The 55,301-nt window shown below is 68.3% G+C and carries 54 protein-coding genes (2 of these 54 running past the window's edge); 28 read left to right on the top strand and 26 right to left on the bottom strand.

Annotated features, from left to right (window positions below; translation table 11 throughout):
• The 6 genes in view from J2Y49_RS21065 to J2Y49_RS21040 are tightly spaced (at most 26 nt apart) and all read left to right on the top strand, a layout consistent with a single transcriptional unit that may run on beyond the window.
• Positions 1-69, top strand: partial view of a methylenetetrahydromethanopterin dehydrogenase gene (locus tag J2Y49_RS21065; protein ID WP_310116903.1) — the 3' end only. Its footprint begins 837 nt before the window's first position; 69 of the gene's 906 nt are visible here — the last part of the coding sequence; its start codon lies beyond the left edge, outside the window; its stop codon occupies positions 67-69.
• Complete coding sequence (mch, locus tag J2Y49_RS21060; protein WP_310116950.1) at positions 69-1,034, top strand: methenyltetrahydromethanopterin cyclohydrolase; 966 nt, start codon at positions 69-71, stop codon at positions 1,032-1,034. Before J2Y49_RS21065 ends, mch begins: the two co-directional genes overlap by 1 nt.
• 5 nt (positions 1,035-1,039) lie before the next feature.
• Positions 1,040-1,912 (top strand): triphosphoribosyl-dephospho-CoA synthase, encoded by an 873-nt coding sequence (locus tag J2Y49_RS21055; RefSeq protein WP_310116902.1) that lies wholly within the window; start codon positions 1,040-1,042, stop codon positions 1,910-1,912.
• Positions 1,890-2,975, top strand: a complete 1,086-nt coding sequence (locus tag J2Y49_RS21050; protein ID WP_310116901.1) for a hydantoinase/oxoprolinase family protein — start codon at positions 1,890-1,892, stop codon at positions 2,973-2,975. Before J2Y49_RS21055 ends, J2Y49_RS21050 begins: the two co-directional genes overlap by 23 nt.
• Positions 2,960-3,874, top strand: coding sequence for a quinoprotein relay system zinc metallohydrolase 2 (locus J2Y49_RS21045; protein ID WP_310116900.1), 915 nt, complete (start codon positions 2,960-2,962; stop codon positions 3,872-3,874). The genes J2Y49_RS21050 and J2Y49_RS21045 overlap by 16 nt, the downstream gene beginning before the upstream one ends.
• 26 nt (positions 3,875-3,900) lie before the next feature.
• The gene (locus tag J2Y49_RS21040) at positions 3,901-4,734 is read left to right on the top strand and encodes a quinoprotein dehydrogenase-associated SoxYZ-like carrier (RefSeq protein WP_310116899.1); all 834 of its coding nucleotides are present in this window, start codon (positions 3,901-3,903) and stop codon (positions 4,732-4,734) included.
• 39 nt (positions 4,735-4,773) lie between these two features.
• Here the strand turns inward: J2Y49_RS21040 and J2Y49_RS21035 are convergent, their stop codons facing one another.
• On the bottom strand, positions 4,774-5,121 hold the full coding sequence (locus J2Y49_RS21035) for a hypothetical protein (RefSeq protein WP_310116898.1): 348 nt from the start codon (positions 5,119-5,121) through the stop codon (positions 4,774-4,776).
• Between the two features lie 189 nt (positions 5,122-5,310).
• A complete protein-coding gene (locus tag J2Y49_RS21030) occupies positions 5,311-5,505 on the bottom strand; it encodes a hypothetical protein (protein ID WP_310116897.1) in 195 nt (64 codons plus the stop codon).
• A gap of 317 nt (positions 5,506-5,822) precedes the next feature.
• Between J2Y49_RS21030 and J2Y49_RS21025 the strand changes: the two genes are divergently transcribed.
• A complete protein-coding gene (locus J2Y49_RS21025; protein ID WP_310116896.1) occupies positions 5,823-6,608 on the top strand; it encodes an SDR family NAD(P)-dependent oxidoreductase in 786 nt (261 codons plus the stop codon).
• Positions 6,609-6,660: 52 nt separating this feature from the next.
• Complete coding sequence (locus J2Y49_RS21020; protein ID WP_310116895.1) at positions 6,661-6,942, top strand: GNAT family N-acetyltransferase; 282 nt, start codon at positions 6,661-6,663, stop codon at positions 6,940-6,942.
• 23 nt (positions 6,943-6,965) lie between these two features.
• On the opposite strand, the gene J2Y49_RS21015 is transcribed toward J2Y49_RS21020, so the two are convergent.
• The 3 genes from J2Y49_RS21015 to J2Y49_RS21005 all read right to left on the bottom strand — a co-directional run bounded on the left by J2Y49_RS21015 (position 6,966) and on the right by J2Y49_RS21005 (position 9,627).
• The gene (locus J2Y49_RS21015) at positions 6,966-7,646 is read right to left on the bottom strand and encodes a cupin domain-containing protein (RefSeq protein ID WP_310116894.1); all 681 of its coding nucleotides are present in this window, start codon (positions 7,644-7,646) and stop codon (positions 6,966-6,968) included.
• Between the two features lie 25 nt (positions 7,647-7,671).
• The gene (locus J2Y49_RS21010) at positions 7,672-8,268 is read right to left on the bottom strand and encodes a sigma-70 family RNA polymerase sigma factor (protein ID WP_310116893.1); all 597 of its coding nucleotides are present in this window, start codon (positions 8,266-8,268) and stop codon (positions 7,672-7,674) included.
• Positions 8,269-8,379: 111 nt separating this feature from the next.
• A complete protein-coding gene (locus J2Y49_RS21005; RefSeq protein ID WP_310116892.1) occupies positions 8,380-9,627 on the bottom strand; it encodes an MFS transporter in 1,248 nt (415 codons plus the stop codon).
• A gap of 293 nt (positions 9,628-9,920) precedes the next feature.
• Here J2Y49_RS21005 and J2Y49_RS21000 point away from each other — a divergent pair, with 293 nt between their 5' ends.
• The gene (locus J2Y49_RS21000; protein ID WP_310116891.1) at positions 9,921-10,736 is read left to right on the top strand and encodes an enoyl-CoA hydratase-related protein; all 816 of its coding nucleotides are present in this window, start codon (positions 9,921-9,923) and stop codon (positions 10,734-10,736) included.
• Between the two features lie 32 nt (positions 10,737-10,768).
• Positions 10,769-11,950: an acetyl-CoA C-acyltransferase family protein gene (locus J2Y49_RS20995; RefSeq protein WP_310116890.1), complete on the top strand. Its 1,182-nt coding sequence runs from the start codon at positions 10,769-10,771 to the stop codon at positions 11,948-11,950.
• 231 nt (positions 11,951-12,181) lie between these two features.
• Here the strand turns inward: J2Y49_RS20995 and J2Y49_RS20990 are convergent, their stop codons facing one another.
• Positions 12,182-12,643, bottom strand: coding sequence for a DUF4126 family protein (locus tag J2Y49_RS20990; protein ID WP_310116889.1), 462 nt, complete (start codon positions 12,641-12,643; stop codon positions 12,182-12,184).
• Positions 12,644-12,683: 40 nt separating this feature from the next.
• Positions 12,684-14,156, bottom strand: coding sequence for an aldehyde dehydrogenase family protein (locus J2Y49_RS20985; RefSeq protein WP_310116888.1), 1,473 nt, complete (start codon positions 14,154-14,156; stop codon positions 12,684-12,686).
• 117 nt (positions 14,157-14,273) lie between these two features.
• Between J2Y49_RS20985 and crtI the strand changes: the two genes are divergently transcribed.
• From crtI to J2Y49_RS20960, 5 genes are read left to right on the top strand one after another with little or no spacing between them, the layout of a single operon-like run.
• Entirely contained in the window at positions 14,274-15,773 is a 1,500-nt protein-coding gene (gene crtI / locus J2Y49_RS20980; protein WP_310116887.1) for a phytoene desaturase family protein, read from the top strand.
• Positions 15,770-17,323 (top strand): phytoene desaturase family protein, encoded by a 1,554-nt coding sequence (locus J2Y49_RS20975; RefSeq protein WP_310116886.1) that lies wholly within the window; start codon positions 15,770-15,772, stop codon positions 17,321-17,323. The genes crtI and J2Y49_RS20975 overlap by 4 nt, the downstream gene beginning before the upstream one ends.
• A gap of 17 nt (positions 17,324-17,340) precedes the next feature.
• Positions 17,341-18,150, top strand: a complete 810-nt coding sequence (locus J2Y49_RS20970; protein WP_310116885.1) for a lysophospholipid acyltransferase family protein — start codon at positions 17,341-17,343, stop codon at positions 18,148-18,150.
• Complete coding sequence (locus tag J2Y49_RS20965; RefSeq protein ID WP_310116884.1) at positions 18,147-19,292, top strand: glycosyltransferase; 1,146 nt, start codon at positions 18,147-18,149, stop codon at positions 19,290-19,292. The genes J2Y49_RS20970 and J2Y49_RS20965 overlap by 4 nt, the downstream gene beginning before the upstream one ends.
• Entirely contained in the window at positions 19,289-20,410 is a 1,122-nt protein-coding gene (locus J2Y49_RS20960) for a sulfotransferase (protein WP_310116883.1), read from the top strand. Before J2Y49_RS20965 ends, J2Y49_RS20960 begins: the two co-directional genes overlap by 4 nt.
• Before the next feature lie 4 nt (positions 20,411-20,414).
• On the opposite strand, the gene mazG is transcribed toward J2Y49_RS20960, so the two are convergent.
• Positions 20,415-21,224, bottom strand: a complete 810-nt coding sequence (mazG, locus tag J2Y49_RS20955; protein WP_310116882.1) for a nucleoside triphosphate pyrophosphohydrolase — start codon at positions 21,222-21,224, stop codon at positions 20,415-20,417.
• Between the two features lie 264 nt (positions 21,225-21,488).
• Between mazG and J2Y49_RS20950 the strand changes: the two genes are divergently transcribed.
• The 4 genes from J2Y49_RS20950 (at position 21,489) to J2Y49_RS20935 (ending at position 25,668) form a co-directional block, all read left to right on the top strand.
• Complete coding sequence (locus tag J2Y49_RS20950) at positions 21,489-22,064, top strand: sigma-70 family RNA polymerase sigma factor (RefSeq protein ID WP_310116881.1); 576 nt, start codon at positions 21,489-21,491, stop codon at positions 22,062-22,064.
• Complete coding sequence (locus J2Y49_RS20945) at positions 22,061-22,489, top strand: hypothetical protein (RefSeq protein ID WP_310116880.1); 429 nt, start codon at positions 22,061-22,063, stop codon at positions 22,487-22,489. The genes J2Y49_RS20950 and J2Y49_RS20945 overlap by 4 nt, the downstream gene beginning before the upstream one ends.
• Positions 22,486-22,926, top strand: coding sequence for a periplasmic heavy metal sensor (locus tag J2Y49_RS20940; protein WP_310116879.1), 441 nt, complete (start codon positions 22,486-22,488; stop codon positions 22,924-22,926). The genes J2Y49_RS20945 and J2Y49_RS20940 overlap by 4 nt, the downstream gene beginning before the upstream one ends.
• 402 nt (positions 22,927-23,328) lie before the next feature.
• A complete protein-coding gene (locus J2Y49_RS20935; RefSeq protein WP_310116878.1) occupies positions 23,329-25,668 on the top strand; it encodes a Tex family protein in 2,340 nt (779 codons plus the stop codon).
• Positions 25,669-25,938: 270 nt separating this feature from the next.
• Here J2Y49_RS20935 and J2Y49_RS20930 read toward each other — a convergent pair whose 3' ends face one another.
• From J2Y49_RS20930 to J2Y49_RS20910, 5 genes are all read right to left on the bottom strand, one after another.
• Complete coding sequence (locus J2Y49_RS20930) at positions 25,939-26,199, bottom strand: hypothetical protein (RefSeq protein WP_310116877.1); 261 nt, start codon at positions 26,197-26,199, stop codon at positions 25,939-25,941.
• A gap of 33 nt (positions 26,200-26,232) precedes the next feature.
• Positions 26,233-26,577, bottom strand: a complete 345-nt coding sequence (locus tag J2Y49_RS20925; protein ID WP_310116876.1) for a hypothetical protein — start codon at positions 26,575-26,577, stop codon at positions 26,233-26,235.
• Between the two features lie 9 nt (positions 26,578-26,586).
• A complete protein-coding gene (locus tag J2Y49_RS20920; RefSeq protein ID WP_310116875.1) occupies positions 26,587-27,450 on the bottom strand; it encodes a hypothetical protein in 864 nt (287 codons plus the stop codon).
• Positions 27,438-28,412, bottom strand: a complete 975-nt coding sequence (locus J2Y49_RS20915; protein WP_310116874.1) for a YqaJ viral recombinase family protein — start codon at positions 28,410-28,412, stop codon at positions 27,438-27,440. Before J2Y49_RS20915 ends, J2Y49_RS20920 begins: the two co-directional genes overlap by 13 nt.
• Positions 28,413-28,730: 318 nt before the next feature.
• A complete protein-coding gene (locus J2Y49_RS20910) occupies positions 28,731-29,366 on the bottom strand; it encodes an XRE family transcriptional regulator (RefSeq protein WP_310116873.1) in 636 nt (211 codons plus the stop codon).
• A gap of 181 nt (positions 29,367-29,547) precedes the next feature.
• Between J2Y49_RS20910 and J2Y49_RS20905 the strand changes: the two genes are divergently transcribed.
• The 3 genes from J2Y49_RS20905 (at position 29,548) to J2Y49_RS20895 (ending at position 32,691) form a co-directional block, all read left to right on the top strand.
• A complete protein-coding gene (locus J2Y49_RS20905) occupies positions 29,548-29,868 on the top strand; it encodes a heavy metal-binding domain-containing protein (protein WP_014188340.1) in 321 nt (106 codons plus the stop codon).
• A 98-nt stretch (positions 29,869-29,966) separates the two neighbouring features.
• Positions 29,967-31,181: a homoserine O-acetyltransferase gene (locus J2Y49_RS20900; RefSeq protein ID WP_310116872.1), complete on the top strand. Its 1,215-nt coding sequence runs from the start codon at positions 29,967-29,969 to the stop codon at positions 31,179-31,181.
• Between the two features lie 709 nt (positions 31,182-31,890).
• The gene (locus J2Y49_RS20895) at positions 31,891-32,691 is read left to right on the top strand and encodes an ankyrin repeat domain-containing protein (protein ID WP_310116871.1); all 801 of its coding nucleotides are present in this window, start codon (positions 31,891-31,893) and stop codon (positions 32,689-32,691) included.
• 172 nt (positions 32,692-32,863) lie between these two features.
• Here the strand turns inward: J2Y49_RS20895 and J2Y49_RS20890 are convergent, their stop codons facing one another.
• The 3 genes from J2Y49_RS20890 to J2Y49_RS20880 all read right to left on the bottom strand — a co-directional run bounded on the left by J2Y49_RS20890 (position 32,864) and on the right by J2Y49_RS20880 (position 36,288).
• Positions 32,864-33,391: a hypothetical protein gene (locus J2Y49_RS20890; protein ID WP_310116870.1), complete on the bottom strand. Its 528-nt coding sequence runs from the start codon at positions 33,389-33,391 to the stop codon at positions 32,864-32,866.
• A 95-nt stretch (positions 33,392-33,486) separates the two neighbouring features.
• A complete protein-coding gene (locus J2Y49_RS20885) occupies positions 33,487-35,040 on the bottom strand; it encodes a DHA2 family efflux MFS transporter permease subunit (RefSeq protein ID WP_310116869.1) in 1,554 nt (517 codons plus the stop codon).
• 138 nt (positions 35,041-35,178) lie between these two features.
• Complete coding sequence (locus J2Y49_RS20880; RefSeq protein ID WP_310116868.1) at positions 35,179-36,288, bottom strand: HlyD family secretion protein; 1,110 nt, start codon at positions 36,286-36,288, stop codon at positions 35,179-35,181.
• A 237-nt stretch (positions 36,289-36,525) separates the two neighbouring features.
• Between J2Y49_RS20880 and J2Y49_RS20875 the strand changes: the two genes are divergently transcribed.
• The 4 genes from J2Y49_RS20875 to J2Y49_RS20860 all read left to right on the top strand — a co-directional run bounded on the left by J2Y49_RS20875 (position 36,526) and on the right by J2Y49_RS20860 (position 40,822).
• Entirely contained in the window at positions 36,526-37,155 is a 630-nt protein-coding gene (locus tag J2Y49_RS20875) for a TetR/AcrR family transcriptional regulator (protein WP_310116867.1), read from the top strand.
• A gap of 149 nt (positions 37,156-37,304) precedes the next feature.
• Entirely contained in the window at positions 37,305-38,498 is a 1,194-nt protein-coding gene (locus J2Y49_RS20870; protein ID WP_310116866.1) for a GGDEF domain-containing protein, read from the top strand.
• A 205-nt stretch (positions 38,499-38,703) separates the two neighbouring features.
• Positions 38,704-39,870: a rod shape-determining protein RodA gene (gene rodA, locus J2Y49_RS20865; protein WP_310116865.1), complete on the top strand. Its 1,167-nt coding sequence runs from the start codon at positions 38,704-38,706 to the stop codon at positions 39,868-39,870.
• Between the two features lie 145 nt (positions 39,871-40,015).
• Entirely contained in the window at positions 40,016-40,822 is an 807-nt protein-coding gene (locus J2Y49_RS20860; RefSeq protein ID WP_310116864.1) for a family 16 glycosylhydrolase, read from the top strand.
• Positions 40,823-40,832: 10 nt separating this feature from the next.
• Here the strand turns inward: J2Y49_RS20860 and J2Y49_RS20855 are convergent, their stop codons facing one another.
• The 4 genes from J2Y49_RS20855 to J2Y49_RS20840 all read right to left on the bottom strand — a co-directional run bounded on the left by J2Y49_RS20855 (position 40,833) and on the right by J2Y49_RS20840 (position 44,550).
• Positions 40,833-41,561 carry an ABC transporter ATP-binding protein gene (locus J2Y49_RS20855; RefSeq protein WP_310116863.1) on the bottom strand — a complete coding sequence of 243 codons (729 nt, stop codon included), beginning with the start codon at positions 41,559-41,561 and terminating at the stop codon, positions 40,833-40,835.
• Position 41,562: 1 nt separating this feature from the next.
• Positions 41,563-42,582 carry a branched-chain amino acid ABC transporter permease gene (locus tag J2Y49_RS20850; protein WP_310116862.1) on the bottom strand — a complete coding sequence of 340 codons (1,020 nt, stop codon included), beginning with the start codon at positions 42,580-42,582 and terminating at the stop codon, positions 41,563-41,565.
• Complete coding sequence (locus J2Y49_RS20845) at positions 42,579-43,448, bottom strand: branched-chain amino acid ABC transporter permease (protein ID WP_310116861.1); 870 nt, start codon at positions 43,446-43,448, stop codon at positions 42,579-42,581. The genes J2Y49_RS20850 and J2Y49_RS20845 overlap by 4 nt, the downstream gene beginning before the upstream one ends.
• Before the next feature lie 112 nt (positions 43,449-43,560).
• Positions 43,561-44,550, bottom strand: coding sequence for a L,D-transpeptidase (locus J2Y49_RS20840; protein WP_310116860.1), 990 nt, complete (start codon positions 44,548-44,550; stop codon positions 43,561-43,563).
• Positions 44,551-44,740: 190 nt separating this feature from the next.
• Here J2Y49_RS20840 and J2Y49_RS20835 point away from each other — a divergent pair, with 190 nt between their 5' ends.
• The gene (locus J2Y49_RS20835) at positions 44,741-46,018 is read left to right on the top strand and encodes a tetratricopeptide repeat protein (RefSeq protein ID WP_310116859.1); all 1,278 of its coding nucleotides are present in this window, start codon (positions 44,741-44,743) and stop codon (positions 46,016-46,018) included.
• Positions 46,019-46,067: 49 nt separating this feature from the next.
• Here J2Y49_RS20835 and J2Y49_RS20830 read toward each other — a convergent pair whose 3' ends face one another.
• Genes J2Y49_RS20830 through J2Y49_RS20820 form a run of 3 tightly spaced genes read right to left on the bottom strand, consistent with a single transcriptional unit; the run spans position 46,068 to position 49,196 of the window.
• A complete protein-coding gene (locus J2Y49_RS20830) occupies positions 46,068-46,772 on the bottom strand; it encodes an ABC transporter ATP-binding protein (RefSeq protein ID WP_014188326.1) in 705 nt (234 codons plus the stop codon).
• A 56-nt stretch (positions 46,773-46,828) separates the two neighbouring features.
• Entirely contained in the window at positions 46,829-47,566 is a 738-nt protein-coding gene (locus tag J2Y49_RS20825) for a sulfite exporter TauE/SafE family protein (RefSeq protein WP_310116858.1), read from the bottom strand.
• Positions 47,567-47,570: 4 nt separating this feature from the next.
• Positions 47,571-49,196 carry an acyl-CoA synthetase gene (locus tag J2Y49_RS20820; protein WP_310116857.1) on the bottom strand — a complete coding sequence of 542 codons (1,626 nt, stop codon included), beginning with the start codon at positions 49,194-49,196 and terminating at the stop codon, positions 47,571-47,573.
• 180 nt (positions 49,197-49,376) lie between these two features.
• On the opposite strand from J2Y49_RS20820, the gene J2Y49_RS20815 reads away from it, so the two are divergent.
• On the top strand, positions 49,377-49,886 hold the full coding sequence (locus J2Y49_RS20815; RefSeq protein ID WP_014188323.1) for an RT0821/Lpp0805 family surface protein: 510 nt from the start codon (positions 49,377-49,379) through the stop codon (positions 49,884-49,886).
• Positions 49,887-49,904: 18 nt separating this feature from the next.
• Here the strand turns inward: J2Y49_RS20815 and pseG are convergent, their stop codons facing one another.
• The 3 genes from pseG to J2Y49_RS20800 all read right to left on the bottom strand — a co-directional run.
• Positions 49,905-50,996: a UDP-2,4-diacetamido-2,4,6-trideoxy-beta-L-altropyranose hydrolase gene (gene pseG, locus J2Y49_RS20810; protein ID WP_310116856.1), complete on the bottom strand. Its 1,092-nt coding sequence runs from the start codon at positions 50,994-50,996 to the stop codon at positions 49,905-49,907.
• A gap of 132 nt (positions 50,997-51,128) precedes the next feature.
• Positions 51,129-51,854: a nucleotidyltransferase family protein gene (locus J2Y49_RS20805; RefSeq protein ID WP_310116855.1), complete on the bottom strand. Its 726-nt coding sequence runs from the start codon at positions 51,852-51,854 to the stop codon at positions 51,129-51,131.
• 270 nt (positions 51,855-52,124) lie between these two features.
• Positions 52,125-55,301: the 3' portion of a tetratricopeptide repeat protein gene (locus tag J2Y49_RS20800; protein WP_310116854.1), read on the bottom strand. 840 nt of this gene lie beyond the right edge of the window; only the last 3,177 of its 4,017 coding nucleotides appear in the window; its start codon lies beyond the right edge, outside the window — the gene reads right to left on this strand; it ends in the stop codon at positions 52,125-52,127.

Below are 55,301 nucleotides of genomic sequence, written 5' to 3'. Positions count from 1 at the left end.
ACCGCCGTCGCCTTCGATTTTCAGGACGCCATGGCCGCGGCGCGGACCATCGCCGGAAAGGCATCGTGATGCAGGATCGCCCCAGCCTGTCGGCTCTATCCGCCCCGCTCGCCGCCGCCCTGGTCGCCGATGCGGCACAATTGCGGATCGGCATCGACCGGGTTGCCGGTGCGACGGTCGTCGATGGCGGGATCGCCCGGCCCGGCGGGCTGGAGGCCGGACGCCGCATCGCCGAGATGTGCATGGGCGGCCTCGGCCGGGTGACGCTGCAGGCCGACAACCAGTCCGAGCGCTGGCCCTTCCAGGTGGCGGTGCACAGCACCGACCCAGTGCTCGCCTGCCTCGGCAGCCAGTATGCCGGGTGGAGCCTTTCGCACAAGGAGGAGGGCGGATCCTTCTTCGCGCTGGGTTCCGGCCCCGGACGCGCCGTGGCCCGCAAGGAGACGCTGTTCGACGAACTCGGCTACAGCGACAGCGGCGACCATGCGGTTCTGGTCCTGGAAAGCGGCACCGTACCGCCGGCCCCGCTGGTGGAACGGATCGCGGCCGATTGCGGAGTGGCGGCGGAGCGGCTGACGCTGGTGCTGACCCCGACGGCGAGCCTCGCCGGCACCGTCCAGATCGTCGCCCGCGTGCTGGAGGTCGCCCTGCACAAGGTTCATGCGCTGGGCTTCCCGCTGCATGATGTCGTCGACGGCATCGGCGTCGCGCCCCTGCCGCCGCCGGGCAAGGGCTTCGTCGAGGCGATGGGGCGGACCAACGACGCCATCCTGTTCGGCGGCACCGTCCAGTTGTTCGTCACCGGCCCCGACGAGGCCGCTGCCGATCTGGCCCAACGCCTGCCAAGCACGGAATCGCGCGACTATGGGCGGCCCTTCGCCGAGGTCTTCGCGGCGGTGAACAAGGATTTCTACGCCATCGACCCGCTGCTGTTCGCGCCGGCCCGCGCGGTGGTGACGGCGCTGGACTCCGGCCGCAGCTTCCATGGCGGGCGTCTTGCGTCCGGCATGCTCGACCGGTCCTTCGGGGGGTGACGGGGATGGGGCCCGGCGTCGCGGAGCTGTTCATGGCCGTCTGCCGGGCGGAGGTGATGGCGCTGAAGCCGGGGAACGTCCATGTCCACGCCGCCGGCCACGGCATGACGGTGGCGGACTTCCTCCTGTCGGCGGAGGTAGCGGCGCCGGAGATCGCCCGGCCCGGCGCAGCGGTGGGGGAACGGATCCTGCGGGCGGTGCGGGCGACGCGGGCGGCGGTGAACTGCAACACCAACCTCGGCATCCTGCTTTTGACCGCCCCGCTGGCCCGTGCCGCGGAGATGCCGCCGACCCGTCCGCTCCGTGACAGGGTTTGCGCCGTGCTGGAGGATCTGAGCGTGGAGGACGCGGAAGCCGCCTATGAGGCGATCCGCCTTGCGTCACCCGGCGGGCTGGGCCGCGCGGCGGAGCATGACGTCGCCGGGCCCGCGACGGTGGATCTGCGCACCGCCATGGCCGCGGCACGGTCGCGCGACCGCATCGCCGCCCAATATGCCGATGGCTTCCGCGACGTGTTCGAGATCGGCGTCTCCCGTGCGCGGGCGCTTGATGGCAAGGATGCCGTATCGATGGCCGAAGCGGTCTATCTGGACTTCCTGACCGCCTTCACCGACAGCCACGTCCTGCGCAAGCAGGGGGGGGCGGTGGCGGCGGCCTTGATGAGCGAAGCGCGGGAGCTGCGCCGGCAACTGGCGGGGGAAAAGTCTGACGCGGTCCGGCACGACCATCTGTTCGCCTTCGATGCAAGGCTGAAATGGCAGGGCATCAACCCCGGCACCTCCGCCGACCTCACCGTCGCCAGCCTATTCGCCCACTGGCTGGAGGACAGGGAACAGGACGCAAAGGATGACAGGAATGACGTTCACCCTCGGCCTTGATGTCGGCGGCGCGCACCTGAAGGCCGCATGGCTCTCCGGCGGCGAGTTGATCGACGTGGTGCAGGTGCCCTGTCCGCTGTGGCAGGGGCTCGACCGGCTGGAGGGGGCGCTGGCGGAGGTCGCGGGATGCCATCGGCCGCTGTCGGATGTGGCGGTCACCATGACCGGGGAGCTTGTCGACCTGTTCGCCGATCGTGCCGACGGGGTCGGACGGATCCTCGACGTGCTGGCCGCCGGATTGCCGGGGGTGCCGCTGGGGGTGTTCGCCGGCCCGGCCGGTTTCCTGCCCGCCGCCGAGGCGCGCGATCGGGTTGCGGAGGTCGCCTCGGCCAACTGGCATGCCACGGCGGCGCTCGCCGCCCTGGCGCTGCCGGAGGGTATCCTCGTCGACATCGGCAGCACCACCACCGACATCGTGCCCTTCGCCGCAGGCTGCGTCCTGCATGCGGGCTACACCGACGCGGCACGGATGGAGACGGGCGAACTGCTCTACACCGGTGTCGTCCGCACCCCCATCATGGCGGTCGCCCCGCAGGCTCCCGTCAACGGCGTCTGGCGTGGCGTGATGGCGGAGTATTTCGCGACCATGGCCGATGCCCACCGGCTTGCCGGCACCCTGCCGGAGGGGGCCGACCTCCACCCGACCGCCGACGGCCGCGACAAGGGTCTGGAGGCCAGCGCCCGGCGCCTTGCGCGGATGGTCGGTGCCGATTCCGGCGACCCGGCGAACGGCGGCGACGCGACATGGCGCCGGCTCGCCAACCATTTCATCGACCACCAGATCCGCAGGATCGAGGACGGGCTGGCCCAGGTGGCCTCGCGCGGGGTGGTTCCGGACGAAGCTCCCCTGGTTGGGGCCGGGGTCGGCCGCTTCCTGGTGGAGCGTGTGGCCGCGCGCACCGGCCGTCCCTACCGCTTCCTGATGGAGGCGGCCACCCTGCCGGAATGCTGGCGGTCCATCGCCGCGGACTGCGCACCGGCGGTCGCCGTGGCCCTGTTGAACGCGCTTGGCCGGGCGCCGGACGGAACCCGGCGGGGGAGGGCGGCATGGGCGTCCGCCTGATCCTCGCCGCGATATTGTCCGTCGCCGCAGCCGCACCCGCATGGTCGGAGCCGCTCGCGGTGACGGAGATCGCGCCCGGCATCTTCGTTCACCAGGGCGTTATCGCCGAACCGGCGCCGGACAACCGGGGCGACACCGCCAACATCGGCTTCATCGTGGGCGGCAGCGGCGTGGCGGTCATCGACACCGGCGGCACGCCGGAGCTTGGCCGCCGCCTGCGCGAGACCATCGCCGCCCGGACCGACAAGCCGCCGGTCGTCGTCATCAACACCCACATGCATCCCGACCATGTGTTCGGCAACGCCGCCTTCGAGGGGGTTCCAATCATTGGCCACGCCAACCTGCGGGACGCGCTGGCGGCCCGCATCGAGGTCTACCGGCGCCGGCTGGCCGACGAACTGGGCGCTGAGGCCGCGGCCGGGATCGCGCCGGTGCGGGTGGACCGGCCGGTGGGGGAGGAGGTGCGGATCGACCTCGGCGACCGCGTCATCGTCCTGACCGCCCATCCGACGGCGCACACCAACAACGACCTGACCGTCTTCGACCGGCAGACCGGGACGCTGTTCACAGGCGACCTGTTGTTTCTCGACCATCTGCCGGCGGTGGACGGCAGTGCGGTGGGCTGGCTGCGGGTGATCGACGCGCTCGGGCGCATTCCGGCGGTGCGCGCCGTTCCCGGACACGGCCCTGCCGCCGTCGATTGGCCGGGCGCGCTGGATCCCGAGCGGCGCTACCTGACCACGCTGGTGGAGGGGGTGCGGCGGGTGCTGAAGGCCGGCGGCAGCATCCAGGAGGCCGTCGCGCATGTGGCGGAGGATGAACGGGACCGCTGGCTGTTGTTCGATGTGTACAATCCGCGCAACGTGACGGCGACCTTCGCCGAGCTGGAATGGGAATAGGAGCGCGATACGGGAGGGAGGAAGCGATGACCGGATATCCGATGCGGAAGCCGCAGGAGATGGCGCTGCCGATGGCGCTGGCGGCGGGGTTCCTGATGATGCTGTCCATGCCGGCGCTCGCCGCCGCCGATGCGGCGGAGGATGCCGCGCGCTGGGACCTGCTGCGCGACATGTATTTCAAGGATCGTCCGGTCGAGGAGGCCGGCGACCGGATGCGGATCGACGCCCCGGCGCGCGCCCACGACGCGGCGCTGGTGCCGGTGCGGGTGGAGGTGGATCCCTCACTTCGCCTGAAGTCGCTGTCTCTGCTGGTCGACAAGAACCCGGTGCCGCTGGCCGCCACCTTCCGCTATGGCCCGGCCAGCGCCGGCAGCACCATCGAGACCCGCCTGCGCGTCAACGAATACACCAACGTCAGCGCGGTGGGCGAGACGCAGGACGGGCGGCTGCTGATGACGCGGGTCTTCGTCAAGGCGGCCGGCGGCTGTTCGGCCCCGGCTCTCAAGGACCCGCAGGAGGCGATGGCGCGGCTCGGCCGTATCAAGGTCAAGCTGCCGGAGACGGCCGGTCCCGGCGGCCCGGCCGACGCGCAGCTGCTGATCAGCCATCCCAATGCCAGCGGCCTGCAGTTCGATCAGGTCAGCCGCACCTACATCCCTGCCCATTATATCCAGTCCATCGCCATCCGCGTCGGCGGGCGGACGGTTCTGGAGGCGGACACCGACATCTCGATCAGCGAGGATCCGAATCTGCGCTTCAGCTTCATCCCCGTCGAGGGCGGCAGTCTGGAGGTGACCGCCCAAGACACCAAGGGCGCCACCTTCAGCCAGACGGTGCCTTTGGCGGCCGGGGGCGGATGAGAGCGGACCGTAAAGAGGCGCGCCTCAGAAGCACTGGCCTCAGAAGCACTGCCGGTCGGCGGCGACCTGGGCTTGGCGGAAGCGGTCCATCAGGTCCTTGGCCCAGCCGGAACTGCGGAAGATCCCCGCCCGCTCGCCCGGCATGTCGGCCATCACCTTCACCGTTTCGATAGCGGTGTAGTCGTCATAGGTGATCCGGTCGGCGATGGCGTCGATGCTGCAGGCGCATTTCTCCATGACGATGTGCGACTGACCGTTGGCCGCCATGCAGGCGATCACGTAATCGGCCCGCGCCGCCGTGGGATAGTCGTTGGCCGGACCGGCGGCGGCGGGAAGCGCCGTCCCGAGGAAAATTGCCGCGAGACCAAGCGCGATGCGAACTGGCATGCCCGGAATTCTCCCCCTTTGCCCGCGGATCGCAGCCGGTGAGCCGCGATCATCCATCCGCGATGATTTCACTATATAACAATCATCGACACGGATTGAGCTCGTCCACTCCAAAGGAGGGGGGCCTCCTTCGGAGTGGATGGGTTGGGAAGGCGGGGACGCCGTACGGGAAAAGATGCGTCCGCCGGGTCAGACCTGACGCGGTTCGCACTTCCAGCGGCGGACTGTATATTTCGGGTGCTGTTCCGCCCATTCGGCGGCCCGGAACATGCCGTTGCGCGAACAGGCCATCACATTGGCGAAAGGCTCCTGGAACGACGGGCGTTCGATGGTGCAGCGGTCGGGGCTGGATACGAGGCAGACCACGAAGAGCAACTCGATCATGACATCTCCAGAGTCAGGAATGTTGCGGACGACCCCGTTTGACCTCCGCCGTTCGGGTTCATTTCATGGTTATGTTGCAGTGCACAACAAGCAGAGCGTCCGAGTCAAGACCTCTGATGTATGACATCGCATGTGTGCATGAACATTGGGACCACGCCCTATGTCTCGATTCAGCGATCGTTTGCGCTCCGTGTGAAGCGCAACTCCGTCCTGACCGGAATCGCATCGACCTGTGGCTCGGGCGGAAGACGGGAACCGAACCGCCGGACGCACGGTTGGCTTTCCCGTCTCTTCAGTCTTGGTCGGAGTGGAAGGTCATGGAGTTGTCGGGGAAGGTCGCGCTGGTCACCGGTGCCGGGTCGGGGATCGGCAAGGCGTCCGCAGTGCTGTTCGCCAGGGCCGGGGCCAGCGTCGGGGTGCTGAGCCGCACCGAGGACGAAATCCGCAAGACCGCCGAGGAGATCGTTGCTGCCGGCGGCAAGGCGCTGGCGCTGACCGCCGATGTCGGCGACGACGCGGCGATGCGGCAGGCGGTGGACCGGCTGGCGGCGGAATACGGGCGGATCGACATCGTCTTCGCCAATGCCGGCATCAACGGCGTCTGGGCGGCCATCGACGAGCTGACGCCGGAGGAATGGGACCGTACCATCAACACCAATCTGCGCGGCACCTACCTGACGCTGCACCATGCCGTTCCGCATCTGAAGAAGGCGGGCGGCGGGTCGGTGATCGTCATGGCGTCGATCAACGGCACGCGGGTGTTCAGCAACACGGGCGCCACCGCCTACTCCTGCACCAAGGCGGCCCAGGTCGCGATGGTGAAGATGCTGGCGCTGGAACTGGCGAAGGACCGCATCCGCGTCAACGCCATCTGCCCCGGCATCATCGATACGGAGATCCCCGACAACACCGAGTCCCGCAACCTCGACTCCCTGCGGGTCCCGATCGAGTATCCCGAGGGCAAGGTTCCTCTGACCGACGGGAAATCCGGCGACAGCTTCGACGTGGCGGAACTCGCCCTGTTCCTGGCTTCGGACCGGGCCAGGCACATCAGCGGCACGCCGGTGTGGATCGACGGAGCGGAATCCTTGCTGGTCGGATGAGCATCGGGCATTCGTTGGTCTTCAAACAATCGGTCGGAAAGGCGGAACTTCCATGAGCGTGACTGAAACCGTGCGGAACAATGAACAGCTCAACCGTTACGAGCTGACCGTCGACGGTGACACCGCGGTGGCGGAGTACGAGTTGCGGGACGGCAAGATCGTCTTCACCCACACCCACGTGCCGGAAAGCATGTCCGGCAAGGGTGTCGGGTCGGCGTTGGCGAAGGGCGCCCTGGATGATGTCCGCGCCCAGGGAAAGAAGGCGCTGCCGCTCTGCTCCTTCATCGAGGCCTACATCAAGCGCCATCCCGACTACGCCGACCTCGTGGAGTAGGACAGGAGACCGGGCGGGGGCGGTCAGTCCGCCCGCCCGGTCTCCTCGCCGTCGAGGAAGATCAGATCGCCGTCCAGCAGGAACAGGCAGATGCAATCCTCCTCGCTGGCTCCGCGGGCATGGTGGTCGGTGGGCGCGACATAGTGGGCGACATCGCCCAGCTCATAGTGGCCGTATTCGTCGCTGAAGGCGCCGCGCAGCACCAGGAGGAGTTCGTCGGCCGTGTGCCGGTGCGCCGGAACCGGGGCGTCATGCGCCATCCGCAGCAGGCAGATGTTGGTGCCGGCAAGCGTCCGTTGCCACGCCGACAGCCAGACGCCGGGCGACAATTCCGTCCATGACCCGCAATCCACCGGGCTGTCGATCGCCTCCGGCAACCAGCTGCGCAGCGGTTCCGGCACCAGCCGGCCGGCCGGTTGCCCTGCAATGTCGGACACGCGCGGCACCGTTTCCTCCGCCGATACCGGCGGGGTTGTCAGCAGCCCGTCCATCCGGTCGAGCAGCCCGTCCAGATCGGTGGCGGCCTCGCCGGGCAATTCCTCGAACCAGCTTCCGCACAGCGCCTCGAAGGCCGCGACGCGCCGGCGGCAGTCGGGACAATAGGCGAGGTGCGTCGCCACCAGCAGCGACTTGCCCACCCGCTCCTGTCCGCTGGCATAGCCGATCAGAAGCTGGTCGTCCGGATGATGGTGGGGGAACGTCACGCCCGGTCCTTCATGCCTGAGTCCTTCATACTGAGTCCTTCATGCTGCGCTTCAGATGGCCGAGAGCCAGGCGCAGCCGTGTCTTCACCGTCCCAAGAGGAACGTCGGTCACCTCGGCGATCTCCTCATGGGTTTGTTCAAGGAAATACGAACGCCGCAGCACCTCGGATTGGTTGGGCGCCAGCGTTTCGATCGCGCCGTGCAGCTGCCGGCTGCTCTGCACCAGCTGTGCGGCCTCCTCCGGCGTCGCCTGCGACAGGGGCGTCATCGCCGGATCGTCCATGTCGGGGGCCGGGCGCGTCTCCTTGCGCAGGCGGTCGATGCGGCGGTTGCGGGCGATGGTGAAGATCCAGGTGCCGACCGACGCCTGGGCCGGATCATAGCTGCCGGCCTTCAGCCACACGGTCAGCATGACCTCCTGGACCAGTTCCTCCGCCACGCCGCGGTCGGCACCGAGCTTCTGGCAATATTGCAGGATGCGGGGGGCGAACTGGCGGAACAGGGCGGCAAAGGCCGCGCGGTCGCGCTGTTGCGCGACCGCGCGGACCAAATCCCCGAAGCTGTCGTCGGCCGGGCTCTGCGGCACCGCGTCCTGCGGCGACGGCCTCTCAGAAAACGGCATGCAACCACCAGCCAGCATTCCACCGGCCGGCAGCTTACCCCGAACTCCTTAACGGCTTCCATTGCCTTTGATTGCGGGGAGGGCGAACACTCGGCGAACGGACGAGCAATGTTATTGCGGAAGCGGCGGCTTCAGCGGGCCGAGCGGGTCCAGCGGGCCGACCGTCGGCGTGGTCTGGGGCAGGGCGCGGAAAGCCGCCTGCGCCTCGGCCGGCAGCGGCGGGCGGACGCGGGTGCGCCACAGGCCATACAGCGTGGCGCAGAGCGCACCGCCTGCGATGAAGGCGAACAGCCCCTCCGGCCCGCCGGCGGACATCATCGCCGACGCAAGCGGCGGCCCGATGATGGCGCCGATGGAGTTGGCGAGGATCAGGCCGCCGCTGGCCGACACCAGATCCTCCCGCCGCACATGGTCGTTGGTGTGGGCGAGGCAGATCGGATAGAGCGTGAAGGACAGCCCGCCGAACAGCGGCGCAACCAGCATCAGGGCCAGCGGCTGGTCCATTCCGGCGGCGGCGATCATGCCGAAGCTGGTCAGCGACAGAGCGGCCGACAGGCCGATGATCACGGTGCGCCGGTCGAATCGGTCCGACAGCCGGCCGAGCGGCCATTGCAGGGCCATGCCGCCCAGGATCAGCGCCGACATGAACAGCGCCGTTCCCGACACCCCGAAGCTGGAAGCCGCGCCGAACACCGGGGCCAGCCCATAGATCGACCCGGTGATGGCCCCGCTGATGAAGACGCCGGCCACCCCCAGCGGCGAACTCTCATAGAGCCGCCGAACGCCGAAGGAGGAAACCTTCGGCAATTGCGGCGGCGTGGTCCGCGTCAGGGCCACCGGCACCAGGGCCAGCGACATCAGGATCGATACGATCATGAAGATCCGGACCCCGGCCTCGTCGTCCAGCCGCAACAGCTGCTGTCCGATGCCCGAAGCGCCGTACAACGTCACCATGTAGGCCGACAGCATCTGCCCGCGGCTCTCGTTCGTCGCGGTGCCGTTCAGCCAGCTTTCGATGCACATGTAGAGGCCGGCCATGCAGAAGCCCTGCGCCAGCCGCAGCAGGGCCCAGAGCGGCACGTCGACGAACAGCGCATGAGCCAGCGCCGCCACCGAGACGATGGAGGCGAAGGCGGAAAAGGACCGGATATGACCGACGCGGGTGATGACGCGATGGGCATAGAGCGACCCCAGCGTCAGCCCGGCATAGAAGGCCGCCGTGATCAGCCCGACCGCCGTCGGGCCGGACTCCGTCGCCGACAGCCGCAGCCCGATCAGGGTGGACAGGGCGCCGTTCCCCAGCATCAGGAAAGCCACGCCGAGCAACAGCGAGGCGACCGAACGCGCAACCGATGGCATGCCGTATCTCCCCGTCCGCCGTCAGCGCTTGGTGGCCGGTAAACCGGTCAGGAGGCGATGATGCATGACGGGACTCCACTCTGCTGTTCCAGGAAGGGGCTCGGGCCTTTTCAGCCGTGCCTTTTCAGCCGTGCCTCGGCCTGATGTCCAACAGCCAAGTCCCGGATTTGGTCCGCCCCCGTGATGCGCGGTTTACCATTGGGACAACCAGACCGTTGACAGGGCATACCGTCCGGTAACATACCTTCCATGAAGTAGATTTCGCATCAAATGATGTTCGGGGAGACGCCATCATGTCCGACACCGCCCCGCCGGTCCTTCTCACCCGCGAGGGGGCCGTGTCCTGGATCCGGCTGAACCGCCCTGCTGTGCTGAACGCGCTTGACGAGCCCACCGCCGCCGCCCTGCTGGACGCCTGCCGCAGCGTGGCGGATGAGGGGACGGATGAGGGCGGGCAGGGGCCGACCCGCGTGCTGGTCATCGCCGGCAACGGCCGCGGCTTCATGGCCGGCGGCGATGTCGGCCGCTTCAACGACGATCCCACCGCCGCCCCCGCGGTGGCCGGCGCCATCATCGCCCACCTGCACGAGGCGGTGCGCATCCTCGACCGGCTGGACGTGCCGGTGCTGGCCTCGGTGCATGGGCCGGTGGCGGGCGCGGGCATGAGCCTCGCCACCGCCGCGGATCTCTGCATCGCCGCCGACGACGCCAAATTCACCATGGCCTATGCCCGCATCGGCGCCACGCCGGACGGGTCGGGCAGTTTCCATCTGCCGCGTCTGGTCGGGCTGCGCCGCGCCATGGAGTTGGCGATGCTGTCGGAGGTGATCGACGCCGCGGAGGCTCTGCGCATCGGGCTGGTCAACCGGGTGGTGCCGGCCGCCGATCTGGCGGCGGAGACGGCGAAGCTCGCCGAACGGCTCGCCGCCGGGCCGACCGTGTCCTACGCCGGCATCCGCCACCTGATGCGGCAGTCCTTCACCCAAACGCTGGACGGGCAGCTGGACGCCGAGCGCGACCGCTTCCTTTCCACCGCCGAAACCGCCGATTTCCGCGAAGGCATCGCCGCCTTCACCGCCAAGCGCCGGCCGGACTTCACCGGCCGCTGACCCTTTCCTCCGCCCGAGAAGTGGACCCAACCATGCAGAACGACATCGTCATCGTCGGCGCCGCCCGCACCGCCATCGGCGGCTTCGGCGGCACGCTGAAGGATGTGCCGCTGACCCAGCTCGCCACCGTTGCCGTCAAGGCGGCGCTGGAGCGTTCCGGCGCCGCGGCCGACGCCATCGGCCATGTGGTGATGGGCAACGTCATCCCGACCGAGACCAACGACGCCTACCTCAGCCGCGTCGCCGCCATCGACGCCGGCATTCCGATCGAGGTGCCGGCCTTCAACGTCAACCGGCTCTGCGGCTCGGGCCTGCAGGCCATCGTCTCGGCGGCGCAGGCCATCGCGCTCGGCGACTGCGAGGTCGCAATCGGCGGCGGCGCGGAATCGATGAGCCGCGGCCCTTATTTCGTTCCCAGCGCCCGCTGGGGCACCCGTCTCGGCGACGGGGCGCTGGTCGACTACATGAACGGCATCCTGCACGACCCCTGGCAGAAGATTCACATGGGCGTCACCGCCGAGAACGTCGCCGCCCGCTACGGCATCGACCGCGAGGCGCAGGACGCCCTGGCGGCGGAAAGCCAGCGCCGGGCCGCCCGCGCCATCGCCGAGGGCCGCTTCAAGGACCAGATCATCCCGGTCGAGATCCCGTCGCGCAAGGGCACCATTGTCTTCGACACAGACGAGCATGTCCGCGGCGACGTGACCCCGGAAGGCCTGGCGAAGATGAAGCCGGTCTTCAAGAAGGACGGGTCGGTCACCGCCGGCAACGCCTCCGGCCTCAACGACGGCGCCGCCGCCGTGGTGCTGGCCGATGCCCGCCGCGCCCAAGCGCTGGGTCTGAAGCCGCTGGCCCGTCTGGTCGGCTATGCCCATGCCGGCGTCGAGCCCGACTACATGGGCATCGGCCCGGTCCCGGCGACCCGCAAGGTTCTGGAGCGCACCGGCCTGTCGGTCGCCGACATGGATGTCATCGAATCGAACGAGGCCTTCGCCGCCCAGGCCTGCGCCGTGATCCGCGAACTGGATTTCGACCCGGCCAAGGTGAACCCGAACGGCTCCGGCATCTCGCTCGGCCATCCGGTGGGGGCAACCGGCGCCATCATCACGGTCAAGGCCATCCACGAACTGCACCGCATCGGCGGCCGCTACGCCCTGGTGACCATGTGCATCGGCGGCGGCCAGGGCATCGCCGCGGTCTTCGAGCGGGTGTAAAGGGGCGTCCAAGCGTCTGGTTTGCGCATTTGCATAAGGACCTGGTTCGCTGAAGTAGCCCCTCTCCCCTTGCGGGAGAGGGGTTGGGGTGAGGGGACACAAGTTACTAATTTCCAACGGCTTTCGGCCGCCTGCACCCCTCATCCCAACCCTTCTCCCGCAAGGGGAGAAGGGCTTCAGAAGCGGTTATGTCGTCGCCTTCCGCGCCAAGTGCGGCAACCTCTCTGTACCTCAGGCCGCCGCCACGATCAGGACGGCGGCGGCCAGCGCGACGGCATCCTCCAGTAGGGCGGCCGGGCGGTCGCGGCCGAAGGCGGCGGCCATGCGCATCCGCGCCGCATAGCCGAGCAGCGTCCCCGCGACCGCCCCGATGCCGCCGGCAACCAGCCCGCCGATCCAGAATCCCGCATCGGCGCCGATGGCGGCACCCGCTATGGCCCCGCCGGCGATGCGGCTGGCGAAGGGGAAGGGCAGCTTGCGGCTGGGGGTGGTGGGCAGCTTGTCGACGATCAGTTCCACCACCGCCATCGCGGTGAAGACCCAGGGCGACACCGGGTGCCCCAGGAAGAACAGCCAGTTGCCGGAAACGTCCAGCCAGCCGGCGTAAGCGGCCCAGCTGACCGCCGCCGGGGCGATCAGGGTGCGCGAACCGGCGACGGCGCCGATCAGAAAGGCGAGGATCAGGGCAAGCATCGGCGGGGCGGTCCATCAGATTGTTGTTCTGAATTGAGTTTCACGGATTGAAGCGTCCGCGCACCGCCTGGACCAGCCGCCGCATGGCCCCGGCGCGGGTGCCGGGGCCGCCATGGAGCAGACGCAGCGCCGCCAGCATCAGCGGCTCGTCGCCGTCGCGCGGTGGATCGAAGTGGGGGCGCTGCCGGCCGGTGCGGACGCAGATGGCCTTTACCTGCGTCATCTCCAGCAGCCCTTCCGCCCCGCGGGTGACGCCCCAGCCGCTGGCATGGCGTCCGCCGAAGGGCAGGCGCGGGTCGGCGGTGGGCACGATCAGGTCGTTGACCGTCACCGTTCCAGCATCCAGCCGCAGGGCCAGCGCCCGCGCCTCCGCCACCGGTCCGAAGACCGAGGCACCCAGCGCATAGGGGCTGAGTGCCGCGCCAGCCAACGCCTCCTCCATGTCGCGCACGGGGACCAGCGACAGGACGGGGGCGAACAGCTCCTCGCGCAGCAGCGCCATGTCCGGCCGCGCATCGGTGAGCATCAGCGGTGCCATCTCCACCCCATCCCCCTCCGGCAACGCGGAAAGCGCGCGGGCGCCTTGCGCCACCGCGTCCCGCGCGAGGACGGCGAGACGGCGCATGGTCGGCGCCGGAACCGGGGCCGGCGGGATGGATGCGGCATGGCGCCCCACCGCCTGTTCCAACCCAGCCGCCAATTCGAGCGGCACGAAGACCCGCCGCGGCGCGATGCAGGTGGCGGAGCCGTTGAGCCGCAGGCCGAAGGCCAGGGCGCGGGCGACCTCCTCCGCATCGGCACCCGGCAGCACGAAGACGGCGTCGTTGCCCGACAGTTCCATGGTCGAGGGCACCAGATGGCGGGCGAGCCGTTCCGCCACTGTCCGGCCGGTGCCGGCCGATCCGGTCAGAACCAGCTTGTCGATCCCGGCCTCTATGGCGCCGCCGACCGCATCGGCGGATTCATCCAGCACCCGGAACAGTCCGTCGGGGAGGCCGCATTCCTTCAGCCAGCGCGCCAGCAGGTCCATCGGCGGGCGGCATCCCGGCGCCGGCTTGACCAGCACGGCGTTGCCGGCGGCCAGCGCCTGCATCGCCTGCACCCCCGGCAGCAGCAGCGGGTAGTTGGATGGACCGACGATCAGCACCGTGCCGAAGGGCTCCCGCCGGACCTCCGCCTCCACCCCGAACAGCCAGACCGGGCGGCCGCGCCGTCCCAGACGCCGCGGCGCCAGCAGCCTAGCGGCCTCGCGCTCCAGAAAGCGGCAGGCCTCGGCCAGCGGCAGGATCTCGGCGCTCACGCTTTCCACCGCTTTCCGGCCGGGGCGCGTAGCCAATGCCTGCACGAGTTCCTCGGCATTGGCCGCGATCCTGCGGCGAAGTCCGCGGATGACCGAAAGTCGCGATGAAATATCAGCGGTCGACCACGCTGCGCGGACTTCCGGCTGCAGAGCAAATACCTCATAGGACCAAGGGATTACGACTGGAGAGGTGGGGATGTTGTTGTGATCCATTTCCGACCCAGCTTCGTAACCGTCACGACAGAAGTCGGCAGCGCAGGAGCGTTTGGCAAGCGGATGGAACGACAAGTCGTGATCATCGGTGCAGGACCGGGCGGATTGGCATCCGCGATGCTCCTGGCGCTCACCGGTGCCAAGGTGACGGTGCTGGAACGGCAGGACCGTGTCGGCGGCCGGTCGGCCGGCTTCTCCATGGACGGATACCGGTTCGACAGCGGACCAACCTTCTTCCTCTATCCCCGCATCCTTGAGGAGATCTTCGAGGCCTGCGGAAGCCGGCTGGCGGAGGAGATCGACCTGATCCGTATGGACCCGCTCTACCGGCTGGTCTTCGAAGGCGGCGGGGAACTGCGGGTCCACGCCCAGATGAAGGCGCTGATGGCGGAGATCGGCAAGCTCAGCCCAGGCGATGCCGCAGGGCTGCCGCGCTTCCTGGCCGACAACCGGACGAAGATGGAGCGCTTCCGCCCGGTGCTGGAATCGGACTTCTCCAGCCCTTGGGCGCTTGCGACGCTGCCGATGCTGAAGGCGCTGGGCAAGCTGTCGCCGCACCGGTCGGTCGACCGCGATCTCTCCCGCTATTTCCAGGACCCGCGCATCCGCCTCGCCTTCTCGTTCCAGAGCAAATATCTGGGCATGTCGCCCTTCCGCTGCCCCAGCCTGTTCACCATCCTGTCCTTCCTGGAGCACGAACACGGCATCTTCCACCCCCGCGGCGGAACGGATGCAGTGATGGCGGCGATGCGCCGCGTCGCCGAAAGCCTGGGCGTCACCGTCCGCCTGAACGAGACGGTGCGTCACATCAAGTTCCAGGGCCGCCGCGCGGTCGGCGTGCGGACGGAGGCCGGCGACTATCCGGCCGATGCGCTGGTCATCAACGCCGACTTCGCACGGGCGATGACCACCCTGGTGCCCGACGATCTGCGGCGGCGTTGGAGCGACGCGCGGCTCGCCACCAAGAAATTCTCCTGTTCCACCTTCATGCTGTACCTCGGCATCGAGGGCAAGGTGGACGGGCTGGACCACCACACGGTCTATCTGGCGAAGGATTACGCCCGCAACCTCGCGGAGATCGAGGAATGCCGGGAGTTGCCGCGCGAGCCGTCGATCTACGTGCAGAACGCCTGCGTCACCGATCCCGATCTGGCGCCGCCCGGCGGCAGCACGCTCTACATCCTGGTGCCGGTCGGCCACCAGCGTGGCCATATCGACTGGAAGGCCGAGGCGCCACGCTACCGCCGCGCCGTGCTCGATCGGCTGGCTGGCTTCGGGTTGGGCGACATCGAGCGCCGCATCCGCGTCGAACGGGTGGTGACCCCGGCCGATTGGGAAAGCCAGTTCGCAGTGCACCGCGGCGCCACCTTCAATCTGGCGCACAGCCTCGACCAGATGCTGCACCTCCGTCCGCGCAACCGCTTCGAGGATCTGGACGGAGTCTATCTGGTGGGCGGCGGCACCCATCCCGGCAGTGGCTTGCCGGTTATTTTCGAAGGCGCACGCATCACGTCGCGGCTGCTGGCCCAGGAATTGGGCCTGCCGACGCCGTGGCGCACGAAGACCATGGGGTTGTCCGGCATGCTGCGGCAGGCCGTTGCAGGGGGGATGGCATGACGGATCGGATCGCGGTGATCGGCGGCGGGCTCGGCGGGCTGGCTTCGGCGGTGGTGCTGGCGGCGCGCGGGCACAAGGTGACCCTGCTGGAAAAGAACGCCTGGGTCGGCGGCAAAGCCGCCGTGCTGGAGGAGGGCGGCTTCCGCTTCGACATGGGGCCGACCATCCTGACGGTGCCGCGCGTCCTGCGCCGCATCCTGGAGGAGGCCGGCTGCGATCTAGACCGCGAGCTGGAGATGGTGCGGCTGGAGCCGCAATGGCGCTGCTTCTTCGACGACGGCACCGTGCTGGACCTGTCGGAGGAGATCGGCAAGATGGCGGCCGAACTCGATCGGCTGGCGCCCGGCCGCGGGGCGGGGGAGGGCTATCGCCGCTTCCAGGCGCTTTCGGAACGGCTGCACGGCATCTCCGAGCGCTTCTTCTTCTGGAAGTCGGTGGAGGATCTCGGCGACACGCTGAACTTCCGCAACAGCCTGAATGCCGGCACCCTGTCGGACGTCCTGGCCTTGCGCATGGGCAGCACGGTGGCCGGCACCATCCGCGGCCATGTGCCGGACGCGCGGGCGGCCCAGATGCTGGACCATTTCACCCAGTATGTCGGATCGTCGCCCTACGGCTCCCCGGCGGTGCTGTGCGCCATCGCGCATATGCAGACGAACGACGGCGTCTGGTATCCGATGGGCGGCACCCGCGCCGTGCCGGTGGCGTTGGAGCGGGTGGCGCGGCGGCTGGGCGTGGAAATCCGCACCGGCACCGGCGTCCGCCGCCTGCAGGTGGAGGGCGGCCGTGCCGTTGCGGTGGAGACCGATGCGGGCGAGCGCATCCCCGTCTCTGCCGTGGTGTCCAACATGGATTCCGTCCGCACCTATCAGGAGTTGGTCGGAGGGGCGCCGGCCAAGCGCTTCGCCAAGCGCCGCAGCTACGAGCCGGCCTGTTCGGGCGTGGTGTTCTACCTGGGGCTCGACCGCGGCTACGACCATCTGCTGCACCATGACTTCGTCTTCTCCCGCGACCCGGCGGAGGAGTTCGACTGGATCTATCGTCGCGGCGAGCCGGCGCCCGACCCGACCTGCTACATCGCCGCCCCCGCCCGCACCGAGCCGGGCGTCGCCCCGCCGGGGGGCGAGGCGCTGTATGTGCTGGTCCACACCCCCTATCTGCGCCCGCATCACGACTGGAAGCGCATGCTGCCCGAGTACCGCCGCGTGGTGTTCGACAAGCTGAAGCGTACCGCAGGCATGGCCGATCTGGAGGACCGCATCCGGGTGGAGCATGTGCTGACTCCGCAGGACATCCACGACCGCTACAATGTGCTGAACGGCGCCATCTATGGCTTGGCGAGCCATGGCCGCTTCATGGGCGCCTTCAAGCCGGGCAACCGTTCCCGCGACGTGGAGGGGCTGTATCTGGCCGGCGGGGCCGCCCATCCGGGGCCGGGCATGCCGATGGTGCTGATGTCGGGCTGGATCGCCGCCGACAGTCTGGATCGCGACATGCGCGGCGGCATGCGGGACGGCGCCCAGGCCGGTCCCACGCGCGCCGTCGCTTGAGAAAAGGCAGGCGGGTGATGACGGACGATCCGGTCGCGTTACGGTCGCCGGCGCTCTGCCGCTTCTTCGGCGCCATCATGGCGCGGCGGATGCGGCGCGACTTCCATGCGGTGCGGCTGACCCGGCCGGGCTGGCCCGTGCTGCCGCCCGACCGGCCGGTCATCGTCTATCTGAACCATCCGTCCTGGTGGGATCCCGCGCTGCTGATCGTGATGGGGACCACCCGCTACCGCGACCGGCCGGGCTATGGGCCGATCGACGCGGCGATGCTGCGCCGCTACCGCTTCATGGCCCGCATCGGCCTGTTCGGGATCGAGCCCGGCCGGGCCGGCGCCGTCGCCTTCCTGCGCAATGCCGAACACATCCTGGCCGATCCGCGCGCCATGCTGTGGATCACGGCGGAAGGCGCCTTCACCGACCCGCGCCGGCGCCCGGTCAGCCTGCGGCCGGGCATCGCCCATCTGGTCCGGCGCGTGCCCTCGGCCCTGGTGGTGCCGCTGGCGGTCGAATATCCGTTCTGGGACGAAAGCACGCCGGAGGCGCTTGCCCGCTTCGGCGAGCCGATGGAGGCCGCGTCCTTCGGAGAGCAGCCGGTGGCGGACATCGCCCACGCGCTGGAACGGCGGCTGGAGGCGGTGATGGACGCGTTGGCGCTCGACGCCCAGAGCCGCGACCCGGCCCGTTTCCTGACACTGATCGACGGCAGCGCGGGAGTCGGCGGCGTCTATGACCTGTGGCGAAGGGCGCGTGCCCGGGCCGGCGGGCGGCCCTTCTCCCCGGCCCATGGGGCAGGATCGCGTGATGGGCAGGAGGTGCGCCGACCATGAGCGTCATCGAGTGGATCGCCGCCATCAGCCTGTTCCTTGCCCTGCTGCCGCTGGGGCAGGGGATCGTCAACCTTCTGCTCTACCGCCCTCCCAAGGCCGCGTCTCCGCCAGGAAGCGCCGTCAGCATCCTGATCCCCGCCCGCAACGAGGAGGCGACCATCGCCGCCGCGGTCGAGGCCGCACTCGCCAGCCGCGGCGTCGAGGTGGAGGTGGTGGTGCTGGACGACCACTCCACCGACCGCACCGCGGAGATCGTCCGCTCCCTCGCCGCCCGCGACCCGCGCGTTCGGCTGGAAAGCGCGCCGCCGCTGCCGCCGGGTTGGTCGGGCAAGCAGCATGCCTGTCAGGCGCTCGCCAAGCTGGCACGGCATCCGGTGCTGTTGTTCCAGGACGCCGACGTGCGGTTGTCGCCGGATGCCGCCCGCCTGACCTGCGCTGCGCTGCTGTCCGGCCGGCATGGTCTGGTCAGCGGCTTTCCGCGGCAGGAGACCGGGACGCTCGCCGAAGCGCTGGTGATCCCGCTGATCCATGTGCTGCTGCTGGGCTATCTGCCGATGCTGGGGATGCGGCGGTCGGGCGACCCGCGTTTCGGCGCCGCCTGCGGCCAATTGATCGCGGTGCGGCGGGAGGCGTACCGGAAGGCCGGTGGGCATGCGGCCATCGCGGCGTCGCTGCATGACGGGGTGACGCTGCCGCGCGCCTTCCGCCGGGCGGGGCAGGGGACCGACCTGTTCGACGCCACCGGGCTTGCCCGCTGCCGCATGTATCGCGGCTGGCGGGAGGTGTGGTCCGGCTTCACCAAGAACGCGACGGAGGGGATGGCGACGCCGGCCGCCCTGCCGGTCTGGACGCTTCTGCTGTTCGGCGGCCATGTCCTGCCCTGGATCCTGCTGGGCTGGGCGGCGCTGGACCCGATGCCGGACGAGGCTGTCGTCATGGCCGGATTGGCGGCGGCGGCTGGATTGCTGTTCCGGCTGCTGCTGCTCGTCCGCTTCCGCCAGAGCGTCGTCGGCGCGCTTTTGCATCCTGTCGGCATCCTGATCATGCTGGCGATCCAATGGTCGGCGTTGCTGCGCGCCCGCCATGGCCGGCCGTCGGAGTGGCGCGGGCGGGCCTATCCGACCGGACCGGGGGCATCATGACCCCCTGGCTGCGCCGCCGCGCCCACCGCATCTTCCACCCGCTGGCCGGCGCCGACGCCGCGACGCTGGCGACGGTGCTGGCCAAGGGCGGCGGGGTCGGGCCGCTGCATCTGCACCGGGTGGTGACGGCGGTCGGTGCCGCCGCCGTCCGCGCGCCGCTGGACCTGCTGGAGCAGCGGCGCGTGCGGCGTCTGGCCGGGCAGGGCCGGGAGCAGGTCAAGGCGGCACCGCCGCCGCTGTTCATCCTCGGCCACTGGCGCAGCGGCACCACCCATCTGCTGAACCTGCTGGCCCAGGACGAGCGCTTCGCCGCCCCCGATCCGCTGGCGGTCGGCCTGCCCTGGGGCTTCCTGGGCCTCAGTTCCTTCTGGCGCTCGCGGCTTGAGGCGTGGCTGCCGCCCGACCGGATCATCGACCCGATGCCGATCGACCCGACCGCCCCGCAGGAGGACGAGCTAGCCCTGGCGCTGATGCAGCCGCTGTCCTACTACCACGGCATCTTCTTTCCCAGGCACCTGTACCGTGGCTTCCGCCAGGGCGTGCTGTTCGAAGGCTGCCGTCCGGAGGCCGTCGCGCTGTGGCGCCGCCGGATGGATCATTACCTGACCAAGCTGCAGCTCTATTCCGGCAGCCGGCGCCTGCTGATCAAGAATCCGGCCCATACCGCAAGGGTAGGGGAGTTGCTGGCCCTGCGCCCGGATGCGGTCTTCCTCCATATCCACCGCGACCCCTACGAGGTGTTCAGTTCCACCCGCCGCATGCTGCTGACACTGCTGCGGGAATTCTCGCTGCAATCCTACGATCCGCGGGCGGTCGACGGGCTGGTGCTGGACCTCTATCCCGCGATTATGGCGCGGTTCGACCGCGACCGGGCGCTGCTGCCACCCGGCCGGCTGGTGGAAATCCGTTATGACCGCTTCATCGCCGATCCGCTGGAAACGCTGCGTCACGTCTATGACGGGCTCGGCCTCGGGCCGTTCGAGCCGGTGCAGCCGCGGATGGAAGCCTATCTGGCCGGCGTGCGGGATTACCGGCGAGCCCGGCACGAGCTGGAGGACCAGGCCCGCCGCGCGGTGCGCCGGCAGTGGGCCTTCGCCTTCGACCGCTGGGACTATTGACGGCTCAGGATTCGCCGCGTTCCTCGCGCTTGGCCTGCTGCCACAGCGCTTCCATCTCGTCGAGCGTGGCGTCCTGCGGCTTGCGGCCCTGGTCGGACAGCAGCGCCTCGATCCGATGGAAGCGGCGTTCGAACTTGGCGTTGGTGCCGCGCAGCGCCGTTTCCGGCTCCACCTTCAGGCGGCGGGCAAGGTTGACCAGCGCGAACAGCAAGTCGCCCAGTTCGTCCGCCACCCGGTCCTGCGCCGATCCGGCGTCCATTTCCGCCCGCAGTTCCTGAACTTCCTCCTCGATCTTGTCGAGGATGTCACGGGCGTCGGTCCAATCGAAGCCGACCCGCGCCGCGCGGTTCTGCAGCTTCAGGGCTCGGGTCAAAGCGGGCAGGCCGGCGATCACGCCCTCCAGCGCCGACGGCGCCCGGCCTTCCTCCGCCGCCTTGGCCGCGCGTTCGGCCGCTTTGTGATCTTCCCAGCGCGAGGTCTGCTGGTCGGAGGACTTCACCTCTTCCGGCCCGAAGACATGGGGATGGCGGCGGATCATCTTGTCGGTGATGACGCCGGCCACCTCGTCGAAGTCGAACAGTCCTTCCTCGCGCGCCATCTGGCTGTAATAGACGACCTGGAACAGCAGATCGCCCAACTCCTCGCGCAGGGCGACCTTGTCGTCCTTCTCGATGGCGTCGGCGACCTCATAGGCCTCTTCGATGGTGTGCGGCGCGATGGAGCGGTAGGTCTGCTCCAGATCCCACGGGCATCCGCCGTCGGGATTCCGCAGCCGCGCCATCACGTCGAGCAGCCGGTCGATGTTGCGGGTCATGTCCTACGGTCTCCGGATACGGGGAGGGAAAGTCCGGGACGATAGCCGACAGGGGCGGCGGGGGGAAGTTGCGCGGACCGGATACTGACATTCCCACTTTGCGGGCAAACAAAAAACGCATAACGGTTCTTATGGAAACTTAAGCGTGGCTGGGGCTGGGCTGTGGGTAATCCGTGATCGAAAAATCGCGGGGTGCCTGCGCAGGGATCCTACACTTACGGCGTATAATCCCGTGACAGCAACCGGGAGCGGGCGGAAGACGGCGTGGAGCCTACCGAGGAGACGGTGACGGACGAGGCGCTGATGGCGAACGCCGCGGCCGGCGACCGGAAAGCGTTTGGAACGCTCACGCGCCGACATCTGCGCCGCAGCATCGCCTTGGCCCAACGGGTGGTCGGGAACGCTGCCGACGCCGAAGAGGTCGCGCAGGACGCCTTCCTGCAGATCTGGGCCAACGCCGACCGCTGGCGCGGCGACGGAACCCGTTTCACGACCTGGCTGTACAGGATCGTGGTGAACCGCGCCATCGACTACAAACGGCGGCGCAGCTTCGCTCCGCTCGACGATGCCGGCGAGATCGCCGATCCGGCCTGGAGCGCCGAAACGGTGATCGACGGCATCAGGATCGGTGCGGCGGTGGATGCCGCCATCGCGGCGCTGCCCGAACGCCAGCGGGCGGCGCTCAGTCTCTGCTACCATGAGGAGATGACGTGCGCTGAGGCTTCGGAAATATTGCAGGTGTCTGTTTCGGCCATGGAAAGTCTGCTGGTCCGGGCGCGCCGCGTGGTGCGGGCCCGGCTTCAACCCCTGATCCGTCAGAAGGACGGTGCACGGTCATGACGCTCAAAGAGTTCAAACGCTACACTGCGGCCTATGGCGCCGATCTGGACCGGTGGCCCCGCTCCGTCCGGGTGGAGGCGCTGACCCTTCTGGACGACAGCGCCGAGGCCCGCGACCTGTTGGCCGATGCCGCCGTCACCGACACGCTGCTGGATGCCGCATCGGCTCCGCTGGTCTCGTCAAGGCGGGAGGCGCAGGTCTATGCCCGCATCGCCGATTGCCTGACGCAGCGGGTCGTTCCCGAATTCGTGCCGTGGTTCCTGTCGCGACCGCCCTTCCGCCCTGCCCCGCTCGCCGGATTCCTGGCCGGCATGGCGGTGGTCGGGTTCCTCAGCTACAGCCAGGGTCTTGTCACCTTCGAAAAGACGAGCACGCCCAACCTGTCGGGCGTGATGATCGTCAGCTATCTGGGAGACGTGCGATGACGCCGTCCATCCGGCGCCGTTGGCCCTGGTTCCTTCTGGTCGGGTCTCTTGCGCTGAACATGCTGGCGGGCGGCTTCGTCGTCGCCCACAGCTTCCGGCCGCCCCCGCCGCCCGGACCGGAACACATGCTGGAACGGCTGGTCGACGAGGTGTCGGAGGAATTGTCCCCAGGTGACGCGGCGATCCTGCGCAAGGCGCTCGACGATGCGCGTCCGCTGTTCGTCCGCATCCGGGTCGGCCGCGAGGAATTCGCGCCGCGCCTGCGCACCGAACTGATGGCCGAACCCTTCGATCCCAAGCGGCTGACGGCCCTGTTCGAGAACATCCACGCCAACGACGCCGCGCTTCGGAGTGAGTTCGAGGCACGCGTCGCCGACACCCTGTCCCGCTTGTCCCCGGAAGGCCGCCTGCGTCTCGCTGAAAGCCGCCTTCCCTGATCCTTTCGGTTTCGACCGGCGGCAGACACTTCCGGGGTAAGGCCGGGGCGGCATGTCCGTCCCGGCCCTTTTTCCTGCCAGCAGGTCCGGTCGCGGCCTCCCGTCGCACAAAAAGAAAGGGCGGCCCCGCGCTATCGCCGCCGGGCCGCCCGTTAGTTTGGTTCGGGAGGAAACGCAACCAAGTTGCAAGCAGAGGTATAGAGCCGATATGGTTAACGACGGGTGAAGGGATGCGGAAAATGGGCCCTTACCACCTTTTTGCGAAAATACAGAATCGAATAGCTCCGCTTCAGCTTTGCTCCATCCGGCTTTCTGCCGAAAGGGCGGGGTGGCGCCGCCCTGCCCCGACGCGCTATGACAGACGCCCTTTCATGTCGTCACCAGTCCGCAGGACCCTGCCTCATGCTGTCCATCAGCCAGCGCATCGCCGACGAACTGTCGGTCCGCGAGTCTCAGGTCGCTTCCGCCATCGCCATGCTCGACGAGGGATCGACCGTTCCCTTCATCGCGCGCTACCGCAAGGAGGCGACCGGCGGCCTGGACGACACCCAGCTCCGCACCCTTGAGGAGCGGCTGGGCTACCTGCGGGAGCTGGAGGACCGCCGCGCCAGCATCCTGTCGACCATCCAGGAACAGGGCAAGCTGACGCCCGAACTGGAACGCCAGATCAAGCAGGCGGACACCAAGACCCGGCTGGAGGACCTCTACCTCCCCTACAAGCAGAAGCGCCGCACCAAGGCCCAGATCGCCCGCGAGGCCGGGCTGGAGCCGCTGGCCGACACGCTGCTGGCCGATCCCAGGAAGCAGCCCGAAGCCGAGGCCGCCACCTTCGTCAGCGCCGACAAGGGCGTCGCCGATGTCAAGGCGGCGCTGGACGGCGCCCGCCACATCCTGGTGGAACGCTTCGGCGAGGATGCCGAACTGGTCGGGCGCCTGCGCACCGCCATGGCCGACAAGGGCGTCGTCACCTCCAAGGTGATCGAGGAGAAGAAGGCCGAGGGTGCCAAGTTCTCCGATTATTTTGACTTCTCGGAGAACTGGTCGAAGCTGCCGTCGCACCGGGCGCTCGCCCTGTTCCGCGGCCGGGCGCAGGGCGTGCTCGACATCCGCCTGGATCTGCCGGTCGAGGACGGCCAGCCGCACCCGGCCGAGGGCACCATCGCCGTCCACACCGGCATCCGCGACCAGGGCCGTCCGGCCGACAAGTGGCTGTCCGACGTGGTGCGCTGGACCTGGAAGCTGAAGATCGGCCCGCATATCGAAACCGACCTGATGGGGACCTTGCGCGAACGGGCGGAGGACGAGGCGATCCGCGTCTTCGCCCGCAACCTGCACGATCTGCTGCTGGCCGCCCCGGCCGGCCAGCGCGCCACCATCGGGCTCGACCCCGGCATCCGCACCGGCGTGAAGGTCGCCGTCGTCGATTCCACCGGCAAGCTGGTGGAGACGACGACGATCTACCCCCACCCGCCGCGCAACGATTGGGACGGCTCCATCGCCGTGCTGGCGGCGCTGGCGGCGCGGCACAAGGTGGAACTGATCTCCATCGGCAACGGCACCGCCTCGCGCGAGACCGACAAGCTGGCCGCCGACCTGATGAAGCGCCATCCGGAGCTGTCCCTGACCAAGCTGGTGGTCAGCGAGGCCGGCGCGTCGGTCTATTCGGCCTCGGAAACCGCGGCGCACGAATTCCCCACCCTGGATGTCAGCCTGCGCGGCGCGGTGTCCATCGCCCGGCGCCTGCAGGATCCGCTGGCGGAGCTGGTGAAGATCGAGCCGAAGTCGATCGGCGTCGGCCAATACCAGCATGACGTTGCCGGCGGCAAGCTGGCGCGTTCGCTGGATGCGGTGGTCGAGGATTGCGTGAACGCGGTCGGCGTCGACCTCAACACCGCCTCCATCCCGCTGCTGACCCGCGTGTCCGGCCTGAACGAGACCATCGCCCGCAACATCGTGGAGCATCGCGACCGCAACGGCGCCTTCCGTTCGCGCAAGCAGCTGCTCGACGTGGCGCGGCTGGGGCCGAAGACCTTCGAGCAGGCCGCCGGCTTCCTGCGCATCCGCGACGGTGAGAATCCGCTCGACGGCTCCGCCGTCCATCCGGAAGCCTATCCGGTGGTCCAGCGCATCGTGAAGACTACCGGCCGCGACCTCGGCAGCGTCATCGGCGACGCCCGCTTCCTGCGCGGCCTGAATGCGGAGGAGTTCACCGACGAGCGCTTCGGCCTGCCCACCATCGAGGACATCATCAAGGAACTGGAGAAGCCCGGCCGCGACCCGCGTCCGGAGTTCAAGACCGCCACCTTCAAGGAGGGCGTGGAGGAACTGAAGCATCTCCAGCCCGGCATGATGCTGGAGGGCGTCGTCACCAACGTCACCGCCTTCGGCGCCTTCGTCGACATCGGCGTCCACCAGGACGGGTTGGTGCATATCTCGCAACTGGCCAACAGCTTCGTGAAGGATCCCCACACGGTGGTGAAGGCCGGCGATGTGGTGAAGGTGAAGGTGCTGGAGGTGGACATCCCCCGCAAGCGCATCGCGCTGACCATGCGCATGGGTGAGGAAGCCCCGCGCCCGGCCCGGCGGGAGGAGCGCCGCGAAGACCGGGGGGCGGCGCGTCCTGCGCAACAGCAGGATCGCCGTCCGGCGGCGCCGGCTCCGAAGCCGGCCAAGGCGCCGGAGCCGGTCAACAGCGCCTTCGCCGAGGCATTCGCTCGGGCGCAGTCGGGGAAGAAGAAGTAAAGATGGTGCGAACTTAAACCCCCACCTAACCTCCCCCGCTGGGCGGGGGAGGGACTGCCGCTGCCTTCCCGATCAAGCACTTATCCCCTCCCCCGCCCAGCTCTCGCACAAAGCTTCGCTTTGTGCTGACGCGGCAGGCGGACCGTAGTCCGCCGAGAGCGGGGGAGGGTTGGGGTGGGGGCATCCGCCGCAACCACTCCCAAAAAAAGTCCCCTCGTCCGCGGGGGGAACGAGGGGACAAAGGCCGATGGCTTGGCCGTTACGGGGATGTCATTCGGCGGCCATCAGCACCGGAGCCTCATTGCGCACGGCGTTGACCGCGACATAGCGGTCCAGCGCGTCGAGGCATTCGCTGAGGGTTCCGGAACCGACCGCGCGGCAGTCCTCGAAGGCGTGCGGCTCGGGGCGGAACCAATGGGTGATGTAGCATTCCTCGCGCCCGTCCAGGCTGAGGGTGAGGGCGAAGCGGCCCTCACGCCCGATGCGGGCTTGAGCGGCGCGCAGACGCGCCTGGACCTCTTCTATCGTCATGAGATGATATCCTTCCCTTGATGCCGCCTGCGGTCAGGCGGCGTGGGCGAACGTCCTGTCTTCTGATTGCCCGTCTTCCGATTCCGAGTCTTCCAACCGGCGAGCCCAGTCGATGTCACGCGCCAGAGAGTCGACGAGGACGCGGGCCGCCCCTGCGGTTTCCGCCGGGGTGTCGGACCGCAGCAGGCCGGCCAGCCGCATCGCCAGCGTTTCGGCCTCCGCCTCCACCCAACGGGCGTAGTGGCGGCGGCGCTGGTCGCGGTTCCAGTACCAGCGCGGCAACTGCGCATTGGCGCGTTCGAACTCACCTTCCCAGGCGCTCATGCGGAACAACCCGCTGGGCGACCGGTCGCCGATGTTGTGAGTCGTCTGGGTCATGGCGTTCTGTCAGGCGGCTTCCCGCCCGTCCTCTTCCTCGCGCTTCAGAATCTCGGCCTTCTTCTGAGCGAAAAGGCCGGTGATGCGGTGCTGGGCGGCGCGGTCGACGGCGCCGATCTCGCGCAGCCGGGTGCCGACGCCCGACCGCCAGACCTCTTCCAGGTCGTCCAGGTCCAGGCAGGCCCCCAGGCGGCGCTTCACCTCCGCCTCGAAAGCCTCAACGGCGGCGGGCTGCAGGTCCGGGTTGGACTTGGCGGCATAGAAGGCCTCCGACTCCTCCCGATACTTGCTGTCGTCGAACTGGCCCATATAGACGTCGGCGGCCAGACCGATCTGCAGTAGGCATTTGCCGACCGCGTCGGTCATCGACATCTTGAAGCACTCGTCGTCCGGCATCTCCATCCCGTTGCGGCGGCGGACCATCTCGGTCCCGCCCCATTGCGGGCCGGTGAAGCACTTCTCCCTGGTCTCCGGGTCGATGTACCAGACGCGGGCGCAGATGAAGATCATCCGCTCCGCGATGGTCCAGTCCACCTGCTCATAACCCCAGCCCTTGCCAATCGGACCGAACACCTCCGTCATCATCTGGAAGCGCCAGGTCGGGTCGATCTGCGTGCCGCGGAAGCCGCCGGAGCGGGTGAAGGGCTTGGTCGCTTTCGGGTCGGTGCGCTTCAGCCGGTTCCACAGGAACATGGTGTCGATGCGCTGCGGCTCCTCCGTCCGGCTGCCCGCTCCCTTGGACCCTTGCGAGCCGCGGCTGCCGCCGGACTTCGGCTCGTCCTGGGCGGTCTCCGTCACGTTGGACTCGGTTACGCTGGATTCAGCAGTTTCGGATTCGGCAACGACGTGGTCGGTCTTGCTCATGCGTCCCATGATTTGGGTCCTTCTTGTCCAAACGTTTCGGCTCTCCCCTCACCCCAGCCGGCGGTCAGCACTGCTTCCAGGCTGAGTTCCACCGCGTTCGGGTCAGCGGAGGGGCTCCAGGATTGCGCGTCGGCCAGGGCCCGGCGCGGCGGTGCGCCGTAGCGCAGGCTGAGCCGGCCCTCGCGGTCGCGCGCGAGATAGAGGCCACCGGACAGGCCGTCGGCGTGATCGACTGCGACGAAGGCGATGCGGGCATCGTCGGGCATCAGCGCCTTCAGGGCAGCCTCATCCTCCTTCACCTCCAGCGCCGCCGCCCGGTTGGCGACCAGCCGGCCGGCCAAGGCCCGGAAGCGGTTGTGCCGGCCCATGTCGAAGACGCGGCCGTTCTCATAGGACGGGCCGTCCACCGGCAGCGGGTCCGACGGCTCGACATCGTTGACGACGTGCCACCAGAAAGCTTCCAGCGTTTCCACCAGCCGCTCGACGTCGTCAGGGCGCCGGTCCACCGTCACCAGGCTGTGGCCGGTCGGGCGCAGGATCGACAGCAGCGCACGGTCCAGCCCGACCACCTCCAACTGATGCTGGATCTGCCAGTGATAGCGGCGGGCGAGGTCGGCATCGCTGTGGAAGCCGCTGTTGAACTTCGCCTCCACGATGGTGTCGAGCGCACCGCCCACCTCGCTGCCGGTCAGGAAGTCGGGGTGCGCCACCATCCAGTCATGCTCGGCATGGCGGTACGTGTCGGGTGCCACCACGCAGGGCATCCCGGTCGCATGGGCGACGAAGCGTGGGTGAAGATGCTCGGTCGCGATGCCGATCTGCACGGCGGCAACGAGGTCGAGGTTGTCGGGCTCGACCCGGCCAGTCTTCTCGCGCCACAGCGACAGCCAGTCGCCGGCCATCACGCGCGTGGCGTCCGACGAGCCGATCCGCCCCGCCCGCAATTCCCGCTGTGCCTGAGTGATCGCCATGCTGCCCCGACATCTCCGGTTCCGGCCTCTGACAAGCCGCCATTCCGGCTTCGAAGCGTGACCGTTACTGCGATATCGCAGCAGCGTTTCCAGGCCGCCTCACCGGACCCTGAATATGGGATGCGAACACGCAGCTTTCAAGAACAAAACGTGAACCTTTGGCTTGGCCGTAGACCAGCCCAAAGTCCTGGAAACACGCTATATTTGGTGTCTTCTGGCAAGAGTCGTCACAAGACAAAACGGACGGAGTAGAGGCGCCCGTTTTTGCGAGTCGCGGGAGACCGGAACGCGCGCTGCGACTCGACCCAGCCCGCCCTTTTACATGCGAAGCGCTCGCACCACGTGGACGGCGACACCAGCCACTTGGGCGCGGTCGATGGCGGTCGGGCGGCAGTCCGGATCGGTCGAAACCGGCATCAGATGCGGCGGGAAGAAGCGGTATCCGCAGATCGTCCCCTCCCCCACCGTCACCACCACGTCGCCGGTCTGCGGCGTCAGCACGTCCAGCGGCTCCAGCACCACGCAGTCGCGCGGCAGCACGCCGGCGGCATCCAGGCTCTTGGACAGGATGCGCAGCGCGAAGGCGCGGCGGGAGGTCCGGCCATCCATGGCGACCGACGACGCGCCGTCCTTCAGCGCGCCGGCCAGGAACGCCTCCCCTGCCCGTCTGCCGAGGTCGAGGAAGATGTGGGCCTGTTCCAGGGTCAGCACCGGCACGCGGGAGACCGGCGCATAGGCATGGTCGTCGAGGAAGCGCGGCTCCGACCCGGCGACGCGGGCCAGCCGGGCCAGCGTGTCGGCGCTGGGCACGCTGCCCATCACGGGATCGCGCAGGAAGCGGGTCAGGTTGGTGGCGGTGACGTCGGCCAGCCGTGCCCAGCCGCCGGCGCTCCAGCCCTTCGCCTCCATGACGCTGGTCATCCAACGCAGGATGGCGCGCCGCGTGTCGTCCATCGCTTTCCCCCTGACCTGCCCTTATCGCCCCCCGGCGAGCCTACCCCTGTCCTACACGGTACCGACGGGGTGGGGGAAGGCGCGATGGGCTAGGCCTGCATGCGAATTCGCAGTGCCGCCTTGGACTCCGCCGTAGAGGCCCCATCTGTGCGGCATCGAAACCGATTGGGGAAACGCGACCATGATCGTCACCAGCACCGATTCCGTGGAAGGCCGCCCGGTCGCCCAGTATCTGGGCATCGTCGCCGGTGAGGCGATCATGGGCGTGAACGTGTTCCGCGACCTGTTCTCCTCCGTGCGCGACATCGTCGGCGGCCGGGCCGGCGGCTATCAGGCGGCTCTGCGCGAGGCGCGCGAGGCGGCCTTCGCCGACATGCAGGACGCAGCTCGCTCGCTCGGCGCCGACGCCATCGTCGGGGTGGACGTCGATTACGAGGTGCTGGGCAAGGAAAACGGCATGCTGATGGTGTCGGTCAACGGCACCGCCGTCCGCCTGCGCTGACGGCGCACCTAACCGTAAGCGTCAGCGAAGGCGTCTGGACAGACACAACCATATGGGTAGACTGCCCGTCCAGCAAACAATTGGGAGGGGGGTTGCCCATGCCTCGGGTTGTCCGCGGGTCCACCTGGTCCGCTCGTATCGGCGGGCTCGCCATGGCCGCATGCCTGTTCGGTGCGTTGCCGGCGCTGGCGCTGGACGGCATCGTCGAAAAGAAGGTTTTCGAGATGCCGTCCTATACCACCGTGGGTGGCGGGACGATCAAGAACGTCCGCATTGGCTGGGAAAGCTATGGCAAGCTGAACGAGGCGAAGGACAACGTCATCCTCATCACCCATTTCTTCAGCGGCAACAGTCACGCCGCCGGGAAATACAAGGCGGAGGATGCGGCGCCCGGCTATTGGGACGGCATCATCGGGCCGGGCAAGCCGCTGGACACCGACAAATACTTCATCATCAGCTCCGACACGCTGGTGAACCTGTCGCCCAAGGACCCCACCGTCGTCACCACCGGCCCGGCCAGCATCAACCCGGACACCGGCAAGCCCTATGGCATGAGCTTCCCCATCGTCACCATCAAGGATTTCGTCAATGTCCAGAAGGCGCTGATCGACAGCCTGGGCATCAAGTCCTTGCAGGCGGTGATGGGTGGCTCGATGGGCTCGCTCCAGGCCTTCGAATGGGCGGCCGACCATCCGGACATGGTCAAGCGCGTCATCGCCGCCATCGGCGGTCCTGAGGCGGACCCCTTCCTGATCGGCTGGCTGAATCTGTGGGCGGCGCCGATCAAGCTCGATCCCAACTGGAACAACGGCGACTATTACGGCAAGGCGGAACCGAAGGCCGGCCTGACCGAGGCGCTGAAGCTGGTCACCCTGCACGCCCGCCACTGGAAATGGGCCGATGCCGCCTTCGGCCGCAAATGGGCGGAAGAAGGCAAGGACCCGAAGGCCGCGATGGGCAACCAGTACGCCATCGAAGCCTGGCTGGACAAGGCCGCCTCCGGCCGCGCCGCGGTCAGCGATGCCAATCACTTCCTCTATCTGGTGAAGGCCAACCAGACCTTCGTCACCGGCAACGGCGCCTCGCTGGAGGATGGCTTGGCGAAGATCAAGGCGCCGGTCCTGCTGATCCCGTCGGCCGACGATCTGGTGTTCCCGCCCGACCGCAACATGCGCCCGCTGAAGGACCGTCTGGAAAAGCAGGGCAACGCCGTGGAGTACACCGAGTCGATCACCTCGACGCTGGGGCATCTGGACGGTGTTGCGAACATCGCCAAGGCGGGGGAGACGATCGCGCAGTTCCTTGCGAAGTGAGTGGTTCTTTGGAGAGAAGCCAAGCTTTGATTTTCTCCACCCTGCCGCTCACCCGCTTCGGAAGATAACGTTCACAGACATCGGAGGGCCGCCGGCTTTGCACCGACGGCCCATACGATGTTGCGAAGGTACTGGTAACCTGTCTGGAACGTGCCGGCCGCTGAAGGGGAAGCCGTCCGTGGCCTTGCTTGCATCCGGCCTTCGCGGTCGCATGCGGCACCTCTGGACCGCCACTGGCTGCCGACTTTATCGCAAACCGCGATCACACCCACCCGGTGGTGCCATCATCAACCGAGCTCCCTTTTTCAAAAAACCACTTTTGCCTGATGCGCTCCAGATGACAAAACCGGTTGGCCGGATGTCATTTTCCGTTTGTGTTCAGCCATTCTGCCACCTTGGCATGCATATAATTTCGCTCTCTTGCACCACAGGTTCTAAGCACAGGATTTTCAGATGGAAGCGATTGACCTATTGCGTTTGGTTGTGATTGTGGGACTGGCTTATGGTGCATGGCGCGGTTGGAGAGCGCTTCCATCACCCGTTATTCTTGAAGGGAAACGTTATTATCGCCAGCCCGATGGAACATACCGGACTCTCGGGGGGAGAAGAGTGAGGAGCCGTGAACTCATAATCGCTCTAGCTGCAGCAGACGACGGGCGCTCCGAGTAAAAGCACATGATGGACTATATATTTTTTGCGTTAAGGAGAGATGATGAAGTTCCTGACAATAGCCGTACTGTCGGCGATTATGCTCAACTGCGCGCCTGTGTATGCAGATGACTGGAACGATCTTTATGGCGCACTCAACTCTGCGATGTGGCAACAGAATGACCAAAAACTGATCGCTCTCCTCGAACAAGGTGTTGATATCAACACCCGGAACAGCGACGGCTGGACCCTGCTGCACATCGCATCCGACCAGGGGAAGCCCGCTTTCGTAAGCCTGCTGCTCAACCGTGGAGCCGACCCCTCAATCAAGACCAACTACGGCAAGACAGCATTTGACGTTGCCGGTTCCGCTCAGATCAAGCGGATGCTGACCGACGCGATGGCTGCTCGCGGTGGCGGCGGATTGCCAACCTTTGATCCTGCGAAGGCCTGGACGGAAGCTCGCTGGGCCATCGAGTACAATCAACAGGATGAGTTGGTGCGACTTCTCGACACGGGGTTGGATGTAAATGCCCGCAACAGCGATGGATGGACGCTGCTGATGATCGCTGCCTGGAAGGGTAGTCTGAGAAGTGTGGAATATCTGGTCGGGCGTGGTGCGGATCAACGCGCGCGAAACAACAAGGGAGAAACAGCCGCTCAACTTACCTCTGACACCAATGTGCGAGCGTTTCTGGGTGGTGAGAAGAACGTCTCTCCGCAGCCAACCGAAAACAACTATTGCACGCGTATGTATCACGAGGCGACGCGCTTGTGCGATACGGGCAGTGCTGGAAGCTTTTGCCGTATCCGCGCGGCAAACGACGCCCAGGAATGCAAGAGCACCGGACGCTGGCCCTGACCATACATGCCATACGGCAGTCCTGCCGGCGATGACCTGCCGGCACCGGCGGTATTGAGAGTGCTATTGCCGGGTCGTGAACCTTTTGGGCACTCCAACTTCGCGACAGGCGGACCGGGTCTGCTGCCAACGGCGGACGAGATCAGGTGGGGGGTGGCATTCGCAGAGCCGCCTACTCCCCACTCACCGGCGCACCGCGGAAGTTCAGCAAACTTGGCGCCTTGTCGATGATCTCTTCCAGGATCAGCGAGGCGGTTTCCAGATCGCGATCCAGGTCCGGCCCGAGCTTGCCGGCATAGTTGGGCCGCTTCAGCTTTTCCGCCGCGTCGTGCAGGCTGCGCAGCTCCGCGACGAAGATCTCGCGCGCGCCCATCGGCAGGATCGGATTCGCCGACAGCACGAAGAAGAAGCGCATGCTGGCGCGCACCAGCAGGGCCAGCATCACCATGTCCAGCTTCTCGAACTGGTCGCGCAGGTCGTCGGACCGCGCATCGACCAGATTGCGCATGCGCTGCTCGATCAGAATCACCAGGGCCTGGAATTCGCCGACCTTGTCGCGGAAGTCGCGGTAGGCGCCGAAGCTGTGTTTGCTCGCCTCATGTTCCGCCAGTTGGGCCAGCTTGGAAGCTTCGCGGCACTGGCGCTCCAGGGCGCCCAGCAGTTCCTTGACCTCGGCTCGGGTGTATTGGCGCTTGCTCATGGCGATCGGCGGGGGCTCGGCAGGATTCGGACAGACCGGGCCAAGCTATAGCACAACCCGCGGGCGACAACCTACGGCGCTCGCCGGCCTCGCGTTCAGTGATCGGCCTTCACCGGCCCGCCCGGACGGCGCACCAGCGGCATGAACAGCAGCGCGCCGAAGAACACCGCCGACATCAGCAGCATGGCGTCGTTGAAGGTCAGGATCAACGCCTCGCGCTGGACCAGCCCGACCAACCGGGACATCGCCGCGGCAGTCGGATCGGCGACCAGCCCGTCGAAGCGTTGGCTGAGGTTGTCGACCATCTGCTGCACCTCCGGCCGGGCGAGGTTCACGTTGTCGCCCAGGCGGTTCAGGTGCAAGGCGTTGCGGTCGGTCAGCACCGTGTTGATCGCCGCCAGCCCGATGGCCCCGCCCAGGTTCCGCATCAAATTGTACAGGCCGGACGCGTTCTTCAGCTTGTCCGGCGGCAGGGTGCCCAGCGCCACGCTGTTGATCGGGATGAAGCACAGCATCAGCGACATGCCGCGCACCGCCTGCGGTACGAACAGCTCCCAGAATCCGGTCTCGGCGGTGAAGTGGCTGTTCATCCAGACGCCGCTGCCGAACAGGATCAGCCCCAGCGCCAGCATGGCGCGCAGGTCCATCCGCTTCGACAGTGCGCCGGCAATGGGGGCCGACAGGAACTGGAAAGCGCCGGTCACGAACATGATCTCGCCGATCTGCAGGCTGTTGAAGCCGCGCACGCGCGCCAGGAACAGCGGTTGCAGATAGACCGATCCGTAGAGCCCGATGCCGAGGATGAAGCTGTAGAGCGATCCGATGGCGAAATTCCGGTCGGCGAAGGCGCGCAGTTCCACGATGGGATTGCGGTAGGACAGCACCCGCCAGAAGAATCCGATGCCGCCGATCGCCGCCACGACGGCAAGCGCCAGAATGGCCTCGTCGTCGAACCAGTCGTTGCGCGGTCCTTCCTCCACCACATACTCCAGGCTGCCCAGGAATGTGGCCATCAGCAGCAGACCGGGGAAGTCGAAGCCCTTGCGCAATTCCGGATTGGGCCGGTCGACGTCCACCAGCAGCCAGACCAGCGAGGTCACGATGATGCCGGGGATCACGTTGGCCAGGAAGAGCCAGTGCCAGGACATGTGCTGGGTCAGATAACCGCCCAGCGTCGGGCCGATGGTGGGCGCCATGGTGGCGACCAGCCCCATCATCACCGACACGCCGGCCCGCTTTTCCGGCGGGAAGATCATGAAGCTGGTGGCGAAGACCGTCGGGATCATCGCCCCGCCGATGAAGCCCTGGAGCGCACGCCAGACGATCATCGATTCGATGCTGCCGGCGAAGGCGCAGGCGACGCTGGTCAGAGTGAAGCCGGCGGCCGCCACGGTGAACAGGATGCGCGTGGACATGATGCGCGACAGGATGCCCGACAGCGGGATCATCACGACCTCCGCGATCAGGTAGGAGGTCTGCACCCACGAGATCTCGTCGGAACTGGCCGCCAGCCCCGCCTGGATTTCCGACAGCGAGCTGGAGACGATCTGGATGTCCAGAATCGCCATGAACATGCCGACGACCATCGCGAAGAAGCCGACGATGTCGCGCGTGGTGAGCGGGCGCATGCCCTGGGCCGGAGTTGCCATGGAACCGCTGCCTTCGATCGCGGCCGACGGAATCCCGCCCGGGGATGGCTCCGGCCAAAACAGTGCTTGGATTGGTGACGGGGACGCCGCCCCAGAAGGGGGGAGGTGGGCGGCGTCCCCGCCGGACCGTGGCCGCCGTTACCTGGCGGCCACCGCCTGCTTGTCGGCGAGCGCGCCGAACACGCCGCCGGAGGTCACATGCGGCAGGGCGTCGGCACCGCGGGTGTCGACCTCCGCCACTACCGACAGGCCGGGGCGCAGCAGGCCGGCCAGCGCGTTGTCGCGCGGCAACGCGATGCGCACTGGAACGCGCTGGACGATCTTGGTGAAGTTGCCGGTCGCGTTCTCCGGCGGCAGCAGCGAGAATTTCGAGCCCGAGGCCGGGGCGAAGCTCTCAACCGTTCCCTCCAGGTGGCGGTCGGGGAAGGCGTCGACCGAGATGCTGACATGCTGGCCGGGGCGCATGCGCGACAACTGGGTCTCCTTGAAGTTGGCGACCACATAGACGTCGGGCAGCGGAACCAGCGACAGCAGTTGCACGCCCGGCCGGGCATACTGGCCGATTTGGACGCCGCGGTTGCCGACCACGCCGTCGACCGGCGCCCGCACCACGGTGTTCTCCAGGTCGATGCGCGCGGTCCGCAGCGTCGCCTCCGCCTGGGCCAGATGGGCCTCCGTCTCGGTCCGGGTGGCGCGCAGGACGTTGACCTGCTCGTTCTCCGCGGCGAGCGCCGCCCGCGACTTGGCGACCTGCGCCACCGCCTTGCGCAGGTCGGCGTCGGCGGTTTCCAGCTTCTGGCGGCTTGTCCAGCTGTCGTTGGCGAGCGACCGGCTGCGCTCGAACTCCTGCTGGGCGCGGCGCTGCTCGGCCTCAGCGCTCGCCAGCGTGGCGGCGGCCTGGTCGATCACCGTGCGCTGCAGCTCCAGCTTGCTGTCCAGCGTGCCGAGTGCAGCCCGCTGGGCCGTCACCGCGGCTTCGGCTTCCGCCACCTTGGCACGGAAGTCCTGGTCGTCCAGCACCGCCAGCACGTCGCCGGCCCGGACCAGTTGGTTTTCGGCGGCCTTCACGTCCCGGACATAGGCGGAGACCTTCGGGCTGACCACGGTGATGTCGCTCTGCACATAGGCGTTGTCGGTCGATTCCATGAACCGGCCTTCCCGCCACCATTGTTCGCCGGCGACGGCGCCGCCGGCCAGCACGGCCAGCGCGACACCCGACAGCACGATCTTCCGCACGCCATTCGCCATTGTCTCTATCCCCAATCCACCGCGGTCCAAGCCCCCCTTTTCCGGATTGCGCTCTTGCCGGCGCCACGGAAAAGAAACTGAACCGTTCAGTTTAGTCTTGCCGGAAGATGGCGGAGGGGCTATCTCATGTCAAGACCGAACTGAACGGTTCAGTTTTTGAAAACAGCGTGTCTGGGGGCTTGTCGGGCGATGCGGAACGCGGTAGGGGCCAGGAACATGGACTCAGGCGAGGCGCGTATGACCACCTTGGTTGCCCCCACTCCCGAAGCAGGTTCCAAGCCGGCCCAGATCATGGAGGCCGCGGGCGCCCTGTTCCTGGAGCATGGCTACAGCGCCGTCAGCATGGATGCGGTCGCCAAAAAGGCGAACGTGTCCAAGGCCACGCTGTACGCGCATTTCGGCAGCAAGGAAGAGCTGTTCCGGGCTATGGTCGCCTGCGAATGCGCCAATTCGGTCATGGCCGGCATTTGGGGCGAGGCGATGCGCCTGCCGGCTACCGAAGGGCTGCGGCTGATCGGACGGACTTTCGTCCGCTTCATCGCCTCGCCCAAAGCGCTGGGGCTCTACCGCATGGTGCTGGGCGAGGTGCTGCGCCAGCCCCAGCTTGCCCAGGCCTTCTACGAGAGCGGCCCGGCCGAGACGTTCCAGCGTGCCCGCCAGTTCATGGCCCACGCCGCCGGCAAGGGCGAATTGGCGATCACCGACTTCGATCTCGCCACCCATCAGTTCTTCGGCCTGCTGAAGGCGAACATGCACATGAAACTGCTGCTGTGCCTCAGCGAGCGGCCGGGCGACGAGGAACTGGAACGCTTCGTCGATGCAGCGGTCGACCTGTTCGTGAAGGGCTATGCGCCGGACAAGCGGTGAGCTCTCGCCGCGGACGTCCTCGATAACAATGGATCGGCAATAGCGAGAACTCCCGATCCAGAGTTCGCTGCGCGCGCCTTGTCAGCGCCATAGAGTTCGTATAGCGTGCCAACGACATACTGACGTAATGGGGCGTGGCTGACCGGCGGATGAATTTCGACACGACCTTCATCGCGCAGGTGATCACCGTCATCGGCTTTGCGGTGGGCCTGTCCATTGTCGTGGCGTCCGGCCGCTATCCGCGCCACATCCGCAATTCACTGCGCGCCTATGCCTACGGCAAGTTCCTGCTGGGCTCGGCATTTCTCATCGCCGGCCTGCGCGGCGGCGGAACGCCGGAACTGTTCATCCCGCTCGCCAACGGAATCGGGCTCGCCGGGCTGACGTTGAACTACACCTGCGTCCGCCATCTGCAGAATCGGCCGGTCTGGCCGTTCGCGCCGGTGGCGGTAGGGGGGGCCGTTGCGCTCTGCTGCCTGCTGCTGCTCCTGACCGGCAGTGATCTGTCCGCGGTCCGCACGCTGGTCAGTTTCGCGGCCTCCGCCGTTCTGCTGGTCATCACCTTCGAAGTGCTGGTCCGCTACGAGCACCGCGGCGTTCCGCATCATGTCACCGGCCTGCTGTCGGCCGCGCTCGCTGTCGTCTACCTGGTCCGCATGGGGGCCGGCCTCAGCCAGGAGGCGCCGCTCGGCCATCTCGTCGACGACACTGTGGAGCGTGCGACCTTCCTTCTGTCCCTGCTGGGCACGGTGATCGGCGCCATCAACTACATCCTGATGGCCAGTGACGAGTTCAACCGCGAACTGACCAAGCTTGCCCACACCGATGGGCTGACCGGCGCCCTCAACCGCCGCCGCCTGTTCGAACTGGGCGAGATCGAGTTCCGCCGCGCCCGCCGGTATGGTCGGGATCTGACAGTGCTGACCCTGGACATCGACCGCTTCAAGGCGATCAACGACCGGGCCGGCCATCCCTTCGGCGACAGGGTGATCCAGGCGGTGACCGATTGCTGCGTCGGCCAGCTCCGGCAGGAGGATTCGATCGGCCGCATGGGCGGGGAGGAGTTCGCCATCCTGCTGCCCGAAACCGGGGCCGCGGCCGGCCGGATGCTGGCGGAACGGCTGCGCAGCGCCATCGAGCGCCAGTTGGCGGCATTGGGCGCCGAGGGCGGGGTGACCGTGACCTGCAGCATCGGCGGCGTCAGCATGACGCGGGAACACAGCCAGTTCTCCGACCTGATCGCCCAGTCCGACAGTGCGCTCTACGATGCCAAGAACGGCGGCCGCAACCAGGTCCGTTTCTTCCCGGCCGCAGCGTTGCGCACGGCGGCGATCATTGCCTGAGCCGGCACACTGTCATCTTTTCCTGCCACCTTCCCCTGCCACCCTCCCCTACCCCGGGGCCGATAGCGGTTAGAAAAATCGGCCGGCGTACCGGCCGGCTTTACCCGCGAAGCGGCTTGCCGCATTATCCGCCCCGGTCACCTCCGGCCGGCCGCCGGAGCTGATCCGGCACTGTCCCCTTTCCCGGCAACATCGGCGTACGGTCGTGGTTCTTTCCCATCTCGGCTCTGGCAGTCTGGAGCCGCAGCGGTCGCAGCTGACGCTCGGCACCAAGTTCAGGCTCATCAACTGGGGGCTGGTCCTGCTGATCTGCACGATCACCGGGGTCGGTGTCGGGCTGCTCTATTCCGCCGCCGGCGGCCACTGGAAGCCCTGGGCCCAGCCGCAGTTGGTCCGCGCCATACCCGGCTTCGTCCTGATGCTGGGCATCGCGCTGGTGGACATCCGGCACCTGATGAAGTCGGCCTACATCATCTTCTTCATCGTGCTGTGCCTGCTGGTCGCGGTGGAACTGATGGGCCGCATCGGCATGGGCGCACAGCGCTGGATCGACCTCGGCTTCTTCCAGCTTCAGCCGTCGGAACTGATGAAGCCGGCGCTGACGCTGGCGCTCGCCCGTTATTTCCACGGGGTGACCCTGGACCAGATCGGCCGTCCGCTGTTGCTGATCCCGCCCTTGCTGCTGGTCTTCACGCCGGTCGCCCTCGTGCTGATGCAGCCGAACCTGGGCACCTCGCTGCTGCTGATCCTGGGCAGCGGCGCCGTGTTCTTCGCCGCCGGCGTGCGGGTGTGGAAGTTCCTGGTGGTGATCGGCGGCGGCCTCGGCGCCATCCCCATCGCCTGGGAGTTCCTGCACGACTACCAAAAGCAGCGCGTCTACACCTTCCTGGACCCGGAAACCGATCCGCTCGGCGCCGGCTACAACATCCTGCAGTCGAAGATCGCGCTGGGGTCCGGCGGAATGTTCGGAAAGGGATTCATGTCCGGCTCGCAGAGCCAGCTGATGTTCCTGCCGGAAAAGCACACCGACTTCATCTTCGTCGTGCTGGCCGAGGAATTCGGGATGGTCGGGGCGCTGACCCTGCTGGCGCTCTATCTGCTGCTGTTCATCTATGGCTGGGTCATCGCACTGAACAGCCGCAGCCAGTTCGGCCGGCTGGTGGCGGTCGGCATGACCGCGCAGTTCTTCCTCTACGTCTTCGTCAATGTGGCGATGGTGATGGGGCTGATCCCGGTGGTCGGCATCCCGTTGCCGCTGGTGTCCTATGGCGGGTCGGCGATGATGACGCTTATGGTGGGCGTCGGCCTGCTGTTGAGCATGTCGGTTCACCGCGACGTGCGCATCCCGAAGAGCGGCGTCACCGACGACTGAGGACCGATGATTATCGGCGGAGGTAAGTCCGCCGGAGGCGGCCATCCCCCGCCCGCATGGTTGCCGCCCCGCCCCGCCCTCGCGATATGGGGGTGTGGGCCGACCGAAATTGCGCGCCGGCCCGTTTGCAGCGGGAGGATCAGCCATGCGCAACGACGCCACCGGACGGGGCAGGCGGAAAGCGGCCATCATCGCCACCTTCATTGCCGGCGGGCTTTCGGCCCTGCTGGCCGGTGCTGGCGGACCGGCGCTGGCCGATGGCCTGTTCAGCCACCTCGGCGGCAGTTTCAGCGAAAAGTCGGGGAAGTTCGAGGCCTCGCGCTGGCAGCGCTCCGATGGCTGGAAGGCCGGCGGGCACATGAACTGCAGCTGGAACCGGGCCAATGTCACGTTGGAGAAGGGGCATCTCGCCCTGTCGGTCAGCGACCAGTTCAGCGGCCGGGACCGCTATTCCTGCGGCGAGTATTCCACCCACCGCTTCTACGGCTACGGCAGCTATGCGGTGTCTCTGAAGGCGGTGAAGGCGGATGGGGTGATGACCTCGGTCTCGCACTACACCGGCCCGCCCTTCGGCGATCCCTGGGACGAGATCACCTTCGGCATCGCCGGCAAGGACACAACCAAGCTGGAGATCAGCTGGGTCGCCAACGGCGTCGGGCACCGCAACACGGTGGTCGATCTCGGGTTCGACGCCGCCAAGGGCTTCCACAGCTACGGCTTCGACTGGAAACCCGACGGCATCGTCTGGACGGTCGACGGCAAGCCGGTGCACCAGGTCACGGCCAAGGAGGGAGAGCTTCTGCCGCGCATGCCGGGGCGGCTGATGCTGCGCTTCTGGAGCGCGTCGGGCGATACCGAATGGCTGCGCCGCTTCACCTATCCCGGCCATCCGCTGACCGCCGAGGTCGCCGCCGTCAGCTATCGCGAAGACCCGTCGAACCTCAGCAATTGATCGGAAGTCGTCAGTCCAGCGCCTCGGCTCCCAGGTAGGATTCGACCACGCGGGGGTCGGCCACGACCTCCGCCGGGGCGCCGTCGGCGATCTTCTCGCCATGGTCCAGCACGACGACGCGGTCGGACAGCGCCATCACCGCGCGCATCACATGCTCGATCATCAGGATCGTCAGGCCTTCGCGGCGGTTCAGGTCGCGCAGGACCCCGACCATGCGGTCGACCTCCGTCGGACGGAGCCCGGCCAGCACCTCGTCCAGCAGAAGCAGGGTCGGACGGGTTGCCAGCGCGCGGGCGACCTCCAGCCGCTTGCGGTCGGGCAGCGTCAGGCTGCGTGCCGGCCGGTTGGCCTGATCGGCCAGTTCCAGCCGCTCCAGCACGGCGCGGGCCTGAAGCCGCGCGGTCTCGACCGACCTCTCGCGGGCCAGTGCGCCGACGACGACATTCTCCTCCACCGTCAGCTGGCCGAAAGGCTTGACGATCTGGAAGGTGCGGCCGATCCCGGCGGCGCAGACCTGATTGGGCTTCATCCCGGTCAGGGAGCGGCCCTTCAGCGTGACGCGCCCCTCGTCGGGCGGAAAGACGCCGGCGATCAGGTTGAAGGTGGTGGTCTTGCCGGCGCCGTTTGGGCCGATCAGGGCGAGGATGCGCCCCTCCGGCACGGTGAAGCTGACGTCGGCGACCGCCTTCAGCCCGCGAAAGCGCTTTGACAGGCCCTCGACCTCGAGCAGTGCGGTCATCTCAGGCGCCCTCCCCCGGCTGGCGGACAAGACGCAGGCGGCGGGCCAGCCAGGGCCACACGCCCTCCGGCCGGAACACCACGATCACCACCAGCGCCACGCCGTAGAACAGTTGCTTCAGCCCCGGCAGGTCCAGCCCGCCGGCCTCGATCAGGAAGGTCAGCAATTCGCCCAGCGGCGTCAGGATGAAGGCGCCCAGGATCGGGCCGACCAGCGTGCCGATGCCGCCGACGATGGCCGGCAGGATGATCTCGATGGAGCGGCCCATGGAGAAGACCTGCTCCGGGAACAGGTTGTTGAAGTAGAAGGCCTGGAACACCCCGCCCAGTGCGGTCAGGGCGGCCGACACCGCCACCGCGGTCATGCGGGCGCGGAACAGGTCGACGCCCGACGCCTCCGCCGCATCCGGCTCCTCCCGCACAGCCAGCCACTGGTAGCCGAGCCGGCTGTGCAGCAGCACGCGCGACAGGACCAGCGCGCCCAGCACCAGCGCCAGCGCCACATAGTAGAACAGCAGGGGCGAACCGCGCAGGTTCAGCGGATCGCTCGCCCCCGCCTCCACCGGCAGGAAGAAGCCGCCGGAGCCGCCGACCCAGGTGATGTGGTCGAAGCCGATGCGCGCCACCTCGGCGAAGGCGATGGTCAGCAGGGCGAAATGCACGCCCTTCACCCCGAAGCGGAAGCCCAGGAAGCCGATGATGCAGCCGGCCGCCACCGAGACCAGCATCGCCAGCACCATGCCGGCCCACGGCCCGATGCCGAAATGCACGAACAGCGCGGCGCTGACATAGGCGCCCAGTCCGACATACAGCGCGTGCCCCAGCGACAGCAGGCCGGAAAAGCCCATCATCACGTTCCAGGCCTGCCCGACATAGGCGAACCACAGCACCGTGGTCAGCACCGACACCAGATAGCGGTCGGCGACGAGGGGGGCCACCGCCAGCCCCAGCGCCGTCAGGGCCAGCAGGATCATCCCGCGGCCCGTCACTCCCGAAAAAGCCACTCCCGACAGGCCGATCATGACCGTTTCCCCAACAGCCCTTGCGGGCGCAGCAGCAGAACCACGATCAGCACCCCGTAGCTGAACAGGGATTTCAGGGACGGCGTCAGCAGGAAGCCGGCCAGCGCCTCCGACATGCCGATCAGCACGCCGCCCAGCAGCGCGCCGGGCAGGCTGCCCAGCCCGCCGACGATGACGATGATGAAGCTGAGCAGCGTGTATTCCGGCGCCAGCTGCGGCCGGGCATCGACCAGCAGCGTCATCAGCGCGCCGGCCACCCCGACCACCGCGGCGCCGATGCCGAAGGTGAGCGCATAGAGCCCGTCGATGTTCAGCCCGACCACACGGGCGCCCAGCGGGTTGTCGGCGCAGGCGCGGATCGCCTTGCCGGTGCGGCTGAAGCGGAAGAAGGCGAACAGCGCCGCCGCCACGACGATCGCCGCCGCCCCGGCGCGCAGCCGCACGGCATCCAGCAGCATCGGCCCGATCTCCACCGTGTCGAAACTGTAGGGCACCTGCACGTTGCGGGCGTCCGGGCCGAACAGCATCAGCATGGCGTTGACCAGGATGGTGGCGATACCCAGCAGCAGGATGAACTGCATGTGCTCCGGCCGCTCGACGAACTTGTTCACCAGTCCGCGCTGCAGGAGCCAGCCGGAGGCGAACAGAAGCGCCGCCATGACCGGCGCCGACAGCAGCGGGTCCAACCCCCACCATCCGCCCAGCAGCACGGCGCCGTACATGCCCGCCACCATCATCTCGCCATGGGCGAAGTTGACGACGCGCACCACGCCGAAGATGACCGATAGCCCAAGCGCCGCCAGCCCATAGACCAGGCCGGTCAGCAGCCCGGAGGCCGCGATGTTCAGATAATAGTCGATCGGCATGGGTGGCGGATTGTCCGAACGGTGAGGTTCTGCGGGTTAGCAGCCCAAGGGGGATGCAGGCAAGTCAGAATGACGATGCCGCCGTGCGATTCGACCGTTCCGACAGGTGAACCTATGGCCGGGCCGCCATACGTGCACCGCCGCGCAACGCCGCGATCCGCTCCGACACGTCGTCAAGCCGGCGGTCGAGCGCGGTGGTCAGGCAGGATCGCGCCGATGCTGCGACATCCGGGTCGCCTTCCGTCCCGCTGCGGATCCAGCAAAGCGCCGCGATCCTCTCGTGGAAGCGCCGTTCCTCCTGGATCAGGTCGTAGGCCGCGGCGGCGCGGGCGGCCGGATCGGCGATGCCGGCCAGGAACCGCTCCTGCGCCCCGCGGGCACGGCCGTCCAGCAAGGCAAGCGCCGGCACATCGCAGATCATCCGCCTGAGCGGCGCCGTGACCGTTGGGCAGCGCGGATCGGCCACCGGCTGGGGTGGCGGCTCTGGGATCGGCAACGGCTTCGGCGGCTGCCGTGTGGTTGGCGGTGCGGCACTGACCGCGACGGGAAGCGTCCTTGCCAGCTGAGCAGCCGTTGGTTTCGGCGGGCTTCCCCCCAGCGAGCCCCGCACCACACGCACCGGGGTCCCCACCTCTGCGGCGGCGAAGACGGTTTCGATGTCGGCGGGCAGCATGCGGAAACAGCCGCCGCTGGCCTGCCGTCCCACCGAGTCCGGATCGTTGGTGCCGTGGATGGCGATGGCCGTCCAGCCGAGGTCGAGCGCGAATCTGCCCAGCGGGTTGTTCGGTCCCGGCGGCACCGCCCGCGGCAGCGACGGCTTCTCGCGCCGCTGGTTGGCGGTCGGCCTCCAGGTCGGGTCGCGGCGCTTGCGCATGATGGTGCTGTCGCCGAGGGGAATCGGAACGCCGGGGCGGCCGATGGCCACCGGAAAGCTGCGGGTCGTGCCGTCCGCTCCGGTCAGGTACAGCCGGCGGTCGACCAGGCTGATGGCGATCGACGGACCATCGCCTGCGATCTCCCCCGCTGCCTGGGCAACACTCTGTGCCGCCGCCGGCGCCATCGGCACGCCGATGGCGATGCAAAGGGCGGCAAGACCCCACAAAATGCACCGTGCCGGGATGGGGCCGAGGGTTGTTGTCGGACGTGGGGTGGCGCCTTGGCCGCCGCCTCCCCGAATGGTCGTAGATCCACGCATGCGGAAAGTTGATCGCGTGTTTCCTAAAACAGGGTAAACAGCAGGGGACGACGGCTTCCGGGGGATGGAGGCCGCCCCGACAGCAAGGACGTGCATCATGGACCAGATCGAGCAGACGTTGGCCGTCGCGACGGAACATCACCGCGCCGGCCGCACCGCGGAGGCGGAGCGCCTGTACCGCGACGTGCTGGACGCGTCGCCCGGCCATCCGGACGCCCTGCATCTGCTGGGGGTCATCGCCCTGCAATCCGGCCGGGCGGAGGAGGCGGTGGACCGCATCGCCCAGGCCGTGGCCGGCGACGACGGCTCTCCCCTGTTCCATGCCAATCTGGGCCACGCCCTGCACGCTTGCGGACGACAGCGCGAGGCGGCACTGAGTTTCGCGCGCGCGCTCAGCCTGCTGACCAACGAGGGAGAGGGCTGGGGCAATGTCGGGGCGCTGGCCAACCTGATCCGCCGTTACGACGACGACATCCGTGCCGCGGCGGCGGAGGAGGTCGATGCCCGCTATGCCATGGGCGACGTGATGCGGCGCCAGTCGCTGCTGTTCCTGTTGACCGGGGACATCGCCCACTACCGCGTTCTGGTCGGCGCGGTGCTGGACGATCCCCTTCGCTTCTCCGTGCCGTCGCTGCATTACGCCTACTGGGGCATCGCCATGCGGCTGTTCCAGGACGATGTCCGCAAGGGTGACGTCGGCGCCTTCACCAATGGCGAGTTCCGCCGCTTCTACCGCCTGCTGGTGGAGGAGACGGCGCGCCGCTATGGACTGGAACCCAAGCTGCGCAGAACCGCCCCGCGCGCCGAGGTGAAGCGCGTGGTGCTGATCACCAACCAGATGCTGGGCGAGGGGCACCAGCCCACCGCCGACGCCTTCGATTACGCCCGCCGCCTACAGGACGGCCAGGGCTGCGAGGTGCTGATCCTGAACCCCAACGCCATGGCGGTGTCGGGCGAGAACGGCTTCGTCCCGGAGTACAGCTACAACATCACCGAGGAGTATGACGGGGAGCAGACCATCGCCGCCCACGGTGCTGCGGTGCGCATGCTGTCCTTCCCCCGGCCCCGGTTCGACGAGGAAAAGCTGACCGCCATCGTCGACGCGGTGGAGCGATTCGATCCCGACGTGATCATCGCCTTCGGCGGTTCCAACACCGTGGCCGACCTGTTCGCGCGCAGCCGTCCGGTGGTGTTCCTGCCAACCTCCAGCGGCCTGCCGGCCTCGCTCGCCACGATTCTGCTGGGCTACGCGCCGGAGGACAGCGCCGCCGATTGGCCGGACGAGGCGCGGGCGCGCTTCCGCCCCTTCTCCTTCGGCTCCCGCTCGGTGGAGAAGCTGCTGGACTATGCCCGTGAGGCACAGGGGCTGTTCTGACGAAGCGGCTACGGGCGGCGGACGGGGGCCATAGCACCCCCCTCCTCCGTTACAGTCCCAGATACGCCTGCTTCACCGCCGGATCGGCCAGCAGCGCCTCGCCGCTTCCCGACAGCACCACCCGGCCGTTCTCCAGCACATAGGCCTGCCCGGCGATCCGCAGCGAAGCGGCGACATTCTGTTCGACCAGGATGATCGTCATTCCGTCGGCCGCCAGCGCGCGGATGATGCGGAACAGTTCCTGCACCAATGCCGGCGACAGGCCGAGCGACGGTTCGTCGAACATGATCAGGTCAGGCTTGCCCATCAGGCAGCGGCCGATCGCCAGCATCTGCTGCTCGCCGCCGGACAGGGTGCCGGCGGCCTGGTCCAGCCGCTCGCGCAGGCGGGGGAACAGGTCGAGCACGCGGTCGTAGGTCTGCCGGGCGGTGGCGCGGGCCCGCGGGATGACAGCGCCCATCTCCAGATTCTCCCGCACACTGAGGCTGGGGAAAATCTGCCGGCCTTCGGCGACCTGCCCGATGCCGAGATCGCAGACGACATGGCTGGGCAGGCCGGCGATCTCGCGGTCCTTGAAGCGGATGCTTCCGCGCGCCGGCTTCAGGATTCCGGCGATGGCGCGGATCAGCGAGGTCTTGCCCGCCCCATTGGCGCCGACGATGGCGGTGGTCGCCCCCGCCGCCACCTGCAGCGTGACGCCGTCGAGCGCCTGGGCGTCACCATAGTACAGGTCGAGGTCGGAAACGGTCAGCATGGCAACGGATCCGGTCGCAGCAGGGCCAAAGGCGGGTGGCGCCCTCTATAGCGCGATCATTTCAGGAAGAACACCGCGCTCATCACCAGCCCGACGGCGATGATGCCCGTGCGCAGCACCGGCTTCGGGATCTTCCGCCCGACCCGCGCGCCGACATAGCCTCCGGCCACCGCCGCCACCGTCATCAGCAACGCTTCCCTCCACTCCACCGCCCCGCCGGCCGCATAGGCCACCACCGCGATGGCGGTCAGGACGGCCGAGAACAGGTTCTTCAGCCCGTTCATGGCGTTCAAATCGGTCATCCCGAACAGGCTGAGCTGCGCCAGAAGCAGGATGCCGAGGCCTCCGTTGAAATAGCCGCCATAGACCGACACCGCGAACAGCGTGCCCAGCATCGCCCCGTTGCCGTGCAGGCCGAGGCTGCGCAGTCGCTGCGCCAGCATGTTGCCGAAGGCGAACAGACCGGTCGCCAGCAGCAGCAGCCACGGGACGATGTCGCGGAACACCGAATCCGGCGTCACCAGCAGCAGGCCCGCCCCGGCCAGTCCGCCGACGAGGCTGACCACGGACAGCAGCGGCAGGCTGAGGTTGCCGATCGGCGTCAGATCCTGCCGGTAGCCGTAGACTCCGCTGGCATAGCCGGGCAACAGGGCCACCGTGCCGGTGGCGTTGGCGGCGACCGGCGGCACCCCGGCGTAGATCAGGGCCGGCAGGGTCAGGAAACTGCCCCCGCCGGCAACGGCATTCATCGCTCCGGCCAGAAAAGCCGCAGCCAATAAAATCAGTTCTATCATGATATTACGAGCGGTTCCTCAACTCCCGGCGGATGATCTTGCCGGTGGTGGTCATGGGCAGGCTTTCGAGAAATTCGATGGCTCGGGGATATTCATGGGCGGCCAGCCGCGTCTTCACATGCTCCTGAATCGAGGCGACGAGCGCGTCGTCCGCCGTCACCCCCTCCCGCAGCACGACGAAGGCCTTGACGATCTCCGTGCGCAACGGGTCGGGCACGCCGACCACCGCCGCCATGCGGACGGCGGGATGGCCGATCAGGCAATCCTCGATCTCGCCGGGACCGATGCGGTAGCCGGCCGAGGTGATGACGTCGTCGTCGCGCCCGACGAAGCGGATGTAGCCGTCCTCGTCCACCTCCCCCTGGTCGCCGGTGACCAGCCAGTCGCCCCCTTCTCCGACGAACTTGGCGGCGGTGGCGTCCGGGTTGTTCCAGTAGCCGAGGAACATCACCGGGTCCGGCCGGCGCACCGCGATCAGGCCGATCCGCCCCGGCGGCAGACGGTTCCCCTCACCGTCGATCACCGCAACGTCATGGCCGGGCACCGGCCGGCCCATGATGCCCGGCTTCGGCGCCATCAGCGTGGCGGCCGAGGAGACGATCATGTTGCACTCGGTCTGGCCGTAGAACTCGTTGATGGTGACGCCGAAGGTCTCGCGCCCCCAGTCGAGCAGCCCGCCACCCAAGGTCTCGCCGCCGCTGGCGACGGAGCGCATGGCGATGGCGTGGCGTGTCCGTGGGGCCTTCACCGACCGCATCATCTTCAGCGCCGTCGGCGGCAGGAAGGCGTTGCGCACCTGGAACTCGGCCAGCAGGGCGAAGGCGGCCTCCGCATCGAACTTCTCGAAGCGGTGGGACACGACCGTCACCCCATGGTGCCAGGCCGGCAGCAGCACATCGAGCAGCCCGCCGATCCACGCCCAGTCCGCCGGCGTCCAAATGCGGTCGCCCGGCTGCGGGAACAGGTCGTGCGACATCTCCACGCCCGGCAGATGGCCCAGCAGCACCCGGTGCGCATGCAGCGCCCCCTTCGGTTGGCCGGTGGTGCCGGAGGTGTAGATGATCAGGGCCGGGTCGTCGGGACCGGTATCCGCCGGGGTGAAGTCGTCCGACGCCGCGTCGCACAGCGCGTGCCAGTCAAGGCAGCCGGGCCCCGACCCGTCGATGCGGAAGACCGCGCGCAATTCCGGCAGGCGATCGCGGATCTGGGCGATCTTCGCCGCGCCGGCTGCATCGGTCACCACCGCGCGGGCGCCGCAATTGGCCAACCGGTACTCCAGCGCCTCCACCCCGAACAGCGAGAACAGCGGCACCGCGATGCCGCCCAGCTTGTAGACGGCGACATGGCTGACCGCGGTTTCCGGTGCCTGGGGCAGCAGGATGCCGACCCGGTCGCCGCGTCCGATACCCTGGGCGGCGAGCGCGGTGGCGAAGCGGTTGGACAGGGCGCGGATGTCGGCGAAGCGGTATTCCTCCACCCCGCCGTCGCGCCGCTTGTGGATCAGGGCGATGCGGTCCGGCTCGGACTCCGCCCAGCGGTCGCAGACGTCGACGCCGATGTTGTAGCGATCGGGGACGCGCCAGGCGAAGGCGCGGGACACCCCTTCATAGCTGTCCGCGTTGGGCAGCATGTTCGTTCCCTCCCAAGGGCTTGTCATTGGTTCCTTTGCGGAACCGTTGACCCGATCATAGGGGCAAGCGAGGCACCGCGTCACGCACCGGGAATAAGTCGCGGGTCTGCCATGTTGATGGCGTCAGGAACGAACGGTTTCGTGCCGATCCGAACAGGACCCAACAGGACGAGAGCCACCATGAAAGCCAGCCCCTTCCTTGCCGCCGCGCTGTCCGCCAGCCTGCTCGCGGCCCCGCTTGCCGGCTGCGCCCAGCCCGGCTACGGCGACTCCTATGGCGGCGTCAGCGCCAACAAGCAGACGGCCGGCACCGTGCTGGGCGGCGTGGTCGGCGGTCTGGCCGGCTCTCGCTTCGGCGGCGGCAGCGGCAAGCTGGTGGCGGTCGGCGTCGGAACGCTGCTGGGCGCGGCTCTGGGCAGTGCCGCGGGCGCCTCGCTCGACCGTGCTGACCAGACCTACGCCCAGCAGGCAGCGGTCAACGCCTACAGCGCCCCTACCGGCAGCACCGTGCGCTGGAACAATCCGGATACCGGCAATTACGGCAGCTACACGCCGGTGCGCGAGGGCACCGGGCCGCAGGGCCAGCTCTGCCGCGAATACCAAACCACCATCGTGGTCCAGGGCCGCACCCAGCAGGGCTTCGGCACCGCCTGCCAGCAGGGCGACGGAACCTGGCGCGTGGTCAGCTGACGGCGTGAGGGGGAAGGCTCAGGCCAGCGCCGTCCGTCGCCGGGCGGCGGCGCCGGTCAACCGAGCCGGTCCGGTCAGGGCTTGGGCGATGCGCACCGCCCCCTCTCCATCCAGCGGCAGCGCGGCGGCGGCATCCTGCATCCGCTGCCGCCGCGGTCCATCGCTCCAAAGAGCGAGCGCTCGTTCGGAAATCGTCTTTCCCGCGCTGGCCGGATCGCCGCCGCGGGCGTCCACCGCCTCGCTCCAGCCGAGTTCGGCGGCATCGCCGCTCGCCATCGCCTGATTGTCGGCGGTGACCACCAGCAGGGTCGGCACCGCCAATGCGGCCAGTTCCCCCATGGTGCCGCCGCCGGCCGAAACGGCGAGTCCGCTGTCGGCCATCAGCGCGCCCATGCGCGGGCAATCGATCTCCACCGTAACATCGGGGCCGAGCCCGTCGGCAAGTGCCGCCAGTTCCGGCGCGCGCGGGTTGCTGCCGCCGACGACCGCGACGATCCGGCAGCCCACCGGCCGGGCCGCGGCGAGCGCCTCCACCACCGGACCGGTCAGCCCCAAGGGGTCTGAGCCACCGAAGGTCACCAGCAGGACGGGCCGCTCGGCGATGCTCCGCATCGGTTCGCGGGCGGCCAGACGCACCTCCCGCCGTAGTGGGGCATAGCCGGGTCCGAGCAGCAGAAGGGCACCCGGCGCCATCGCCTCATAGTGCAGCGCCGACGCCTGCGGCGCGGCGTTGACGACGAGGTCGGCATGCAACGGGGTGCCGTCGCCCAGGTCGTCCCAGGCCAGCACCCGCGCGCCTGCAGCCTGCAACCCGGCGCGATAGGCCTCGCCGAAGCGGTAGCCGTCCAGCATCACGGCGCTGCCATGCTCCCGCCGCAGCAGCGAACGGGTGGCGGCCAGATCCGCCGCCTGCCCCACCGGGCCGGCGATGGAGACATGGCGGAAGCCGTCCGCCGACAGGCGGCGGTCGATGGCCGGGGTGGATTCCACGGCGGCGAACAGCGTCTCGTGCCCCTGGTCGCGCAAAGCCTCGGCAACGGCGAGGCAGCGCATGACATGGCCGGTGCCGATGGTGGGGGAAGCGTCGGCTCGGATGAGGATGACGGCCATGGCACTGGTCCGGAAGAGGCGGCGCGGCAGTCCTGCCACGGCACGAGGGATCGAGTCGGTCTGCATCTTGGCCCGGCACCTTGCTCCTGTCCAGCGACAGACCGCGGGGCGCGCAGGGGCAAATAGCGGCCGTCAGGTTTCCCGGCCGGCGATCACGCTGGCGGCGGTGGCAAGGCTTTCCGGTGTGCCGATGTCGAGGAAGCGTGCCTTGGCGACATGGGCGTTCAGCGTGCCGGGCGGAAGTTTCTCCAGCACGTCGCGTTCCAGCGAGACCGCCCCCGCCGCGATGAAGCGGTCGAGGAAGGCGGCGGAGAACAGGTAGACCCCGGCATTGATGGTGCCGGCCCCCGCCGCCTTCGCCGGGAAGCGGCGGATGCGGCTGTCCGGTCCGATCTCCACCCGCACGAAGCGGGAGGCATCCTCGACCGTAACGCACAGGACCGACGCCTCGGCCCCCGACAGGCGATGCGCGGCGACGAAGGCGCGCAGATCGGCATCCAGGAAGGTATCGCCGTTCACCACCAGGATGGTGCTGCTGCGCAGTTCCTTGCGCACATAACCGAGCGCCCCGGCAGTGCCCAGCGGGCGCGGCTCGATCTGGCAGACCACGTCGATGGTGCCGGCCGAATCGCCGCGGGCGAGCCAAGCGGTCACCCGGTCGGCAAGATGGCCCAGGCACAGCACCACGCGGCGCGATCCGTACGTAGACAAGTAGTCGAGCAGATGGCCGAGGAAGGCGCGGCCCGCGATCGGGGCCAGGACCTTCGGCGTGTCGCCCAGAACGCTCCGGATACGCGTGCCCAGCCCGCCGGCGAGCACCGCGACGTCTATGTTGGCAAGAGCGTCCTCAGACCGCACCGACCGTCCTTTCCCCTAGAGTGTGATCGGTTCGAGCGGCAACGCTTGAACCGTGAATCACACGGAAAACAAAAAGCCCGGAATCCGTCAGTTGCCTGGTGAAGAACCTGACGGACTCCAATCCCCGCTGATGCCGGCGGCCGCCGATGCCCCTTACGACGGCGCGGGCGCCGGGTCATCCACCCTGCGCGGGACCCGGCGGGCATAGTCGATAATGGGCGCGAACGGGAATCGCAATGCGGAATCGCGCTGACGCTTCCGCTCGGATGGTCAGGTCGCGGTGCGAGGGGCGTCAGCCAGACGGCGAAGGCGCTGTGCCAGCATGGTTAGGGATGCGTCATGGCCGGCCGGATTTCCAACCAGGGCCATGGACGCGAACCACGGTCTGACCGCCGTTCCCAGGGACGACCAGTCGCCGGACGCCATGCCAATCCGCCAGACGGGAACGCCCAGCGCGGCGGCGAGTTCCCCGACCGAGGTTGGCGCGGTGACGACGAGGTCGAGGCCGGCCATCAGCGCCGCCACGCCGTCCAGGTTGTTGCGCTGGTCGAGGTCGGGCCAGTGGTGAAGGATCGTGCCGAAGCGGCGCAGGGCGTCGGCCCGCTCCGCCGCATGCTCGTCATACTGAAGGCTGACGAAGGTGATGCCGGGCACGGTGAGGAGCGGTCCCCACCGGGCGAGGCGGCTGTAGGCGCCGGCACGGTCCGCCGTCATGCGGCTGCTGCGCCAGCAGATGCCCACCCTCAGGCCAGGCCCCAGGGCCGCCAGCCGCACACGCCACGCTGCGGCCGATGTCCGGTCGGGCGTCAGAAACGGGGAGGTTGCCGGAAAGTGCCGCAGGCCGGGCCGCAGCCGGGCGGCGATCGTACCCATCGGCGCATGGACATCGGCGTCCCGCGAGCCGATCCGATGATCCGGCGTCGGCGCCCGCACCTCGGCCTCCGGCAGGGCGCGGGCGAACAGGCCAATCAGGCGCCGGTCGCACTCGACGATCACCCGCCCGGCCCGGCGGACCAGATCGGGCAGCACCGTTCCGAACAGGATCTCGTCGCCCAGCCCCTGTTCGCCCCACACCAGGATGCTGCGGCCCGCCAAATCCTCGCCCTGCCATTCGGGGATGCCGAAGCGGCGGGGTGCCGCGTCGCCGGCGGCAAAGCGCTGGGCGTAATCCTCCCAGCCGCCGGCGATGTCGCCTTCGGCAAGCCGCAGCAGGGCGCGGTTCATGCGCGCCTCCCCCTGGCCGGGCGCGAGCCTCAGGGTCCGTTCGGCGCAGGCGCGGGCGAGCCTGCGCTCACCCCGCATCAACGCGGTATGGCCGTGGTTGAGCAGGATGTCCGGCAGAGCGGGGGCGAGAGCCGCGGCGCGGCAATGAGCGTGCAAGGCGTCGCTCCACCGTCCGAGCCCGGCCAGAGCCATGCCCAGGTTCGACCAGCCCTTGGCCGAAGCCGGAGCGATGCGCAATGCCCTGCGGCTGTGGCGAGCGGCGGCGTCGAATCGTCCCTGCCCCTTCAGCGCGGCGGCGGCCGTGGTGAGCGCCCCGGCAAGGGTTGGCGAAAGCGCCGCAGCACGGCTGCAGGCCGCCTCCGCTTCGCCATAGCGCCGGTCGGCGAGCAGGGCGGCGGCGAGGTTGCCCCAGTTTTCGGCCGTCTGTGGACGCAGCCGTACGGCGCGGCGGTGCAGGGTGGCGGCTTCCAGCGGTGTGCCGCCGGCCTGGAGGGCGACGCCGAGATTGCCCACCGCTTCCGCGAAGGCCGGGTTCAGCGCCAGTGCCCGCCGATGCCAGTGGATGGCGACCTCGGCTTGACCCAGTCCGAGCAGGGTGAGACCGCCGTTGGTCCAGCCCGGCGGGCTCAGCGGGTCGGCGGCAACGACCTTGCGGTGGAGGGCGGCGGCCTCGGCCAATCGACCTTGCCGATGCAAGGAGACAGCCTGCTCCGACAACGCCTTGGCGGATTTCGCTGAAGCACCTCCTGAAGGAAAATCGGCTTTGGGAGCCAGCCTCGTCAGGCAGCGGGCCATATCCTCCAGCGTCGCCGACAGCGGTTCGCCGGGCCGGGGCTGGAACAGGCGCATCGATGGATACCAAGGGCGCACCCCCGCCCCCAGCTGCGTCCAATCACGGCTGCCGAAGCGCCAGACCGGCGTGCCGAGCGCGCCGGCAAGTTCGCCCACCGACATCGCCGGCGAGATGACGAGGTCGAGCCCGGCGATCAGTGCAGCCACGCCGTCGAAATCGTCCTTGCGGTCCAGGTCGTCCCAGCGGTGCAGGGGAATGCCGAAGCGCTGCTCCGCCCGCCGGACCTCGTCCTCCACATCGCCATACTGCAACACCACCCATTGGATGCCCGGTAGTGCGAACAGCGGCTGCCAGGCGTCGAGCGGAAGATAGGCGGTGCTGCGCTCCGCCGTCATCATTTGGCTGCGCCAGCCGATGCCCACCCGCAGGCCGGGGCCGAGCACCTCCAGCCGGCGGCGCCATCGCTCGACCAGGGCGGGGTCGGGGACCAGCCAGGATGGGCGCGGCGGGAAATCGGCCAACCGGCGGCGCAGGACCCGCGGCAGGGAGCCCATCGGCACATGGCGGTCGTAATCCGGGATCGTCATCGCCTCCCGCCCCTGCCCGTCCAGGGCCTCCGCCCTGACCCTGAGGGTCGGAAAGGAGCGGGCGAACAGCGGCACCAGCCGGCGATCGACCTCCAGGATGGTGGAGACGGCGCGGCCGGCCAACTCGGCGCAGAGGGCGGAGAACAGGATGGTGTCGCCCACCCCCTGCTCCCCCCAGATCATCAGGCGGCGGCCGGTCAGATCCTCGCCGCGCCATGGCTGGGCACGGGGTTGCCGCCCCTGCCCGACTTGTCCAGACCCGAAGCGCCAGGCATAGCCGGGCCAGCCACGGTCCAGGTCACCGGCCTCCAGCCGCAGCAGGCCTTTGTTTAATTGGGACAGCGACAGATCCGGGCGCAGACACAAGGCGCGGTCATAGCAGCGTTCCGCACCGCCGGCGTCGCCGAGCCGCTGGCGCGCCAGCCCCAGATTGCTCCAGGCCTCGCCATAGGCGGGATCCAGCGCCAGGGCACTGCGATAGCAGCCTGCCGCCCCGGCATGGTCATGCCGGCCCTGGCGCAGATGGCCCAGGTTGTTGCGGGAACGCGCCTCCAGCGGGGCGAGGAGGATCGCGCGGCGCTGTGACCGTTCGGCGTCGGCGAAGAGCTCGGCGTTGCGCAGGGCGTTGCCGAGGTTGGTGTGGGTCTCGGCAAGGGCGGGGTCGAGCGTCAGTGCCGTATGCCACGCCCGCCATGCTTCTGCGGTTCGGCCGGCGGCGTGGCGGGCATTGGCCAGATTGTTCCACGCTCCGGCGAAATCGGAGCGGTGGCCGATCGCCTGCCGGTGCAGTGCCTCGGCCTCGGCATAGCGGCCTTGGACGTTGCGGATGCTGCCGAGATTGTC

Origin of the sequence: Azospirillum sp. BE72 (assembly GCF_031455875.1) — a bacterium.
Lineage (GTDB): Bacteria > Pseudomonadota > Alphaproteobacteria > Azospirillales > Azospirillaceae > Azospirillum.
The sequence above is the reverse complement of the archived record's forward strand: the minus strand, read 5'-3'. Positions and strand labels throughout refer to the sequence as shown.

Bases quoted from the DNA above. Each gene is read 5' to 3' on its own strand.
- J2Y49_RS21005 (WP_310116892.1), bottom strand. From the start codon at position 9,627: ATGCCATCGGTTGCGCGTTCGGTCGCCTCGCTGTTGCTCGGCGTGGCT.
- J2Y49_RS20965 (WP_310116884.1), top strand. From the start codon at position 18,147: ATGAGCGTCATCGAGTGGATCGCCGCCATCAGCCTGTTCCTTGCCCTG.
- J2Y49_RS20830 (WP_014188326.1), bottom strand. From the start codon at position 46,772: ATGCTGACCGTTTCCGACCTCGACCTGTACTATGGTGACGCCCAGGCG.
- J2Y49_RS20930 (WP_310116877.1), bottom strand. From the start codon at position 26,199: ATGACGATAGAAGAGGTCCAGGCGCGTCTGCGCGCCGCTCAAGCCCGC.
- J2Y49_RS20985 (WP_310116888.1), bottom strand. From the start codon at position 14,156: ATGGATCACAACAACATCCCCACCTCTCCAGTCGTAATCCCTTGGTCC.
- mazG (WP_310116882.1), bottom strand. From the start codon at position 21,224: ATGACCCGCAACATCGACCGGCTGCTCGACGTGATGGCGCGGCTGCGG.
- J2Y49_RS20855 (WP_310116863.1), bottom strand. From the start codon at position 41,561: ATGACCGCACTGCTCGAGGTCGAGGGCCTGTCAAAGCGCTTTCGCGGG.
- J2Y49_RS20975 (WP_310116886.1), top strand. From the start codon at position 15,770: ATGACGGATCGGATCGCGGTGATCGGCGGCGGGCTCGGCGGGCTGGCT.
- J2Y49_RS21020 (WP_310116895.1), top strand. From the start codon at position 6,661: ATGAGCGTGACTGAAACCGTGCGGAACAATGAACAGCTCAACCGTTAC.
- J2Y49_RS20890 (WP_310116870.1), bottom strand. From the start codon at position 33,391: ATGAGCAAGCGCCAATACACCCGAGCCGAGGTCAAGGAACTGCTGGGC.
- J2Y49_RS20845 (WP_310116861.1), bottom strand. From the start codon at position 43,448: ATGCCGATCGACTATTATCTGAACATCGCGGCCTCCGGGCTGCTGACC.
- J2Y49_RS20910 (WP_310116873.1), bottom strand. From the start codon at position 29,366: ATGGACGACACGCGGCGCGCCATCCTGCGTTGGATGACCAGCGTCATG.
- J2Y49_RS20885 (WP_310116869.1), bottom strand. From the start codon at position 35,040: ATGGCAACTCCGGCCCAGGGCATGCGCCCGCTCACCACGCGCGACATC.
- J2Y49_RS21045 (WP_310116900.1), top strand. From the start codon at position 2,960: ATGGGCGTCCGCCTGATCCTCGCCGCGATATTGTCCGTCGCCGCAGCC.
- J2Y49_RS20825 (WP_310116858.1), bottom strand. From the start codon at position 47,566: ATGATAGAACTGATTTTATTGGCTGCGGCTTTTCTGGCCGGAGCGATG.
- pseG (WP_310116856.1), bottom strand. From the start codon at position 50,996: ATGGCCGTCATCCTCATCCGAGCCGACGCTTCCCCCACCATCGGCACC.
- J2Y49_RS21040 (WP_310116899.1), top strand. From the start codon at position 3,901: ATGACCGGATATCCGATGCGGAAGCCGCAGGAGATGGCGCTGCCGATG.
- J2Y49_RS20915 (WP_310116874.1), bottom strand. From the start codon at position 28,412: ATGGCGATCACTCAGGCACAGCGGGAATTGCGGGCGGGGCGGATCGGC.
- J2Y49_RS20945 (WP_310116880.1), top strand. From the start codon at position 22,061: ATGACGCTCAAAGAGTTCAAACGCTACACTGCGGCCTATGGCGCCGAT.
- J2Y49_RS20995 (WP_310116890.1), top strand. From the start codon at position 10,769: ATGCAGAACGACATCGTCATCGTCGGCGCCGCCCGCACCGCCATCGGC.
- J2Y49_RS20905 (WP_014188340.1), top strand. From the start codon at position 29,548: ATGATCGTCACCAGCACCGATTCCGTGGAAGGCCGCCCGGTCGCCCAG.
- J2Y49_RS20815 (WP_014188323.1), top strand. From the start codon at position 49,377: ATGAAAGCCAGCCCCTTCCTTGCCGCCGCGCTGTCCGCCAGCCTGCTC.
- J2Y49_RS20900 (WP_310116872.1), top strand. From the start codon at position 29,967: ATGCCTCGGGTTGTCCGCGGGTCCACCTGGTCCGCTCGTATCGGCGGG.
- J2Y49_RS20880 (WP_310116868.1), bottom strand. From the start codon at position 36,288: ATGGCGAATGGCGTGCGGAAGATCGTGCTGTCGGGTGTCGCGCTGGCC.
- J2Y49_RS20835 (WP_310116859.1), top strand. From the start codon at position 44,741: ATGGACCAGATCGAGCAGACGTTGGCCGTCGCGACGGAACATCACCGC.
- J2Y49_RS20935 (WP_310116878.1), top strand. From the start codon at position 23,329: ATGCTGTCCATCAGCCAGCGCATCGCCGACGAACTGTCGGTCCGCGAG.
- J2Y49_RS20895 (WP_310116871.1), top strand. From the start codon at position 31,891: ATGATGAAGTTCCTGACAATAGCCGTACTGTCGGCGATTATGCTCAAC.
- J2Y49_RS21000 (WP_310116891.1), top strand. From the start codon at position 9,921: ATGTCCGACACCGCCCCGCCGGTCCTTCTCACCCGCGAGGGGGCCGTG.
- J2Y49_RS20920 (WP_310116875.1), bottom strand. From the start codon at position 27,450: ATGGGACGCATGAGCAAGACCGACCACGTCGTTGCCGAATCCGAAACT.
- crtI (WP_310116887.1), top strand. From the start codon at position 14,274: ATGCTCCTGGCGCTCACCGGTGCCAAGGTGACGGTGCTGGAACGGCAG.
- J2Y49_RS20870 (WP_310116866.1), top strand. From the start codon at position 37,305: ATGAATTTCGACACGACCTTCATCGCGCAGGTGATCACCGTCATCGGC.
- J2Y49_RS20925 (WP_310116876.1), bottom strand. From the start codon at position 26,577: ATGACCCAGACGACTCACAACATCGGCGACCGGTCGCCCAGCGGGTTG.
- J2Y49_RS20820 (WP_310116857.1), bottom strand. From the start codon at position 49,196: ATGCTGCCCAACGCGGACAGCTATGAAGGGGTGTCCCGCGCCTTCGCC.
- J2Y49_RS20860 (WP_310116864.1), top strand. From the start codon at position 40,016: ATGCGCAACGACGCCACCGGACGGGGCAGGCGGAAAGCGGCCATCATC.
- J2Y49_RS20875 (WP_310116867.1), top strand. From the start codon at position 36,526: ATGACCACCTTGGTTGCCCCCACTCCCGAAGCAGGTTCCAAGCCGGCC.
- J2Y49_RS20990 (WP_310116889.1), bottom strand. From the start codon at position 12,643: ATGCTTGCCCTGATCCTCGCCTTTCTGATCGGCGCCGTCGCCGGTTCG.
- J2Y49_RS20960 (WP_310116883.1), top strand. From the start codon at position 19,289: ATGACCCCCTGGCTGCGCCGCCGCGCCCACCGCATCTTCCACCCGCTG.
- J2Y49_RS21010 (WP_310116893.1), bottom strand. From the start codon at position 8,268: ATGCCGTTTTCTGAGAGGCCGTCGCCGCAGGACGCGGTGCCGCAGAGC.
- J2Y49_RS20940 (WP_310116879.1), top strand. From the start codon at position 22,486: ATGACGCCGTCCATCCGGCGCCGTTGGCCCTGGTTCCTTCTGGTCGGG.
- J2Y49_RS21055 (WP_310116902.1), top strand. From the start codon at position 1,040: ATGGGGCCCGGCGTCGCGGAGCTGTTCATGGCCGTCTGCCGGGCGGAG.
- J2Y49_RS20970 (WP_310116885.1), top strand. From the start codon at position 17,341: ATGACGGACGATCCGGTCGCGTTACGGTCGCCGGCGCTCTGCCGCTTC.
- mch (WP_310116950.1), top strand. From the start codon at position 69: ATGCAGGATCGCCCCAGCCTGTCGGCTCTATCCGCCCCGCTCGCCGCC.
- J2Y49_RS21050 (WP_310116901.1), top strand. From the start codon at position 1,890: ATGACGTTCACCCTCGGCCTTGATGTCGGCGGCGCGCACCTGAAGGCC.
- J2Y49_RS21035 (WP_310116898.1), bottom strand. From the start codon at position 5,121: ATGCCAGTTCGCATCGCGCTTGGTCTCGCGGCAATTTTCCTCGGGACG.
- J2Y49_RS21025 (WP_310116896.1), top strand. From the start codon at position 5,823: ATGGAGTTGTCGGGGAAGGTCGCGCTGGTCACCGGTGCCGGGTCGGGG.
- J2Y49_RS20850 (WP_310116862.1), bottom strand. From the start codon at position 42,582: ATGATCGGCCTGTCGGGAGTGGCTTTTTCGGGAGTGACGGGCCGCGGG.
- J2Y49_RS21030 (WP_310116897.1), bottom strand. From the start codon at position 5,505: ATGATCGAGTTGCTCTTCGTGGTCTGCCTCGTATCCAGCCCCGACCGC.